The sequence below is a fragment of the Kribbella sp. NPDC050281 genome (assembly GCF_040655855.1).
Lineage (GTDB): Bacteria > Actinomycetota > Actinomycetes > Propionibacteriales > Kribbellaceae > Kribbella.
In genome coordinates this window covers 112653-170059 of record NZ_JBFAKS010000007.1, presented here as the reverse complement: position 1 = coordinate 170059, position 57407 = coordinate 112653, and the positions used below count along the sequence as shown (strand labels likewise).

The following is a 57407-nucleotide window of genomic DNA, read 5'->3' as shown; positions in this document are numbered from 1 at the left end:
AAGTACGTGCGTGCGGAGCGCGCGGCGGGGGCGACGAAGTACACCGTGTCGAAGATGGTTCGGTTGGCGTTCGACGGTGTGACGGCGTTCTCGGCGGCGCCGCTGCGGTTGGCGACCTGGTTGGGGTTGCTGGGTGGGGCGATGTCGATGTTGTTCGTGGTTGGTGCGTTGGTCGTCAGGTTGACCGGGCGGAGTGTTCCGGGGTGGACGTCGACGGTGTTGGCGGTGAGCGTGATCGGTGCCATCCAGTTGTTGTGTCTGGGGCTGTTGGGGGAGTACGTCGCCCGCCTGTTCCAGTCGAGTCAGCGCCGGCCGCAGTTCCTGGTCGGCTACGACAGCCTCGAAGACCCCGGCCACCACACCGTCACCGAGCCGGTCGAGGCACCCGCCAAGGACATGCCCTAAGCTCCATCCCTGATGAGTTGGTACGACGCGCTCGAGGCCGGTGAGTTGGCTGTGCGGCCGTCCGTGGAGGCGGCGAAGCGGTTCGGCGTCTCGATCGACCGCATGTCGGTGTCCGCCTCGGCCGGTACGACGCTCGGCGAGGTGCTCGCGGCGGTGGAGAGGTCGACGGCCGATGTCATCGTGTTGCGCTATCCGGCACGGGAGACGACCTGGTTCGCCGCGCTGGCGAGCGGTCCGCGCCGGGCGCTGCTGGCCGACACCGTCGTGTACTGGTCGCTCGCGGTCGGCAAGGGGCGGCGGCCCGCACCCCTGGCCGGATTCACCATCCGGATCGAGGAGTCAGCCGACGACGAGCAGGTGGACGACCTGGTCGCGGACATCTTCGGCGATTCCGGGAACCACTACTGCGCCAATCCGGTGTTCGACCGCTCCCGCGCGCTGGCCGGACGGCAGGACTGGGCCCGGCGGCGGATCGCGGACACCGGGGTGGTGGTGCTGCGTGGTCCCGACCGGCGGGTGCTGGCGCTGGCCGCGATCGACCAGCAGAGCTCCTGGACCGAGATCGAGTTGGCCGGCGTCGTACCGGCCGAGCAGGGCCGGGGCCGGTACGGTCATCTGCTCGCCGCGATCGAGGACGCCTGCACGACCAGGCGGCTAGTCGTCTCCGCCCAGGCACACCAGACGGGCATCCAGCGAATTTGGACTCGCTATGGCTTCGAGCCGGTGCACAACATGCTCACGATCCACCTCGTTGCCGCTCCGTAGGGCCGTTGGAGAGCATCAGGCGTCGCTCTCGAGGATCTTGCGGATCAGGGGATGTCCACTACCGGGTCCTGCCGCCGGGCGCGGACCAGCACCGACACGCCGGGCAGCTTGCCGACAGGCAGGTACCGTTCAGCGGCGATGACCGCGGTGAGACCGAGGTTGACGAGCGGGGACAGGTCCTCCAGGTCACTGCCCGTGCTCCTCTTCCGCCGCCAGGCCGCCACCGGCCGGAGCAGAACGTTCCACGACCTGACCTCCTCGATCCGCAGGCCGGCCGAGGAGAGCAAGTTCAGCAGACCGTCCCGGTCGTACCGGCGGAAATGTCCGACGGCGGTGTCGTGTTCGCTCCACAGCTCCATGTCGCACGGTACGGCGACCAAGGCGGTGCCACCGGGCCGAAGGACCCGGGCGATCTCGCGGACCGCGGACTTGTCGTCCTCGATGTGCTCGAGCACGTCGTACGCGACGACGAGGTCCATCGCGTCGTCGGCCATGGGCAGCGCGATCGCGTCGCCGCGGATCACCGGCAGGCCGCGCCCGTGCGCGACCCCCGCTCCCTCCTCGCCGTACTCCAGCGCCGTGGCGTCCCATCCCCGGTCACGCAGGACCCTGGTGTTCCCGCCGCCGGCTGCGCCGATGTCGAGCGCCCGGCCCGGCTTCTCGCCGGTCCTCACGAGCACGTCGAGCGAGCGGGCGAGCACTCTGCGTCGCTCGCGATACCACCAGTGCTTGTGCTCGAGCGCGGCGAGCTTGCGGATCTCGGCTGCCTCCATAGCCAAATCTTGGGGTGTGAAGAGGGCCAAACGCCAATCACGTCAACGTGTCGGCCCCGCCGCATGGCCGTCAGCGGAGTACCGAGCTCGTAGATCTACGGATTCGAGCCCGTGCATAACCTTCTGACCGTTCACCTCGTTGCCGCTACGTAGACAGTGCTTTTGGGGGGCACACCCAGCTGCAGCGAGGGGAGTTTTGCCGGAGTGACGCCGCGGTTGAGCGTGGTGGTGCCGTTCTACAACGTCGGTGAGTACATCGGCGCTTGCCTGGACTCCATTGCCCGGCAGACCTGGGCCGATCTCGAGGCGATCCTGGTCGACGACGGGTCGCCGGACGACAGCGCGGTGATCGCGAAGGAATTCTGCTCCCGTGACCCCCGGTTCCGCCTCGTCCAGCAGGACAACGCCGGCCCCGGGCCGGCCCGGGACACCGGCATCGGGTTGGCGTCCGGCGAGTATCTGGCGTTCGTCGACGGCGATGACCTGGTCTCCCGGCACGGCTTCGAGGCGCTGATCCGGACGCTGGACCGGACCGGGTCGGACCTTGCCGGCGGCAACGCCCGGCGGTTCAACAACAGCTTCGGCGTCCGGCCGTCGTGGCTCCACCGGCAGCCCTACGCCCGCGCGCGGTACGCCACCCACGTGTCCGAGGTGCCCGAGCTGGTGCTGGACCGGATGCTCTGGAACAAGATCTACCGGCGATCCTTCTGGACCGAGAACGGGTACCGCTTCCCGCCGATCCGGTACGAGGACTACCCCGTCGCCCTGAAGGCGCACCTGGACGCGGTCACGGTGGACACGATCACCGCTCCGGTCTACTACTGGCGCGAGCGCGAGTCCGGCGAGTCGATCACCCAGCAGAAGTTCCAGCTCGGCAACATCCGCGACCGGGTGTTCTCAGCGGGTCTGGTGATGGACCTGGTCGAGGACAGCCTGCCGGTGATCCGCCGCCGGGTGCACGCGCACCTCGCCCAGATCGACCTGCTCACCCTGATGTCCGCGTTCGGCACTGTGCCTGCCGACGAGGAGCAACACCTGGTCGAGCTCTCGCGGGAGTTGCTCGACCGGCTCGACAACGAGGTTCTGGCGACCACCCACCGGTACGACCGGATCCAGCACGCCGCGCTCAGGTCGGGTGATGTCGAACTGCTTCGGCGGCTCGCGCTGTTCCGCAACGACGGCGGGCTTCGCGGCGGTGCGCGGACAGTGCCGCGCCCGCGGCGGCCATGGCTGCTCGACTACAGATACCCGGGCCTGCGCGAGGCCGCCGTACCGCAGGAGCTCTACTGGGTCCCGGACACTGATCTGACCCTGGCGACGAGTGTGCGTGAGGTGGCCTGGGCCGACGGGAAGCTGTCGGTCAGAGGCACCGCGGAGGTCCGGCATCTGGAGACCGCACCCTCCTCGAGCCTGCAGATCTCGCTGGTCATCGACGATGTCCCGCACCGGCTCGAGGTACGCCGGTGCGACGCGCTGGACCTGCACGGCGACACGACGAGGGTCGGGTTCGAGGTACTGCTGGACCGCGAACTACTCGCCGAGTGCACGGGCGGCCCGGCGCATTTCGACGTACGGATGAAGTCCGGGCGGCGGGTCTGGCGGGACGTGCTCCGTGGGCAGGGACCAGGAAGTCCTGGCTGGCCGCCCGGTGCGTGGATCGACGAGACGAGCTGGATCCAGCCCGGGCCGGGCAAGAACGGATGCTTCTCCCTCCGGCGGCTGACGGATCCCTGCCGGTTGACGGCGGTCGAGCGGGAGCCGGGTGCGCTGGTGTTGCGCGGCCGGTCGTCGTTCGACGAGCCGTCGCTGTTCGTCACCCGGCCGGTGGTGGGTGGCGACGAAGAGGTTCCGATCGAGGTCGACGGGCGCGATTTCACTGCCCGGCTGGCGATCGAGGATCTTCTGGCGCAGACGAATCCGGACGACCCGTTCGGCCAGCGGACGACGCGTGTACTCCGGCTCCGTGATCCCGAGCGAGAGCAGAGGGTCTTGCTGTGGACCGCCGGGGAGTCCGCGGTCTCGTACGCCGAGGGCGGCCGGGTGGTGACAGTGACGCGGTCCACCGGTGGATACGTGAACCTGCACGAGGCCCCGATCCGGACGGAGGCTACGCATGCCGTTGCGATCGGCAACATGTTGGTCGTGCGCGGGTGCGATGGTGGTGACGTCGGGTTCAGCTGGCGGCGCTATATGGCCGACTCCGACGATCACCTGGACGTCGCCTGCCGCCGTACCTTGTCCGATGACGGCTGGGAGGCGGCCGCCGACCTGGACGCGTTGGTCCCGGCGGTCGCGGTGAAGGTGTCGGTGGACCCGTTGGCATCGCTGGCCGACTGGATCCTGTTCGCGACGACGCCTGACGGCTCGACGCACGCCGTGCGGTGCGAGCCCTTCCTGTGCAGCCGGTTGCCGTTGACGATCTCCCGCGGTGCCCACGCTCTCGCCGTACGCCCGCATGCCGGCACTCTGCACGTGGAGGTGCGCTGATGCATCATCACAATCACTACTACGGTCAGACGCACATCCTGGCTCGCTACGCGGGCCTGGACTTCGACCACCCGCCGAGGCTGCGTGGATATCTGCAGCACGGCTGGAACATCGGCTGTGGCTGGAACCCGGTGCACGAGTTCTACGACGGCGCCTGGCGGTTCACCTGGAGCGACGCACCGCGGCGGCGTGGGCACGCGCTCGGCCGGCGGAACTACCACAGCATCGGGGCGCCGTTCCTGTATCTGCAGGAGTTGGAGCAGGCCGAGCCGGTCGAGCGCGAGGGCACGCTGTGGTTCCTCTTCCACGGTTGGGAGGGCGGCAAGATCCTCGGCGACCATCAGCGGCTGATCGACGAGATCCGCGAGACCGAGCCTGGCCCGGTCACCTTCAGCCTCTATTACACCGAGTACGACCGTCCCGAAGTCCGCGCGTACTACGAGGACGCGGGCTTCCGGGTGGTGTCCTTCGGGCGGCGCGGGTTCTCCTACGAGGGCACCGAGCGGCGCTTCCTGTTCAAGCAACTGGACGAGCTGCGGCGGCACAAGCGGGTCGCCGCCAACCGGTTGTCGACGGCAATCTTCTACGGCGTCGCGGCCGGCTGCGAACCGGCGGTGTACGGCGACCCGATGGAGATGGAAGGCGAGAACCCCTTGTTCGGTGGGCAGAGCCGGATCGAGCGGCTGTGGCCCGAGATGCTCGGCAAGTCGATCGACCTGGAAGCCGCTCGGGCGACGACCGACCTGGAGCTGGGCAAGCCCTGGATGATGCCGCCCGCCGAGTTGCGGATGCTGTTCGATTGGAGAGAGCGTGTCTGACCTGCAGGTGGTCCTTGGTGAGATGCAGCCGTGGACCGACAGCACCGGCCACCGCCCGGCCCTGGCAGCTCTGCTGGCCGACGCGCTTCCGAGCGACCGCCGTACGCTGATCGTCGGCCCGCACTCGCGCCCGCTGATCTCGGCGATCCTCGACCGTGCGGCCGACACGACGGTTCTGGTCCGGTCCGTGTCGGACGCCGAGGGGTTGGCCGCGGAGTTCGGCGATCGTCTGCAGGTCGTGGCCGGCGCTCTCGACGGTCTGCAGGCTGAGCCGTTCCAGGTGGTCGTTGCCACTGACGGTCTCGACCGGGTGCTGGGCTACGACAGCGCCGACCTCAGCTGGACCGAGCGGCTCCAGGCTCTGGCGACACTCGCTGCTCCCGACGCGGTGGTCGTGCTCGCTCTCGAGAACGAGTTCTCCCTGCTGAACCTGCTCGACAGCCGTCCGGCCGACCAGCGCCACGGTGACGACGAGTGGCGTCCGCTGCACGACGACCCGACCCGCCCGGTGTCGGTCGATCAGCTCGCGTCCGCCCTGCCCTGGACCGCACAGCTGTACGCCGATTTCGGCTCGCGGACGTTCGTGGCCGCCGACGTCGCCGCAGCTGCGCGGCCGGGGCAGCTGCCCACGCGGTTGGCCGTGGATGCCCTGGACGCGGCCGCTGTCCCGGTGCTCTCGCCGATCGCCGACGGCGTCGACTCGGCCGCTCGGGCCGGTCTGCTGTCTGCCATTCCCACCGGCTGGATCGCGATCTGCGGCATGCACGCCGAGCACGACCTCTACGCCCAGACCGGCCCGTCCGTCCTCACCGCAGACAAGACCCCGACCGGCTGGCAAACCTCGATCGCCGGTGGAGGCTCACCTGTTGACGGACTCCGCTTCGACCCTGCGCTCGTACCTTCCACGGTGCCGGATGGTACGTCGGTGGAGTCCGTCCTGATCCGTCTGGCTGCGGCTGAAGACGTGCCGGCCTTCCGCAAGCTGGCTGCGTGTCTCGGAGAGTGGGCCGCAGACTCGCCGGTCGTCCTTCGGTGGGACGACGTGGTGGTCGACGGGGAGACCTTTGCTTCTGGGGTTTCGCCGTGGGTGACTGAGGAGTCGACGGACAGCGCGGACCTGCTGGCGGCTGCCTGGTATCGGTTCCACGAGCGGTTGATCGGTCAGCACCGACGTCACCCGTGGCCGCCGTGGATGGTGGGCGACGATCTCGTGTCGACCTGGATGAGCATGTCCGGCGTCGAACTCCCGGAGCCGGTGGAGGCGACCTCACCCGACACCCCACCGGCGTCGGCCGGACACGTTGCTCGCGGCAAGGAGTTGGCTGCCGCGCTGGCCGGCGTACTCGAGGCTCGTGAGCATTCCGCTGCCGACGTACGCACCGCGCTGGCGGATGGTGAGCGGGCGCGGCAGGAGCTGTTCGAGCTGAGGGGGCACGTCTTCGGTCTCGAGCGCACGCTCGGGTTCCGCAACAAGGCGATGAAGACACGGGAGAACCGCATCCGCGAACTCCGTACCCAGCTGCAGAAGGCGACCGCGGACCACGATCGCCTTCGCGGATCCCGCTCGTACGCGCTGTCCCGGGTGGTGTTCCACGCCGCGCAGATCCGGAAGCCGCGGGTGGTGGCGCGCAAGGTCGTTCGACGCGTGCGAAAGCGCTAGCCGTGAAGCCGCGGTTGAGCGTGGTGGTGCCGTTCTACAACGTCGGTGAGTACATCGGCGAGTGTCTGGACTCGATCGCCCGGCAGACCTGGGCCGACTTCGAGGCGATCCTGGTCGACGACGGCTCCTTCGACGACAGCACCGTGGTGGCGAAGGAGTTCTGCAGCCGGGACTCCCGGTTCCGGCTGGTCCAGCAGGACAACGCCGGACTCGGGCCCGCACGCAACACCGGGGCCGACCACGCCACCGGCGAGTACGTCGCCTTCGTTGACAGTGATGACCTGGTCACGCGGCACGGGTTCGGACTGCTGGTCCGGACGTTGGACCGCACTGGCTCGGACTTCGCCGGCGGCAACGCTCGGCGGTTCAACAACAGCTACGGCGTCCGGCCGTCGTACCTCCAACGGCAGTGCTTCACCCGCGACCGCCTCGCCACCCACGTGTCGGAGACGCCCGAGCTCGTGCTGGACCGGATGGTCTGGAACAAGGTCTACCGGCGATCGTTCTGGAACGAGTACGGCTACCGCTTCCCGGCGATCCGCTACGAGGACTATCCGGTGACGCTGAAGGCGCACCTCGACGCGGTCACCGTCGACACTCTCGCCGCCCCGGTGTACTTCTGGCGTGAGCGCGAGTCGGGTGACTCGATCACCCAGCAGAAGTTCCAGCTCGGCAACATCCGTGACCGGGTCGTCTCGGCGGAGATGGTGATGGACCTGGCCGATCGCGCGCTGCCGTCGATCCGCCGGCGGGTGCACGCGCACTTCACCCAGATCGACCTGCTCGCGGTGCTGTCGGCCTTCGGTACTGTGCCCGCGGACGAGGAGCAGCAGCTTCTCGGGCTCACCCATGAGCTGCTCGATCGGCTCGACCAGTCGGCGCTCGACGAAGCACCACGCTTCGACCGGTTGCAATACGCGGCGCTCCGGGCCGGCGATGTCGGGCTGCTCCGGCGGCTTGCGCAGTACCGCAGCGACGGCGGACCGGTCGGTGACGTGCGTGCGGTACGTCGCTCGCGGAGCTGGCAGCTCGACTACCCGGGTGTGCGTGAGGCCGCCGTACCGCTAGAGCTGTATCAGGCGTCGGACGAGGATCTGACGTTGGCGACGACCGTGCGCGAGGTGGCTTGGGTCGGCGGCAAGTTGTCGGTCAAGGGGACGGCCGAGATCCGGCATCTGGCGACCAAACGATCCTCGAGCCTCCGGATCGCGCTCGTCATCGCCGGGAAGTCGTATCCCCTGCGGGTACGGCGGTATCTCACGACGGACCTGCATGGCGACACGGCGTTGGTCGGGTTCGAGGTACTGCTGGGTCGCGAACTGCTCGTCAAGTGCACGGCTGGTCCGGCGCACTTCGACGTACGGATGAGGTCGGGTCGTGTTCGGCGGCGGGACACCTTACGCGGGCAAGGGCCGGGCAGCCCGGGGTGGCCGCCGGGGGCGTGGATCGACGAGACGAACTGGATTCAGCCAGGTCCCGGCAGGGACGATGCGTTCGCTGTCCGGCGGCTGTCGGATCCGTGCCGGTTGACATCGGTCGAGCAGACACCGGATGCGTTGGTGCTACACGGGCGGTCGTCGTTCGACCAGCCGTCGTTGTTCGTCACCCGGCCGGTGGCGGGCGGCGAGGAAGAGGTCCCGCTGGAGGTCGAGGGGCGCGACTTCACCGCGCGGTTGCCGATCCGGCCGATCATCGAGGAGACGAATCCGGACGAACCCTTCACTCAGCGGACGACGCGGGCGTTCCGGCTGCGGGGTCGCGAGGGTGAGGAACAGGTGCTGTTGTGGACGGCCGGAGACCGCCTGGTCTCGCGAGCCGAGAGCGGCCGGGCGGTGATGCTGACGCGCTCCACCGGCGGGTACGTGAACCTGCACGAGTCGCCGATCCGGACGACGGCGACCGCCGCTGTTGCTGCGGGCAACATGTTGATGGTGCGCGGCCCCGACTGGGGTGACGTCGAGTTCGCCTGGCGGCGCTACCTGCCCGACTCCGACGATCATGTCGACGTGGCCTGCCGCCAGACCATCTCGGACGACGGCTGGGCGGCGGTCGTGGACCTCGACGCGCTGATTCCGACCCAGTCGGCGCAGGACTGGATCCTGTTCGCGACAACGCCGGACGGTTCGTCGCACGCGGTGCAGTGCGAGCCCTTCCTGTCCAGCCGGCTACCGCTGACGATCTCCCGCGGCGCGAACGTTCTCGCCGTACGTCCACATGCGGGCACGCTGCACGTCGAGGTGCGGTAGCCGGTCAGAGCAGGTCTCAGGTCAGAGCAGGTCCCAGGTCAGGGGAGTGCCGGCCTTGGCGTCGGTACGGAAGGGGCGGCCCTCGACCTGGGTGAAGGCGTCCGGGGCGAGGCCGCCGGCGGGGCGGACGGAACGGACGTTCTCCGGGCCGACCACATCGCCGGCCTTGACGTCCTGGGTGACGTGCAGGGAGCGGCGGAAGCGGAGGACGTTCTGCTCGGCCTGCTTCGGGCCGATGACCGGCTCGCCGAGCGCAAGCTGGGCGACGCGCGTGCCCTCGACGAGCGACTCGAGCTCGGCCGGCTCCAGGGAGAAGGCGGAGTCGACGCCGCCGTCGATGCGCTTGAGGGTGACGTGCTTCTCGATCACGGTGGCACCGAGGGCGACCGCAGCGATGGCTGCGCCGATCCCCATGGTGTGGTCCGAGAGGCCGACCTGTACGCCGAGGGCGTCGCGGAGCACCGGGATCGCGCGGAGGTTGGACTGCTCGGGCGGTGCCGGGTAGCTCGCCGTACACGACAGGACGATGATCTGCTCGTTGCCGGTGGAGCGGGCCGCGCGGACCGCGGCGTCGATGTCGGTCAGCGTCGCGGAGCCGGTGGAGATGATGAGCGGCTTGCCGGTCTCCGCCATGCCGCGGACCAGCGGGAGGTCGCCGATCTCGTTCGAGGCGACCTTGTACGCCGGGACCTTCAGCCCCTCCAGGAAGTCGATCGCGGTCGGGTCGAACGCCGAGGAGAACGCGACCAGCCCGAGCGACGCGGCCAGCTCGAACAGCGGCTCGTGCCACTCCCACGGCGTGTGCGCCTCGTGGTACAGGTCGTACAGCCGCGCGTCGCTCCACAACTCGTGCTCGGCCGGCAACCGGAAGGCCGGCAGGTCGACATCGAGCGTCATCGTGTCCGCGGTGTAGGTCTGCAGCTTCAGCGCCTGCGCACCCGACTCCGCGATCGCCCGGACGATGTCCTTCGCCCGCTCGAGATCGCCGTTGTGGTTCCCGGACATCTCTGCGATGACGAACGGCTGGTGGTCCGGACCGACCGGCACGCCGCCGATCTCGATCGTGGTCACTGTTTGTTCCCCTGACTGCGGTCGTTTCTTCGGTCCTGCCTGCGCAGGCTGATCGGAATTACGGTGATCTCGCGGCCGTCGGCGTACCGCTGCTCCGGCGTCCCCTCGGTGAAGCGGAACCGCCGGTTCATCTGCCGCACCACCGTATTGTGCTCCAGCACCTCACCGGTGAGCACATCGAGGCCGAGGTCGTCGAACGCGTACGACGACGCATCGCGCATCACCTCGATCCAGGCCGGCAGGGTCTCACCCCGCTCGGCCAGGCCGTCGGCGTCGAGGAAGAACCCCCAGGCGGCAGTGGATCCTTCGATGTCGAAGAAGTTCACCACACCGGCCGTCGTACCGGCGCGCTCGTAGATCAGCACCCGGCGCGTCGGGTCCCCCGACGCCTTCGCCCACCACGCAGCGTGCTCGTCCGCATTGATCTCGTGGGACGTGATGCTGGCGTCGCGATTGGCCTGCTGATTCCGAAACCGCCGGATCGTGTCGACATCGTGTTCCGTGGCTCTGCGCAGCATGTACCCAACCTAGCGTCTTCTCTCCAGCGGCTCGATGTGTAAACATCTTTCGAGTTCATCGCTACAGATGGTCGGAGAGTGACATGAGAGTCTGGCGAGTCATGGGCGTCCTCGGAGTGACGGCAGGTCTGTTGCTGAGCGGCTTGTCCGGTACGGCGTCCGCCGCGCCGGCACAAGCGGACGACGCGCGCTGCGCGCCGAACGCGAAGACACCGCTCCGGCAGTTCCGTGCATCCTGGGTGGCCTCGGTGGTGAACATCGACTGGCCGTCCAGGACCGGGCTGTCCGCGGCGCAGCAGCAGGCCGAGCTGATCGGCTGGCTGGACGATGCGGTCCGTCAGCGCCACAACGCCGTCATCCTCCAGGTGCGTCCGACCGCGGACGCGTTCTGGCCGTCCAAGGTCGAGCCATGGTCGCAATACCTGACCGGCCGGCAGGGCGGCAACCCCGGCTACGACCCGCTCGCGTTCGCCGTCGCCGAGGCGCACAAGCGCAACCTCGAGCTGCATGCCTGGTTCAACCCGTACCGGCTCTCGATGGGCACGGACATCAACACCCTCGTCCCCGAGCACCCCGCGCGGCAGCACCCGGACTGGGTCGTCACCTACGGCGGGAAGCTGTACTACAACCCCGGCATCCCGGCGGCCCGCAAGCTGGTCGAGGACGCGATCATGGACGCGGTGTCGAACTACGACATCGACGGCGTGCACTTCGACGACTACTTCTACCCGTACCCGGTGGCCGGGCAGGTCTTCGACGACGCGGCAACCTACGCCGAGTACGGGGCCGGCTTCTCGACGCTGGCCGACTGGCGGCGGAACAACATCGACCTGCTCATCCAGGAGCTCGGCGACCGGATCAAGGCCGCCAAGCCGTGGGTGAAGTTCGGCATCTCGCCCTTCGCGGTCTGGCGCAACAAGGCAACGGACCCGGAAGGTTCCGACACCACCGCCGGCGTGCAGACGTACGACGACCTGGCCGCGGACACCCGGAAGTGGGTCCGCGAGGAGTGGATCGACTACATCGTCCCGCAGGTCTACTGGGCCGGTGGGTTCGCCGCGGCCGACTACAACAAGATCGTCCCGTGGTGGGCCGACCAGGTCCGTGGCACCGACGTCCACCTCTACATCGGTGAGGCGACGTACAAGGTCGGTACGTCGACCCAGTCGCCGGACTGGATGGACCCGGTCGAGCTGAGCGACCACCTGGCGTTCGACAGCACGATCCCCGAGGTTAAGGGCAACATCTACTTCTCCGCCAAGGACGTCCGCGCTGATCGCCTCGGTGCGACCACACTGGTCAACAACACCTGGTACACCCGGCCGGCGCTCATCCCGGCCATGCCTTCACTGGACTCGCGTGCACCCCTGCCAGTCCACGCTGTCCGGGCCACTCGTACGGACGACGGTGTGGAGCTCGCGTGGCGCCGTACGTCGTCCGACACCACGTCGTACGCCGTCTACCGTCGTGAGCTCACCGCTGGCGACCACTGTCCCGACAACGACGCGCGCAACCTGATCGCCACGATCCGATCGACGGAGTCCTACCTGGACACCACAGCCGTACCGGGCAAGGCGTACATCTACACGGTGACCGCACTGGACCGGCTCTCCAACCAGAGCGTGGCGATCCCAGCTGTGATCCTGCGCTGACGCTCAGGGGCTCGGGAATCCCGGCGTGGTGGTGATCTGCGTCGGGACCGGGCCGGTGGGGAACGACGGCGTGAAGCTCTCGTTCGGGAGGCTGCCGGTCGGGAGGCTGCCGGTCGGCAAGCCAGGGGACGTCGGGAAGCCAGGGGACGTCGGGAAGCCAGGTGTGCCGGTCGGGAAGCCCGGCGTCTGCGACGGGGTACCCGTGGGTGATGGGCTCTGGGACGGGAACGGGTTCGCCGGCGGCGGTGGGTAGAGCTGGTAGACGCGGACCGAGCCGTACTGGAAGCGGAGCTCTGTCAGGCGGTCCAGGTCCTTCGGCGGTGCGCTGACGCGTTCGTCCAGCAGCAGCCACTGCACGCCGTACTTGGTCCGCAGTGTCTCCAGCTTGTCGCGCGTGGGGTCGGTGAACACCTCGTCGTTGAGCCGGAGCGTCTCCTCGTCCCAGTACTTGCTCTGTACGCCGTCCGGGTACGTGTCGTCCACTCTGGTCTGGTAGGCCCAGCCCTGTACGAGCACCCGGCGTTCGGCGTACCCGGAGATCCAGTAGGAGCCGGTGAGGCAGTGCGAGGCGCGGGCGCGGTGGCAGTGCAGGTTGGTGGCGATCAGGTCGTCGGACCCCGAGTTCCGCCGGATGAACCGGGCCGCGTCGATCCCGCCCGGTGCGATCGACTCGTACTCCGTCAGCGGTGGGGTGGCGAATGTCCGCAACGACACCACTGTCGGCGACACCGTCGTCCCCAGCAGTACTGCGACGGCGATGAGAGCCCAGGTACGCCGTGAGCCGCGCAGGACGAGCCCGAAGACGCCGATGCCGATCGCTGCAATCACCAGTGCGACCACAGGGCCCTGCCCGAAGCAGTTGGCCGACGCACACGTGTCCTCCGACCGGTAGCGACCCCAGTAGATCGCGGCGACCCCGATCAGGAGTGCGACGGCCGCGATGGCGAACTGGCGGCGCTCCAGCGATGCGAGACCCCAGGTGGCCAGCAGAACGCCGTAGATGAAGCCGGTGCGCACGAAGAAGAGCTGAGTCAGGCCGTCGTCGGACAGCACCGCGGCAGCCACGATCGCGGCAAGGAAGCCGGCGACGAGGAACACCGGCATCGGATCGCGATGCACGCGTCGCCTGATCAACAGCGCGCCAACAGCCGGCATGACCCAGCCGAGCACGACCACGGCGCCGATCACCGCGACTGCTGACCCGCCGTCCATGCGGTCGGCCAACTGGTCGAACGTCGTACCCGGCTTGAAGAGCACACTGGACGGTGCGCCGCCCAGTACGACGAAGAAGGTCAGCACGTACGCCGCCGCAACGCTCACGCCGAGCACCAGCGCGCGGAGGTTGAGACGCCCGGCGCGGACAGTCAGATAGATCCACGCTGCAGCCAGTCCGGCGGCGTAGACCGGCAGTGTGGTCGCCTTCGTGAGTGCAAGGGCCGCGATGAGCACGCCGGCCGTGACGAACAGCCGGAACAACTGCCCTCGCGTCTGGCCGGGCTTGCGGCGCAGAAGCAGGGTGGTGACCGCGATGAGCGGCAGCAACAGCACTGTGGAGAACGCCTGCGGCGGATTGGTCAGTTGACCGAGCGAGAACGGACTCTCGGTGAGGACACGGTCAGACACGGCCCACGGCCAAGCAGTGAGGTCCCCGGCGACCACGGTCAGCCCAGCTGCGATCGGCGCTGCGACAGCGCGGCCGGTGAACAGCATGCCGACGGCTGCCGCACCCAGCACGGTCAGCAGGATCCAGGCGAACGGCGCGATCCGGTGCGTCAGAACGTCGAGAGGGATGTTCGTGAGCCAATGCGACGAGGCGATCTGGTCGTACACGGCCCAGTGGTTGGTCACCCACCGGCCATCGGCGTACGGGACCTTCGGTGGGAAGTGGTGCGTCAGTTCAGCGGCCAGTGCGAGGTTGTGCGGCGCGTCCGAGTTCGGCCGCAGGGCACTCGGGCCGTTCAACGGGATGAGCTGCGATCCGACGCGGACGAACCACGCGGCCACCACGCCGACAACCACCATCACGCCGGCCGTCGCCCACCACGGCGTCGGCCGCTCGGGCAGCTCGCGGCGCGGCAGCGCCCGATACATCCCGAAGGCGAGCGCCGGCATCACCAGCGCCGCGAACGGCATCCGGAACACCATCCCGATCGGGTAGAGCAGCGCCTCGACGGCCAGTCCGAAGGCCGTCCCCAGGACGACGTCGGTCGTGAACCAGCCGGTCCCGCCGGTGAGCCGCCGCCAGAACATCGTGCCCGGTACGACGATGACGACCAGGAGATACCCGAGATACGCGCCCGGCATCCAGGGCGGATGCTCCTGCAACGCCACGAACCACGCCAGCGGCAGCACCGGCAGACTCGCCATCGCCGCGACCCGCGCACCACGTACCCGAGCCGCACGTCGACCCCGGCCGGCGGACATGCGCTTCGCCCGCCGGCCTGGTGTGATCACCGGTGAAGTCTATGAGTCGCCGGAGTCGCACTCGCAGGAGGCGAGCCGTTTACCGGATCGAAGATCCCCGTTACACTCGGTGACCGCTCAGGTCGAACGGGAGGTCCGATGATCGCCCTCCACATCGCCGGTCTGCCGGTCGAGGAGATCCTGCTCGCCGCCGTCGCGGCCGCGTCGCCGCTGATCGCCTTGATCGGCTGGGAAATCTCGAGCCGGGTCAAACGACTGAAATCCCTGGTCCGGCGTCGCGCCGTCACCCCGCCGAGGGAGCCGCCGCGAGCCGGCGAGCGCACAAGCTAGGCTTTGGCCTCATGAGTTCGATAGCGCGTGGCAGGGTCAGGGAGTTGATGGGTGAGGTGATGACGGCGCAGGGAAAGAACTTGCCGGCCGACGACACCGCCGATCTGCGAGAGATCGGGTTCCGGTCGCTGGACTTCTCCGAGCTGGCCCTCCGGGTCGAGGACGAGGTGGGGGACGAGCTGAACTTCGATGCCCCCGGGCTGCGCCGGATCGCCACTGTCGGCGATGTGCTGGACTTCATCGAGCAACTTCAGTCGGCGTGACCGCGCCGCGCCGGACCACCGCTCTCATCGGTGACGACAACACAGTGGTCGTCGCCGGGAAGAGCGTGACTTGGCGGACCCTGCACAAGCTTCCGCAGTTGCCCTCGCCGGCGGCCGTCCTGGTCGACAACGGTGCGGACGCGCTGGCGGCCGTGCGCCACCACGCCGTCCACGGCACGGAGCTCCTGGTCGCGACCAGATCCCGCGTCGACGAGCGGATGCGGGCGGAACTGGGCGAGTCCGGTTTCGCCGTCGTCCTCCCCGACGGTGACGTGAAGCCGGCAAAACTCAAGCGGGTCGAGGAATCCGGCCGCGCGTGGCTGCTCACCTCGGGTTCGACCGGTCGCCCCAAACGCATCGGCCACACCCTCGAGACCCTCACCACGGTCACCGGCGAGCAGCCGCCTCGCACCTGGTTGCTCCCGTACGCCCCAGGCACGTACGCCTGGTGGCAGGTGGTCACGCTCTCACTGACACACGCCGATCAGGGCCTGGTCGTGATCGAGCCCGACGAGCTGGAGGAGTGGCCGGTCATCGCCGCCGAGCACGGTGTCACCGCCGCCTCCGGTACGCCGACCTTCTGGCGCCAGGCCATCTACCGCGATGCCGACGCGTTGGCCGCCGTGCCACTGGAGCAGATCACGCTCGGTGGTGAACCGGTGGACCAGGCGATCCTCGACCAGTTGCGTGAGGTCTTCCCGAAGGCCCGGATCTCCTGGATCTACGCGTCGTCCGAGGTCGGAGCGTCGATCGTGGTCCACGACGGGCTTGCCGGGTTCCCGCGCGAGTGGCTGGACCGCACGCCCGATCTGGATCGGCCGCTGCTGTCGGTGGACGGAGACGAGTTGGTGATCCGCTCGCCGCATCACGGTGCCGGACTGGTCGGCGCGGTGCACACCGGCGACCGGGTCGAGTTCGTCGGCGACCGGGTGCTGATCACCGGCCGGCTCGACACCGACGAGATCAACGTCGGCGGTTCGAAGGTGTCGGCCGGCATCGTCCGCAACGTGCTGATGGGCCATCCGGGCGTCTCCTGGGCGCGGGTGTTCGCGCGGAAGGCGCCGCTGGTCGGACGGATGGTCGCCGCCGAAGTGGTGCGGAACCCGACGCTGGGTCCGCTCACCCACAACGACCTCGTGCAATGGTGTTCGAGTCGCCTGCCGGACTACGGCGTACCGCGGCGGATCACCTTCCTCGACGAGATCCCGCAGAAGGAGACACTCAAGAGTGAAGTCTGAATCCAGCGGGGTCCCGCCCGCGTCCGTCGTCCTGGTCTCGGGCGGATCCCGCGGCCTCGGGCTGGCGATCGTCAGCGATCTGCTCGCCGCCGGGCTGAAGGTCGCCGCCTTCGCCCGGACCGTGACCCCAGAGCTGACGGCGCTCGGCGAGAAATACCCGGACCACCTGTACTACGGCTCCGTCGACATCAACGACCCCGCGGCCGGACAGGCGTTCGTGCGGGCGGTGGAGACGGCGCTCGGACCGATCGACGGCCTGGTCAACAACGCCGCCATCGGCCAGGACTCGCTGCACGTCCACACCTCGGCCGACCAGCTCGCCGAGATCATCAGGACGAACCTGACCTCGCCGCTGATCCTCACCCGCTTCGTGCTGCGCCGCATGCTCGCGAAGGGCTTGAAGGGGCGGATCGTCAACGTCACCTCGATCTGCGCGCAGCGCGGCTACCCGGGCCTGGTCGCGTACTCCGCCACCAAGGGCGGCATGGACGCCGCCACCCGCTCGCTCGCCCGCGAACTCGGCGGACGCGTGCTGGCGAACGCGGTTGCGCCCGGCTTCTTCGCCTCGGAGATGTCCGCGGTCCTGGGCCAGACCCAGCTCGACCAGATCGTCCGCCGCACCCCCACCGGTCACCTGACCGAGCCCGACGAGGTCGTCCCGGTGGTCCGCATGCTCCTGCTCGACCAGACCAACATCAACGGCCAGGTCCTGGTCGTCGACGGCGCCGCGTCCATCTAGGACGAAGTCCCGGGTACGCCGAGCGTCGTCGGCGTACCCGGACTGTCGGTCAGGCCGGCTTGATGTTCTGGTTGCGGTGGAACACGTTGTCCGGGTCGTACTTCGCCTTGATCTGCGCGAGCCGGTCGTACTTGTCGCCGTACGACGCCCGCAGCCGGTCCTCGTCCGGGTCGGTCATCCCGTTCACGTAGCCGCCGATGGTGCTCGCATGGGGCTGCAGTGCGTCCCACAGCCCGCGGACCCAGGCCCGCTCCGCGTCGAACATCGACGGCTCCGGGCAGATCGCGATCGAGAAGACCGCGTACCGCTCGGTCCGTCCGCCGCCGAAGGCGGTGGCGTCGTCATCGGCCTCGAGGTAGGCACCATCGAGGTGGTAGAAGAGCACGACCGACATCGGCGAGGTCTTCCGGGGCACCTGTTCGGTGATCGCGTCGATCGCGCCGTCGGTCAGTGCGTCGAGGTAGATGCCCTTCTCGTAGTTGTAACGGCCGAAGTCGTTCGCCTCGTCCAGCATCTGCTGCAACGCGACGTACGGCATCGGTGACGCGAACTCGAACAACGGCGGCAGCGCGGTACGGATGCGCTCGAGTGCCTCGGCGTGCTCCTGCGGGGAGCCGAAGCCGACCACGACCAGCGCATAGCCGGGCTTGAAGTGGTGCTCCGGCGGGACGAAAGGCGCGGGCGGCGCGTTCAGGCAGGCGATCACCACGTTGAGGTCGCGCGGCAGGCTCGGGATGACGTCGCGCGCCATCCGCAGCGCCTCGGCGCCCTGGTCCAGGCCGAAGAAGATCATGCCGAGTTGCACCATCGGTCCGGCCTTGTGCAGCCGGAACTCGAACTCGGTGACCACGCCGAAGTTGCCGCCACCGCCGCGGAGCGCCCAGAACAGATCCGGGTTCTCGTCCTCGGCCGCCCGCAGGATGCTGCCGTCCGCGGTGACGATCCGCACGGACTCCAGGTTGTCGATGCTGAGGCCGTGCTTGCGGGTCAGCCAGCCCATGCCGCCACCGAGCGTCAGCCCACCGACACCGGTGTGGCTGATCATGCCTGCCGGCACAGCCAGACCGTGGGCCTGCGTGGCCTCGTCGAGGTCGCGCAGCAGCGCCCCGCCTCCGACGCGGACGCGGCGTACCTCCGGATCGACGATGACCTGGTTCATCCGGCTCAGGTCGATCATCAGTCCGTCGTCGACCGACGACGCTCCGGACATGCTGTGTGAACCGCCCCGGACGGCGATCTCCAGGTCGTTGGCGACGGCGAACCGGACCGCGGCCTGGACGTCCTCGGCGGTCCGTACCTGGGCGATCACGGCGGGACGCCGGTCGTGCTGCGCGTTCCAGAGCCGCCGCGCGTCGTCGTACCCGTCCTCGTCCGGGGCCAGCACGGCCCCCTCCAGTGCAGCGCGTAGTTCGTCGAATCCAGCTTCCGCAAGCTGAGTCATGCGTTTCCTCCCCGATGTGGTGCTGCCAGGCCAGGTGCCTGATCCCCCTGCGACAGCGTCCTTTTGGGCAGATCCCTCGTACGCTGTCTTCAGCCAGGCTTCAGAAACGCCGGGTTTTCCACAAGGGATCGCGGTCCCGTTTGGGCGGGAACTTCGCCGGGTGTCAGACTCGACCGCGTGAGTGACGACGAGATCCTGCGATTGTTGCCGATCGCCGCCAACGTCGTTGCCCTGCGCGACGATCGCGCCGATGCCGAGCTGGCCCGCCTCGGTGCGTACGACGAACGCGACCAGGCGCAGGTCGATCGTTGCCTGCAGGGGTTTCTGACCGGCCTGCTCCGGACGACGTGGGAGCGCGGCTGGTCACCGGCCGATGTCGTCCAGCACGGCCGACGGCGGCTGGATGCGGGCGTCGAGCCGCTGCTCCTGGCCGCGATCTCCGCCGAACACCAGGCCTACAAGCCCGCCACGATCGATCCGGGCTGGCTCGACCAGCTCACGGACCTCGGTGTCTCGCCACCGTTCACCGGCCTCGACCTGACCGCCTGGGCCGCCGAGGCCCGCGTCGGCCGCTACCTCACGCTCCACCACGCCCTGTCCCTCGCAGGCTTCCTCCAGACCCTCCCGATCCTCGCCCGCCTCTACCCCCTGCCCGGTACGCCGGTACGCCGCGGCGAACATCACGTCGTACCGGTGAACGGGAAGGTGCTGGCGCGGATCCGGGGTCTGCTCGCGAAGGCGGAGGCGACGGAGTTCCCGGACGAGGCGGAGGCGTTGTCCGGCAAGGCGCAGGAGCTGATGGCGAAGTTCTCGCTCGACAGTGCCCTGGTGGAGGCGGATCCGGCGGTGGAGATCCCGGACGACTCGGCCGGCCGGCGACTGTGGGTCGACACGCCGTACGTGTCGGCCAAGGCGCAGCTGGTCGGTGCCGTCGCGTCCGCGAACCGCTGCCGCACGGTGGTGATCGACGAGCTGGCCGTGGTCACCATCGTCGGTGCCGACCTGGATCTGCAGTTGACCGAGATCCTCAGCACTTCCCTGCTGGTACAGGCGAATCGGGCTATGCTTGCCGCAGGCAAACACTTCGGCCGGCGCGGTGAATCGCGGACCCGGTCGTTCCGGCAATCGTTCCTGATGGCCTACGCACAGCGGATCGGGGAACGGTTGCAGGCGGCCGCGGCGGCGACCCAGGCCGCCGTACCGGAAGCCGACGCTGGGCGGCTGTTGCCTGTGCTGACGAAGCGAGAGGAACAGGTGGACGCGCTGTTCAGCAAGCTGTTCCCGAACACGACCACTCGGCGGACCCGGATCACCAACGGCGCCGGCTGGGAGGCGGGTCTGACCGCGGCCGACCAGGCCCAGCTCGAGGCCCGCCGGCAGGTACGGCGGTGAGGGCAGACGAAATCACGATCCCCGGTCCCGCACACGGTCTACAACTTCCTGGTGAACGAGTGCTGGTCGCCGCGACGCGGGCATTCCGACGCTGGCCGAGGTCAGGACGCTGGCTGAGGCCGGGAGTCAGCCGGCCTGAGGCCGCACAGCACGATGTCGAGCAGCCGCTGAGCCTGCTCGGGCTCCATGTCGCGGCTCATGTTGATCCCGCCGACCAGACGCATGATGTCCGTCAGGTCGAGTTCAGGCCGCACCTCGCCGGATGCCTTCGCCTTGTCCAGCAGCAGCTGACCGGCCTCCCTGACGTTGACCTTGCAGGTCTGGAAGAACTCCGAGTCCTTGCCCAGGGCAACCGTGAGCTCGCCGGCCAGAGACTTCTTGGAGATGGCGTAGCCGACGAAGCTGCGTAGCCAGGCGGCCAGCGCCTCGAACGGCTCGAGTTCCTCGGCGAAGCCGTACGCCCGGTCGCAGACCGACTGGATCTCGTCCACGTAGACCGCCTCGAGCAGCGCGGTCCGGTTCGGGAACCGGCGGTAGAGCGTGCCGATGCCGACGCCGGCCCGGCGGGCGATCTCCTCCAGCGAGGTGTCGGCGCCGTTCTCGGTGAACGCCTCGCGGGCGGCCGTGACGAGCAGGTCGTAGTTCCGGGCTGCGTCCGCGCGGGTCGGCCGCATGGACGGCAGCTGTGGCGTGCCCATCGGACCTCCTCACGGTCGGCAGCGATCGAAGTTCCCGAAGAATATCGCTTGCAAAGCGGAGGGTGCCTCCGTATCGTATCCGGAGGAGCGCTCCGCTTTCTGTCTCAACTGTAGCCCCTCCGGGGTAAGGAGCAATATGTCGGCAACAGCCGCGGCGCCGTCCGGCGCCACCACAGGCACGCCCGCGCGGCGGCCGGGGGTCGTTCTCGCGGTCATCCTGATCACCCAGTTGATGGTGATCCTCGACGGCACCGTGGTGAACATCGCGATGCCCAAGATCCAGCACGCGCTCGACTTCAGTCCGTCCAGCCTGTCCTGGGTGCAGAACGCCTACGCGCTCGCGTTCGGCGGTCTGCTCCTGCTCGGTGCCCGGGCCGGCGACCTGCTCGGTCGCCGCCGGGTGTTCGTCACCGGCATCAGTGTCTTCACGCTCGCCTCGCTGCTCGGCGGTCTCGCGCCGAATGCGGAACTACTGCTCGCCGCCCGCGTCCTGCAGGGCATCGGCGGTGCCATTGCCGCACCAGCCGCGCTGACTCTGCTCATGCTCACCTATCGCGAAGGTCCCGAGCGGCTGAAGGCGCTCGGGTACTACAGCCTGGTGTCCTCCGGCGGCGGCAGCGTCGGTCTGGTCCTCGGCGGGATGCTGACCGACTGGGCGTCCTGGCGCTGGGGTCTGTTCATCAATGTGCCGATCGGCATCGGCCTGGTCATCGCGGCGCGGCGGGTGCTGACCGAGACCGCGCCGGAGACCGGCCGGTTCGATGTGGCCGGCGCGCTCACCTCGACGCTCGGCATCACCTCGCTCGTGTTCGGCTTCATCCGGGTCGCCGACGTCGGCTGGACGTCGGCCGAGGTCCTGGGTGCGTTCGCGGTCGGCGTGGTGCTCCTGGTCACGTTCGTCCTGGTCGAGCGCCGGGTCAGCCACCCGATCGTTCCGCTGCGTCTGTTCCGGTCGGCCAACCGGTCGGCGTCGTACGTGACCATGCTGCTGGTGGTCGGGACGATGTTCGGGATGTTCTTCTTCCTGACGCAGTACCTGCAGGGTGTGCTCGCGCTCAGCCCGCTGGCAGCCGGTCTCGCCTTCCTGCCGCTGACCGGTCTGCTGTTCACGGCGTCCCGAGTGGTGCCGCGATTGGTCGCCAGGATCGACGGCGGCAAGCTGATGCTGACGGGGTCCACGCTGGTCGCGCTGGGCACGGTGTGGCTGACGCAACTGGACGCGAACAGCACCTACCTCGCCGACGTGGTCGGTCCGATGCTGCTGTTCGGCATGGGCGCCGGGATGATCTTCATCCCGCTGGTCAGCCGGGCCATCTCGGGCGTCGCGCCGGAGGACTCGGGCGCCGCGTCCGGCATGCTGAACGTGGTTCAGCAGGTCGGCGGCGCGCTCGGCCTGGGCATCCTGGTCACGATCTTCGGTACGGCGAGCCGCAACTCCACCTCGACCATCCCGCGCGAGGTGCTGACCGACGGTGTGCACGCGGCCTTCATCGGATCCCTGGTGTACGCCGTCCTGAGCCTGACCATGATCGTGGTCAGTGTCCGTCCCTGGAAATGGTTCCGGCGCCGGCCGGAGCCGATCGAGGCGACTCCGGAGCCGGTCGTCGTGGACTCACACGTGTGATCAGAGCGGCAGGCGGTAAGTGATCCACTTGCTGTGAATCGCGAAACCGAGGCCTTCGTACAGGCCGAGCGCTCCGGTGGGGTTGTCGGCGTCGACGCCGAGACCCGCCCGCTGGAAGCCGGCCTGTACGGCCTCGGTCAGCACCTTCGCCAGCGCGGCCCGGGCCAGCCCGCGGCCACGGTAGGCCCGCAGGGTCCCGACCTGGCCGATGTACAGCTCCCTGATCCCGGTGGCCTCGGTGTCGGCGACCCACTCGTAGCCGAGCACGTACGTCGCGATCGTGTCACCGTCCAGGACGACGTACGACTGTCCTCGGCGGAAGGCGCGGGAGCCGGTGACCCAGTTCTTCCAGCTCTCCGGGTCCCGCGGGGTCGAACCCCAGTGGTCCCGGAAGGCCTCGTTGTGGGTCACCCGCAAGTCCTCGTCCATCGCCGGGTCGAACTGCGCGAGCCGCAATCCATCGGCGAGCGTGGCCTCGGGCACCGCGGCATCCAGCGGGCGCTTCATGTCGAAGAAGTAGCGGCACTCCTCGAAGCCGAAGGTCCGCAGCAGCCGGTCGGCGCCGACGTTCGTGCTGATCGTCGCGGTGTTGATCTCACCTGTCGTATCCGGGTGCTTCTCGGCGTGGACCTCGCCCGCGCGCTGGATCAGCCACCGCTGCAGTGCCGTACCGAGTCCTTGCCGGCGCCACTGCGGATGGACGGTGCCCTCTGTCCGGATCCGGGCGACGTCCACCACCGAGCTCGGGGCGTACACCTTGCCGTACCCGATCATCCGCCCGCCGGCCCACAGGCCGACGGTGTCGCGCGAGGTGTCCAGCTGCGCGTCCTCCAGCTCCTCGATCAGGTCGTCGGCGTCGTAGTTCTCGCCCTCCTGATCGACCTTCTCCCGCGCGGCGAGCAGCTCGGCCCACGCTTCCGCGTCGCCCTTGTCGATCGGGCGCGCGTCGATCCCCTCCGGCCAGGTCATAGTCCCCATGGCCCGAAGGTACGGGGTGGCTCCGGCCGGAGCACGCGAATTACTGCAGTTGCTCGCAGAGCCACCGCACCGCGAGCGGGTAGCGGTACTCGATGCCGCCGTGGGTCCCTTCGAACAGCTCGAAGTGAACACGCTCCTCGGGTACGCCGGCCTGCTGCACCTCCCGGTGGAATGCGGTGGCACCGAAATCGAGGTAGAACTCGTCCTGCTTACCCGCATCGATCCAGACCGCTCGCAGTGAGCGCAGCGCGTCGGCGTACTGCGGTTGGCGAGCCATCTCGACCGGGTCGTGGGACAGCCAGCGCTCCCAGACCTCCGGGATGATCCTGCCCAGGTCGTCGTACGGCAGCAGCACAGTGCCGTCGGGCTCAGCCGAGTACGCCGAGGAGTAGCCGTACATCTCGAGCATGTGCAGGTCCTCGTTCGAGGTCCGGCCGGCGCGGCTCGCGAACGACTCGAAGAACTTCTCGTAGCTGCCGTCGTACTTGTCGCGCAGCGTCCGGGCCCGGGCGGGAAACTCCGGCGTGTAGCAGACGCCGAAGGCCGCGTCCCCGGCGTGCGTCGCCAGGGCCCCGAACACGTCCGGCCGCAGCATCGGCGTCACCATCGCGGTGTAGCCGCCGCTCGACTTGCCGGTGATCGCGCGGTGGTCGCGGTCGGCGATGGTCCGGTACTTCGCGTCGACCCAGGGCACGATCTCCTCGCACAGGTACGAGTGGTACTGCCCGGTGCCGGGGGAGTCGAGGCACTGGCTGCCGCCGTACCGCGTCCAGCTGTCCACGAACACGACGATCGCCGGCGGTACGTCGCCCGGCGCGAACAGCGCGTCGAGCAACTCCGGGAACGGCTGCCGGAACGGCGTCCGGTTGAACCACATGCCGATGTGCCCGGTGTACCCCATCGTCACGTAGATCGCCGGGTAGCGCCGGTCCGAGTCGTCGTACCCCGGCGGCAGGTAGACGAGCACCGGCCGCTCGTGCGGATCACCCAGTGGGTTCCCCCGCAGCAAGGCGCTGTCGTACGTCGTCTGCTCGAACCGGCCGGCGAGATCCGCGGACCACGGCAACATGGGCAACCTCCGGGAGAGTCACATCGCATCTGGGGCCGTGATACCGAGCAGGCCGAGTCCATCCTGCAACACTTTCCGGGTCGCTGCGCAGAGTGCGATCCTGCTGGCTCTGGTCGCGCCCTCACTGGTCAGCACCGGGCACAGCTCGTAGAACGCGGACAGTGCGGCGGCGACCTCGTAGAGATAGGTGCAGAGGCGATGTGGTTGGAGGGTCTCCGCGACCTGGGCGACCGTGCCGGCGAAACCGGTCAGCAGCAGTGCGAGTCTCACCTCGGCCGGGTCCTTGAGGTCGGTCACCTCGCCGTCGGATCCGCCGGCCTTGGCGAGCAGCCGGGTCAGCCGGGCATGTGCGTACTGGAGGTACGGCCCCGTGTTGCCGGTCATCGCGACCATCCGGTCGAGGTCGAACACGTAGTCGTTGCCCCGGTCGCTGGACAGGTCGGCGTACTTGACCGCACCGATGCCGACCGCGCGTGCGGTCGTCTGCCGGTCGACTCCGTCGCGACCCTCCAGCAGCGAATCGGCCCGCGCGACCGCCTCGTTGAGCAAGACGGTCAGCTTCACCGTGCCGCCTGCCCTTGTTTTGAAGGGCTTTCCGTTCGGTCCGAGGACGGTTCCGAAGCTGACGTGCTCGGCTGTTGTTGTCGGCGGCAACCAGCCGGCCGTCCTGGCGAGGGTGAAGATCTGGTCGAAGTGCAAGGACTGCCGGTGGTCGACGACGTACACGATCCGGCTGGCGTGCAGCGTGCTCACCCGGTGCCGGACTGCGGCGAGATCGGTCGCGCTGTAGCCGAAGCCGCCGTCGGACTTCCGCACGATCACCGGCAGCGGCTGACCGTCCCTGCCGAGGAACCCGGGCAGGAACGCGCACAACGCACCCTCGGACTCGGTCAGCAGACCGGCCGCGGACAGCTCGTCCACGATCGGCTGCAGATCGTCGTTGTAGGCGCTCTCGCCGACCACGTCGTCCTGGGTCAGGGCAGATCCGAGCAGCGCGTACACCTGCTGGAAGTCGTCCAGCGACACGTCGACCATCCGCCGCCAGATCGCCCTGGTCCCCGGATCGCCGGATTGCAGTGCCACGACCCGCAGCCGGGACCGGTCCGCGAAGATGCCGTCGGCATCGAAGTGCTTCCGGCTCCGCTCGTACAGCAGCTGCAATCCCTGGAGATCAAGGGTTTCCGGGTCCAGCTCCTCGTCCTCGAGCTGCTCGATCATCATCCCGTACTGCGTGCCCCAGTCGCCGACGTGATTCTGCCGGATCACCTCGTAGCCGACGTACCGCAGGACGTTGCAGAGCGCGTCACCGATCACCGTCGACCGCAGGTGGCCGACGTGCATCTGCTTCGCGACGTTGGGCTGCGAGTAGTCGACGACGACCCGCTCGCCGCGCGGCCCGAACGTCAGCGGCTCGTTGACCGCCGCGGCCAACGTCTCGGCCCGCAAGGTCAGGTTGACGAAGCCGGGTCCGGCGATCTGCGGCGGCTCGCACAGGTCGGCGACCTGTAGCTCGGCGACCAGGCGTGTGGCGATCTCCCGCGGCGGCCGGCCGAGGGCGTTCGCCAGCCGAAGCGCGAGGTTGGTCTGGTAGTGGCCGAACTCGGGCCTGGTCGCCGACCGCAGTTCGGGATCGAGTTCGCCGTACGACGGACCGAAGGCGGCCGCGGCGGCAGCGGACAGTCTGGTGGCCAGGACAGGCAGAACAGCGGACATGAAGGGTCCTTCAAAGGGAGACGCACTGGAACAGGGGTTGAGGTGTTCAGACAGCGCGTCGTCGTCGCAGGCTGAAGCGGGGGCGCAGAGCGCTCACGGACTTCAGGCTGATCGACATGTCAGCCATTATGCATGACGTGCGGCGAGGCCGCCGGCGAGCGGTCGTGCAGCGGCACGATCGCCGGTACATCGGTCTCGCCGAGGAACACCCGGCGTACGACTCGCTCCGCCGCCCGGCCGTCGTCGTACTCGCAGAACTTCTCCCGGAACAGCTGCCGGTGCTTGGACGCCTCGGCCGCCGCGAACGCACCGGTCTGCAGGATCGTCAGCAGTTCCTCCGGTGACCGTGCGACCAGGCCAGGTGGGAACTCGGTGATGTCGAAGTAGGTGCCGCGCCGGCGGTTGTAGAAACGCTGATCCTCGGCCAGCAGGACGACCGGGCGGTCCAGGTTCGCGTAGTCGAAGGTGATGGAGGAGTAGTCCGAGACGAGGACGTCGGCGGCCAGCATCAGGTCCTCGACCCGCGGGTGCCGGGACGCGTCGACCACCGTGCCGGAGTGGACCTCCGGCGTCGTCGACAACGAGTAGTGCGTCCGCACCAGCACCCGGCCGTGCTCGCCGACCGCTCCGGCCAACCGGTCCAGGTCGAGGTGGACGCCGGTGCCGCCCAGGTCGACCAGCCCGGTCGGAGTCCGGATCGAGTCGACGCCGTCGCGGAACGTCGGCGCGTAGAGCACCACCAGGTGCGAGTCGTCGAAGCCGAACGACGCCCGGATCGCGCGGACCTCGTCGACGCTCGTGGTGAGCAGACGGTCGTTCCGCGGGTAGCCGTGCTCGAGCTCCTCGAAGTACGCCGGGTAGGTCCGCTCCCAGATCTCCGACGAGTACCGGTTCGAGGACAGGTTGAAGTCCCAGCGGTCGACCTGGCGCATCAGCTCGTCGAGGTCGAGGTCCTTCGCCGCCTGCGGGAAGTGCCGCAGGTCGGTGCCCATCGTCTTCAGCGGCGTACCGTGCTGGGTCTGCAGGTGGATCTGCCCGTCCCGCTTCTCCAGCTCCTTCGGCCAGTTCATGTTGCTGATGAAGTACGTTGCCCGGTCCAGCAGCTTGTTGTACGCCGGTGAGCCCGCGACGACGTACTCGACACCCTCCGGGACGGCGCCCACGTGGTCGGAGTCGACGACCCAGACACCGCGCAGCTGCGGCGCCAACTCGGCCGCCTTCTCGTAGATCGCCCGCGGGTTGCAGGCGTACTGCTTGAACCAGTAGGCGGTGTAGGCGGCCAGGTTCGGGTCCAGCTTGGCCCGGTGCAGCAGCTTGCCGACGGTCTTGCGCGGGCTCGGGACCTGCAGCACCTTCGCGCTCAGCTTGAGCGTGGAGTACGTCGCGTAGTCGTCATGGATCAGCAGCCAGCGTTTGAAGCCTCGCCCAGTGCGGTCGGAGGTGTACCCCTCGGGCTTCCACCGCTTCGCGAAGGCATGCGCGGCGTGGAAGAAGTCGGCCCGGTCGTCCGGATCGATCCGCTCCGGCTTGGCCAGTACGGCGAGGACGTGGTCCAGCGACCGGTCGAAGGCGAACCGCCGCCAGCCGGCCAGCTCCGGGTCGGACTGGATGAACGCGTGCACCCGGTCGTACTGGCGGAAGATGTCCCACTGCCTGCGTCCGCCGGTGGCGTGGATGTTGCCGCCGGTCCGGTGCTGCCGGTAGTGCACGACGACCCGGTCCAGGGTGGCGATCCGCTCGGCGGTCAGCATCGTCGAGTAGGTCCACGGCGCGTCCTCGTAGAAGCCGTCGGTGAACGCGAACCCGTGCCGGCTGAGGAAGTCGCGCCGGCAGGCCTTGTTCCAGACCACCTCGAGGAAGGTGAGGAAGATCGGCCGCTCGGCCGCGGTGAACACCCCGGCGCCCTCCCGGGCGAACGCGTCGTGCCGCCGGTTGCCGACCACCCGGCCGTCCCAGAAGATCCGCTCGTAGTCGAACAGCACGATGTCCGGCCGGTTGGTGTCATCGATCCGGCCGGCGATCGCCTCGAGCGAGCCGGGCAGGTACAGGTCGTCAGCGTCCAGGAACAGAACGTACTCGCCGCGGCACTCCTTCAGCCCGGCGTTCCGGGCCAGACCCAAACCGACGTTCTCGTCCAGGTGCAGCGCCCGCACCCGCGGGTCGGCGGCGGCGTACTCCGCCAGGATCCGGCCGGAGCCGTCCCGATCGGCGTCGTCCACCCCGATGATCTCGAAGTCGGTGAACGACTGGCCCAGCACCGAGTCCAGGCACGGTCGCAGCCACGCCCGGGAGGCATGGCAGGGGACCACGATGCTGAACTTGGGGACGGTGCCGAGCGCCATGCCACGTCATCCTAGGGTGCAGGTATGAGTGTTGATGTGTTCGAGCCGCTGGCTGGTCTGGAAGGCGTCGGGTCGGCGGCCCGGGCGGCCCGGGACGCGGTCGACGTGCTGCTGCGGGACCGCGGTCTGCGCAAGGTCGGCTCGGACATGACCGCCGAGGCCCTGCTGCGTGGCGCCCACGCGTCCGCCGCGCTGGCCGGCAGCCCGGCGACACTCGACGAGGTACGGCGTGGCGCCGCCGACGGACTGGCCACCGGGGCGGTGCGGATGACCGGTGAGCTGATGGCGCTCGCGCCGCGGGTGGACGCCGCGCCGGTGCAGGTCTGGACCAGACTGCACCAGTTGGCGGCCGCGGACCTCGGACCGGCCGAGCAGCTGGGCCATCTGCGAACCACCCGCGAGCCACTGCCCGACGACATCCCGGGCCTGCCGCCGGCGCCGCCCGCGGACGAGATGTGGGAGCGGCTGAGCGCTCTCGCCCAGAACCTGACCCGCCCGACCAAGGCGCCCGGCCTGGTCGTCGCGGGCATCGTGCATGCGGAACTGGCCGTCCTGCGCCCGTTCCCCACCGCGAACGGACTCGTCGCCCGGGCCGCCGAACGGTGCCTGTTGGTTGCCCGGGGCATCGACCCGGTCGGGGTCACGGTGCCGGAGCTTGGTCACTACGAGTTGGCCGGATCGTATGGATCGGGCCTCGGTGACTACGCAGCGCGAGGATTGACCGGGGTTCGTGACTGGTTATTGCGGACCTGCGAAGTCCTGACACTCGGTGCCGAACGGTCCCCGCTGGTCCGGTCCCGGTAACGTGCGAACGGCGCTCTCAGATGAGAACGCCGTCGCTGGCACGCCATCCTGGTTACCATGCGTGCACCTGTTTGCCGCCACAGGACTAGGCCTGGGTCGCGCTGCCCGGTTGGGATGGGCTGGTCGCCGCGTGGGTGCCTGGCTGCCGTGCAATCTCTACCGGACCCGAAGGTCCTTTGTGCTTCCTTTGTACTCCTGAAAACCCTTCCTGTGAAGGGGAAGCCCGGTCTTCATGCAGTTGAGAACACTGAAGGAACCTTCAGCTTTCCGGACCGCCGCCCGGGCCGTCCGAGGCCGGCCGGGACCGCCGGCGGGAGGCCAGCAGGAACGCCCCGGCCGCCAGTCCGGCGACCAGGCCGGCCGCCATCGCGGGACGTCGTACCTCACGCAAACGTGACCGTTCGGCCAGACCGACGGGCACCTTGAAGTCGAGGACCGGCCAGTCACGCTCGGCAGCGAGCCGCCGCAGCGCCTTGTCCGGGTTGACCGCGTGCGGGTGACCGACCGTGGCCAGCATCGGTTCGTCGGTGATGGAATCCGAATAGGCGAAGGATTTCTCGAGGTCGTAGCCCTCGGTCACGGCCAGCGCCTGGATCGCGGTCGCCTTGTTCGGGCCGTAGGCGTACTCCGCGATCTCGCCGGTGTACTTGCCATCGGCAACTACCATCCGGGTGGCGATCACCTTGTCCGCGCCGAGCATCGCGCCGATCGGCTCGACCACCTCGATACCCGACGACGACACGATCACCACGTCCCGGCCGGCCGCGTGATGGGCCTCGATCAGCTCCACCGCCTCGTCGTGGATCATCGGCGTGACGATGTGGTGGAGGGTGTCGGCGACGATCGCCTGCACCGTCCGGACGTCCCACCCGATGCACATCGCGGAGATGTATTCCCGCATCCGCTCCATCTGGTCGTGGTCCGCGCCGCCGAGCAGATAGACGAACTGAGCGTAGGCGCTGCGCAGGACAGTCCGCCGGTTGATCAGCCCGCCGGCATAGAAGGGCCGCGAGAACGCGAGCGTGCTCGAACGGGCGATTATGGTCTTGTCCAGATCGAAGAAGGCGGCGGACCGGGTGGTCCCGAGGGGCTCCATGAGGTCGAGCATAGGCATCGGAGAGAAACGCCGAGGGGCCCGGGCTTTTGCGTCGGCCGGTCTCCCGTTAGACTATTGATCAGTGTGACAGTGACACTGGCTTGGGAGGCCTGATCGGCACTCCTGGGCGCTCGGTCCACACGTGCTCGGTCGCAACCGAATCGAGATGTGTGAGATCCGATCTTGGGGGGTACATACCCCCTGACAGTGGCAGACTGTCGCCTCCTGATCGGCCCCCGGCTCCTCCCCCCGAGCCCGTGGCCGAAGACGGCCCCCGGTCACCCCCCCGCCGGGGGCCGTCGCCTTTCTACCGGCGGATTTTCGCAACGGTTCTGTCAAGAATCTGTACATTCCTCACTTTCTGGCAGCGTGAGAGCGTGTTCACTTTATGCAGGGTCTTGACAATGTAGTTACGCAGTCACAGTTTGTAAGTCATGAACCCGCCTGCACACCGCCCCCAGGCCGCGATCATTCCCGTCCTGCTCACGCTGCTTCTCGCCCTCGCGGGCCTGGTCCTGGTCCCCTCGACCGGGACGGCCGCCACCAACCTCGTCACCAACGGATCCTTCGAAACCGGCACCACCTCCGGGTGGTCCTGCCCGGCCGGCACGGTCTCCGGCTCGGCCCGCACCGGTAGCTACGCGCTCGAGGCCACCCCGAGCGGATCCGACATCGCCCGTTGCTCCCAGTCGATACCGGTACAGCCCAATACGGCGTACACCTTGTCCGCCTGGGTGAAGGGATCGAACGTCTATCTGGGCGTCGACGGTGGACCCAGCACCTGGACCACGAGCAGTACGTGGAGCCAGCTGACCGTTCCCTTCACCACCGGCGCCTCAGCTACGTCCGTGACGATCTATCTGCATGGCTGGTACGGCCTCCCGGCGTACCAGGCGGATGACGTCGTACTGGACGGTCCCGGTGGGACCGCGGACACCACGCCACCGTCGACTCCCGGTGGACTCACGGTCGGCAGCCCGACCTCGAGTTCGTTGCAGCTCAACTGGTCCGCCGCGTCGGACGCGAACGGCATCGACCACTACGACGTGGTGCGCGGAACGTCGGCCGCACAGAACGTCGGCGGCGTGACCAACTGGACCGCGACCGGTCTGAGCCCGAGTACGACGTACAGCTTCAAGGTGCAGGCGTGTGACCCGAGCGGCAACTGCTCGCCGTACGGCGCCACCGTCTCCGGTACGACGTCCAGCGGTCCGACGAACCCACCGGCCGGCAGTCTGCCGAAGCACATCCTCACCGGGTACTGGCAGAACTTCAACAACGGTGCGACGGTGCAGCGCATCTCCGACGTGCCGGCGGCGTACGACCTGATCGCGGTGGCGTTCGCCGACGCGGACGCCTCCCGGCCGGGTGCCATCACCTTCAACCTGGACTCTGCCGGGCTCGGTGGCTACACCGTCGCTCAGTTCAAGGCGGACATCGCCGCGAAGAAGGCTGCCGGGAAGAAGGTCATCCTGTCCGTCGGTGGCCAGAACGGCACCATCTCGGTCGGCGACTCCACTGCCGCGAACAACTTCGCCGCCAGTGCGCTCGCCGTACTGCAGGAGTACGGGTTCGACGGGATCGACATCGACCTGGAGAACGGCGTCAACGCGCAGTACCTGGGCCAAGCGCTACGGAGCCTGCAAGGTCAGTTCGGCAGCGGTCTGGTCATCGCGATGGCACCGCAGACGATCGACATGCAGAGTACGTCGTTCGAGTACTTCAAGCTCGCGCTGGCGATCAAGGACATCCTGACCGTGGTCAACGTGCAGTACTACAACTCCGGCTCGATGAACGGCTGCGACGGTCAGGTGTACTCGCAGGGCACGGTCGACTTCATCACCGCGCAGGCCTGCATCATGCTGCAGGGCGGGCTGCGGCCCGACCAGGTCGGCCTCGGCCTACCGGCGTCGTCCCGTGCGGCCGGCAGTGGGTATGTCTCGCCGACGATCGTCAACAACGCGCTGGACTGCCTGACCAAGGGCACCAACTGCGGCAACTTCAAGCCCAGCACCACGTGGCCGGCGCTGCGTGGCGCGATGACCTGGTCGACCAACTGGGACGCGCTGAACGGCAACGCGTTCGCCAACCAGGTCGGATCCCACGTCCATTCACTGCCCTGACGCGCGGACATGCACAGCTACCGACCCGCTCCGGTGCTGGAGGCGCTCGGTGTCTGCTCGGAGGACGAGCAGCTCTACCGGGCGCTTCTGGCCCGGCCGGAGTGCACAACCATCGATCTGTCCCACGACACCGGCTGGGCTGCCACGCGCGTCGGCCGGCATCTGCGGTCCCTGCTGTCACTCGGCCTGGCCTCCCGCACGCCGGGGCGTCCTGCGCGCTACGTCCCGGCCGTGCCGGAGGCCGCGGTCGAGTTGCTGGCGCTCCGGAAGCAGGCCGCGATCGTCGAGGCCCGCGTGGGTGCCTCGGTGCTGACCGCGGAGTTCCGGGCGCGGCATGACGCGTTCACGGTGGTCCGCGGGGCGGAGGCGATCGCTCAGCGGTTCTACCAGGCGCAGCAGTGCGCGCAGGACGAAGTACTGGTGCTGGATCGGCCGCCGTACGCGGTGGTTCCGATCGAGCCACGGCGGGCGCATGGTGTGTCGTACCGGACGATCTACGACATGGCGTCGCTGTCGGAGCCGACTGATCTCGTGGCTGCCCGCTCTGCGGGTTGCCGGATCTTGCGCGACGTACCGCTGAAGCTGGTCGTGGTGGACCGCCGTACTGGGCTGCTGCCGACGAGTCCCGATGTGGTGGTCGAGCTCGGGCCTTCGAGTCTGCTGGACGGGCTGCTGCGGTTGTTCGAGCTGCTGTGGAAGCAGGCGAGTCCCTTGGCTCCCTCTCCCGCGGAGGGTCCGCTCAGCTTCGAGGATCAGCAGTTGCTGTCGCTGGCAGCGGCCGGACTGACAGACCAGGCCATCGCCCGGCGGCTCGGTGTGGCGCAGCGGACGGTGGAACGCCGCATGCAGCGGATCCTCAAGTCGCTGGACGCCACTACCCGTTTCCAGGCCGGCCTCCGGGCGGGCCAGCGTGGACTACTTGTCTAGGGCATGTCTGTCACATCGGCGACGGTGGCGTTGAGGACCTTGGCCAGGTCCTCGGCGTTCACCGTCATCCCCACGCCGTGGTCGCCGCCGCCGATGGAGATGGTGCCGGTGATCCGCTCGTCGGCGATCACCGGCCAGGCGTGAGTGCTGCCGAGCGGGGTGATGGTGCCGCGGACGTAGCCGGTCACGTCGAACGCGGTGTCCTTGTCCGGCATCGAGATGCGGTTGACGCCGAGCAGCGCCCGGAGCTTTGGCCAGGCGATCTCCCGGTCGCCGGGGACCAGCACGAACCGGTAGTCGTCGTCGGCCAGCCGCACCACGATCGTCTTGATCAGCCGGGCCGGCTCGATGCCACGTGCGGCCGCGGCCTCCTCCAGCGAGTTGACTCGTCCGTGCCGGGTCACCTCGTAGCTGAGGCCTAGCTGATCGGCTGCATCGGTCGCTTTGGTCACCTGGCTAGTTTGGCACCTTGCTCGGAACGCCCTTGAGGACGATCGACAGCACCAGTGCCACCAGGAACAGTGCCCCGGCCTCCAGCGCGACTCCACTCCAGCCCGCGCTGCTCCACGCCGTACCGGCCAGACCGCCGAAGACGGACGAGCCCAGGTAGAAGGAGAAGAGGTACAGGCTGGCTGCCTGTCCGGTGCCGCCGCCACCGGCGTGTGCCCGGACTGCGACCCATCCACCGGCGACACCGTGGATCGCGAAGAAGCCCGCGGTCATCACTGCGAGCCCCAGGATGATGAGCGGGAGCGGCGCGGCCAGAGTGATCGCGACTCCGGCCAGCGTGATCAAGCAACCGACCGGTACGACGACACGACGCCCGTACCGGTCTGCCAGCGATCCTGCCGTCGCCGACCCGACCGAACCGAGCAGATAGACGCAGAAGACCAGTCCGGCCATCCCCGAGCTCAGCAGGTACGGCGCTTCGGACAGCCGGAAGACGGCACCGTTGTAGACGGCGACGAACGCGCCCACCGCGGTAGCCGCGATCCCGTAGAGGGCCAGCAGCGCCGGATCACGCAGTACTCGACCGGTCTGCTGCAGGAGCTGTCGTGGACTGGCCGGGCTTGGGTGGAAGTTCTGTGATGACGGCAGCAGGAGCCAGACCAGCGCAGCACACAGGACGCCGACCAGGGCGATGCCGGCGGTCGCGACCCGCCAGCCGCCGAGGTCGTCGAGGCCTCCCGCGATCAGGCGGCCGGTCATCCCGCCGACCGCCGTACCCGCGATGTAGAGGCCGCTGGCGCGCGCGTGACTGGAGGAGTGCACTTCTTCTCTGAGGTAGGCCATCGCGACGGCGGGCAGCCCGGCCATTGCGACGCCCTGCAGGCCGCGGAGGGCGAGCAGGGTGTGCCAGGTCGGTGCGACTGCGGTGAGTACGGCGAAGCCGGACGTGGCTGCGACCGACCAGCGCATCAGAGTGGTACGCCCGACCACCTCGGAGGCCGGGCCTGCGATGAGCAGAGCGATCCCGAGTCCGAGAGTGGCGAGGGACACGGTGAAGGCGCTCTGGCTGGGGGAGACGTGGAACGCGTCGACCAGTTCGGGCAGCAGCGGCTGGGTGCTGTAGAGCAGTGCGAACGTCGCCAGGCCGGCTGCGAAGAGTGCGATCGAGAGTTTGCGGTACTCGCGGTCTCCGGGGCGGTAGCCGGGTTCGGTCAGGTGCGGGGCGACGTGCATGTCTTCGACGGTCGCACAGCTTGTGCCATACGTAAAATGTCGATCTCGACAGCTACCGATACGCTTTTGGTATGAACATCGAAGACCTGCGGTGGTTCGCCGTACTCGCGGAGACCGAGCATCTGACCGAGGCGGCCGCGGCACTGGACACCAGCCAGCCGAATCTGTCCCGGTCGTTGCGGCGCGTCGAGAGTGCGTTCGGGGTCCAGCTCTTCGAGCGCGAGCATCGCGGCGTACGGCTGAACCCGTACGGACGGCTCGTCCTCGAGGCAGCCCAGGCCGGCACGGCGGCGGTCGACTCGGCCCGGCGGCGGATCGACGCACTGATCGATCCCGAGTCGGGGATGGTCCGCCTCGGGTTCCTGCACTCGGTCGCGACCAGCCTGGTGCCGGACCTGCTGAAGGCGTTCCGCGAGGTGGCGCCGAGCGTCCGGTTCGCGCTGCGGCAGGAGCCGTCCCACGACATCGTCCAGGACCTCGTCAGCGGTGAGGCCGAGATCGGCATCATCGCGCCACGGCCAGATCCGGAGGTGTTCGGCTGGCACCTGATGGAGCAGCAGCGGCTGTGCCTGCAGGTCCCGCCCGGGCACCCGTTCGCGTCGCGGCGCCGGGTGGAGCTGGCGGCGGCGGCCGACGAGCCGTTCATCGGACTGCGACCGGGGTTCGGCTTCCGCAGGATCAGCGAGGAGCTGTGCCGGGCGGCCGGGTTCACGCCGCAGCTGGCCTTCGAGGCGACCGACCTGGCCACCATCGACGGTCTGGTCGGTGCCGGCCTCGGAGTGGCCGTCCTGCCGGCCGGTGCGGTCCGTGGCAGCGACAGTGGGGCCGTGTCGGTGCCACTGGCCGGTGTTCAGGCCCGGCGGGAGATCGGTATGGCGTGGCGGCTGCGGACACAGCTCACACCCGCCGCCGAGCGGTTCCGTACGTTCGTCCGTTCCCGGCCCGCGACGTCCACCTGACTTTCGTAGCGTCCGTCCCATTTCTGCGGTGTCGACTTGCAGAGAGAGGGCTTTCCACCGCACAGTTTCTCCGTGAGGAAGCGTCTCAGTTCGTTCAGGCCGAGCCGGCGGCTGCTGTTCGCGGCAGGTACGGCGGCCGCGGCGTCGACTGTCGCATCGGCCGCGACGGCGACTGCCACGAGCGCCGAGGCCAGCGCGGCCGGCGTCTACGGCTCAGGAGTGCTGGGCACCTGGGAGCGGCAGGCGTACGCGATCTCCACCGAAGCGCAGATCCGTCGGGCGCAGGAAACCGACGGCGTCTTCATGTTCGGCGACAGCATCGCCCTCCAGGACGCTCGGTCGCTCGCGAAGCAACTGACACTGGTTGGCATCAACATCGCCGCCAACAACTGGGCCGGCCGTCCGGTCACTCCGGCCGTCGATGCGCTGAACACCTGGGCCCAGGACTACGGCCTTCCGCACCGCATCCTGATGTCGGTCGGCTCCAACGACATCTTCACGCCGCCCGCGGTGGCCGCGCAGATCGAGCGGACGATGCAGATCGTCGGCGAGGACCGCACGGTCTTCTGGGTGAACATCCAGGCGGCCCGCACGCTGTACGGTCCGGCCATCCAGGTCGCCGACCAGCGCAACAGCGCGTGGATCAACCTGCAGCTGGCCGAGGCACAGCGCAGGCACGACAACCTCCGCATCATTCAGTGGGCCGAGCATCTGGCCGCGAAGCCCGAGCGCCTGCAGCTGTACCTGCGTGACGGCCTGCACCCCTCGGTCCCGCGCGGCCAGATCGCCCGCAACGCCCTCATCGTCAAGGCGCTCAAGTCCGGCTGAGCGGCGTACGGGTGACTGCCCCGTACGCCGCCGTACCGCTGCCGGTCAGAAGCCCGCGGTGATCCGGGTGAACTCCCAGTCGGGCTGTGCGATGCCGCTGCAGTTCGAGACCACGCCGCCGCCGGCGCAGCCGCGGTCACGGTTCACCGACCAGAACGCCAGCCGGCCGAGCCCGTTGCTCTTCGCCCAGTTGGTGATGTTCTGCCAGGTCGCCGTGGTGGTCATCTCCTGCTGGTCGGACAGGCCGTTCATGCCGGAGATGCCCTGGTGCGCGTAGGCGTCGGCGGTGCTCCAGCCGAAGGTCGCCTTCAGCTTGTTGTTCAGGCCCTGTGACGCGGCCACCGTGTCGTTGTAGATGTTCGCGCTGCCGAAGTCGAACGGCATCAGCGTGAAGATGTCGATGTTCGCGCCGAGCGCCGCGGACCGCTCGATCAGCCGGTTGCCATAGTAGTTCGGTCCGGTGGTCGAGGTGCCGAAGGTCAGGATCGTCTGGATCCCGGGGTTGTTCTGCTTGACGATCTTCAGCGCGGTCAGGATCCGGTCCTGGACGGCCTCGTTCTCGAACTCGTCGGAGTTCTCGATGTCGATGTCGATCGCCTTCAGGTTGTAGGCGCTGATGACCTGCTGGTACGCGCCGGCCAGTGCCTCCGGGGTGCTGCAGTTCGGGCCGAGCTTGTTGCCGCTCCAGCCGCCGATCGACGGCACGATGTCGCCACCGGCGGCCCGGATCTGCGCGATCGCGTTAGCGTCGGCGCCGCCTTGCAGCGGCCGGTTGCCGTCCCAGGCCGGGTTGCAGCCGCCGGACGAGAGGATGAAGGCCATCGTGAACCACTTGATGCCGGTGGCATTCATCACGGTCGCCGGGTTGGGCGGGTCGCCCCAACCCATGTAGAGGTACGGCGCGGCCCGGCGGGTGCCGGTGTTGCCGCCACCGGTGGAGGTCGTCACGGAGATCGCCGTGCTCTTCGGACCCTCGCCCGCAGTGTTGGAAGCGCTGACCTGATAGCTGTACGTCGTGTTGGCCGCCAGACCGGAGTCCGTGTACGACGTACCGGTCGGGCTGCCGACCTTCGTGCCGTTGCGGTAGACGCTGTAGCTGGTTGCACCGCTGGGCGCCGACCACGTCAGGCTCACCGACGAGGAGGTCGCCGTACCGGAGAGGCCGGTCGGTGCGCCGGGGGCGGTGCCGCCACCGCCGCCACTGCAGGAGCCACCGTTCAGCCTGCAGGCGGCCAGACCGGGGAAGTTGCCCGGGCTGCCGTTGAAGCCGAAGGTGACCGATGCGCCCGGGGCGAGCGGTCCGGCCCAGCTGGGCGGGGTGAAGGTGTGCGTCTGGCCGCTGCTGCTCCTGGTCGCGTCCCACGAGCTCGAGATCGTGTAGCCGGACGGGAAGTCGAGTGCGACCGACCAGGTGCTCAGTGAACTGGTGGTGCCGTTGGTGACGGTCACCTTGCCTTCGAACCCGCTGGCCCAGTCGGACACCTTGGTGAAGGCTGCGGTGACTCCTGCGGCGTTCGCCGCCTGTGCTGTCAGCAGTGCGATGACCACTGCGGTGATGGCTGCTATCGCCAGAGTGATGCGTTTCATGATGCTCCGATCAGTGGGCGGTACGTGATCAGACCCGGCCCCAGAGTGCGGGGACGTTCGGCGGCTCCCAGCCGGTCAGGGAGGTGTGGCCCTGGATGCACTTGTAGGTGACGCCGTTGTAAGTCACCAGCGCACCGGTCGCGTACGTCGTGTTCGGCGCCCACGGGGTTGCCGTGGGAGGCGTCGTCGGCGGCGTGGTGGGAGGCGTGGTCGGCGGTGTGGTGGGAGGTGTCGTCGGTGGGGTTGTGGGCGGCGTTGTGGGCGGTGTGGTGGGCGGGCCGCTGCAGCCGGGGGTGTCGGCGTTGACCGCGTTGATCACGTTGTTGAAGAGCGTGACGTTCGGGTCGAGTGCCTCGAGGGAGTACATCATCGCGCCGGCCAGGCCGTTGCAGTGCTGATAGTCCGCCTTGGCCTGGATCGACTGGGCGTTGTCGCCGGTCCAGAAGGTCCCGTTGCGGTAGAACCACGACGACTTGGTGGCGTCGTCGAAGTACGTGGCCGAGGGGTCGTCGACGAAGCCGGTGAGCTCCTTGTAGAACGAGACGCCCGGCACGTTGCCGCTCAGCGCGTGTCCGTCGGCCGGTGCGGTAGCGCTCTGGTACTTGCCGTTGGCTGTGCTCGGAACACCCTTCCATCCCCTGTAGTAGAAGGGATATCCGATCGTCAGCTTGTTCGCCGGGAACCCGCCGGGGATGCCGTACGCCGGGTCGCCGGTGGTCCACGCCTTCACGGCACCGTCCACGGAGTACTTGCTCGAGCCCGGTGGGATCGGGTTGCTCGGGTCGTCCGGCGCCTGGTAGAGCGGGTCCTGGAAGTTCGTCGGCCCGGTGGCCTCCCAGCCGCCGTGCATGTCGTACGACATCACGTTGTTGTAGTCGAGGTACTGCCCGATCTTTTTCGTCTCGATCGTGGCGATCTTGTCCTGCCCGGCCGGGGTGGCGGCGGTCAGGTAGTAGCGCTTGCCGGTCTGGTTGCCGTAGGCAGTGAGCTGCGCGCGCAGCTCGGCCAGCAGCAGGGTGAAGTTCTGCTTGTCCGCGGCACTGAAGTGGTTACCGACGTGGCCGTTCGGTGAGCCCGGGTACTCCCAGTCGATGTCGATGCCGTCGAAGATGCCGGCCGCCGTACCGGGACCGCCGAACCCGTCTACCACCGGCAGGTCGCCCTTGAGGAACATGTTCACGCAGGAGCTGACGAACGCCTTGCGCTTGGCGTCGGTGGAAGCCGCATCGGAGAAGTACTTCGAGTACGTCCAGCCGCCGATGGAGATCAGGATCTTCAGGTTGGGGAACTGCGTCTTGAGCTTCTTCAGTTGGTTGAAGTTGCCCTGGATCGGCTGGTTCCAGACGTCGCCGACGCCGTCGACGCTGATGTCCGCGCCGTACGACTTGCCGTAGTCGGCGAACGCGTCCCCGGCACCATCGCCGGCGTTCGGGTTGTTCTCGTCCTGCGAGGCCGCCTTGTTGGCCATGAAGCAGGTGTGGTCGGTCGGGTGGACGTTGGCGAACGCGTAGTTCAGGAAGTCCAGCTTGCCGGCGACGCCGGTGGTCACCAGGTTCTTCGGGTAGAACGCGTTGGCATAGATACCCCACTGGGTGAAGTACGCCGTCTTCACGCCGCCGCTGGTAGCTGCGGAGGCGAGCGGCGCGGCTGCGGCGCGGGGTGCTTCAGCGCTCGCCAGGGAGACGCCGGCGACAGCGATCAGGGCAATGGCGGCGACAGTGGCCGTGGCGGCGAGCAAGCGCAATCGACTCATGGGCTGGTCCTCCGGAGCTGGGGCGGAAGCGGTCCGGTGAAATTTAGTTAAAGACGCTTCGAAAGGAACGGTAACCGGTCGCGACGCGTTGGTCGCTGCCTCGCCGTGGCGGATTCCCGCTGCTGGCGGGAAGCCGACAAGCCTTTGTCCACAGGGATCCGGTTGGTTGTCCGGAGCGGGTCCGGGAACGGCATGTTCTAGGCATGGACACAACTGCGATTCCCACATCGGTGCTCATGGCAACTACCAACGAGGTGCTGCTCGACGACCTGCTCCGGCTAGCGGCGGCCGCGTCGATCACGCCGCTGGTCGAGCACGAGCTGCACGGGCTGCGGCGCAGCTGGCACTCCTGCCCGCTGGTCGTCGTCGGTCGGGACCTGGCCGAGTTGCTGGCTACCAGGCAGCCGGATCATCGACCAGGTGTTGTTGTCGTGGGTTCGGTGCTGGACGGCGACGAGCTGTACCGGTGCGCCTTCGACATCGGTGCGGATGCCGTGTTCCGCCTGCCTGCCGAGGAGCCTGCGCTGGCTGGCAAGCTCGCGGACACCCTGGACGGTGGCGTGCGGACGGCGCTCACACTCGCGTTCGTCGGCGGGTGTGGTGGGGCGGGTGCGACAACGCTCGCGTCGGCGGTCGCGGTCTTCGGGAATCGGCGCGGGTTCCGCACCATGTTGATCGACGGCGATCCGCTCGGTGGCGGGATCGAGCTTGCCCTGGGCATCGAGCGTGATGACGGCGACCGCTGGCCGAAGCTACTCAACGCGTCGGGCCGGATCAGTGCGGCTGCCCTGCGTTCTGCGTTGCCAACGGTCGACGGTCTGGCGGTGCTGTCCTGGGACCAATCCGATGTCACGGTGCTGCCGCCGGAGACGATGAGTTCGGTGTTGGGTGCCGCGCAGCGCAGCAGCGATCTGGTCGTTGTCGATCTGCCGCGACGTGCGGATCCGGCAGTTGAGGAGGGCTTCATCCGTGCCGCCGCCACGTTGCTGGTCGTGCCCCGCGATGTCCGGTCCGTGGCGGCGGCCAAGCGCCTGGTGGGTCCGCTTCGGGCCGTGGCCGGTGACCTTCGCGTCGTCACCCGCGAATCACGAGTGAACGGTCTCGCTGCCACTGACGTCGCCTCGCACTTGTCTTTGCCATTGGCAACGAATCTCGGGAGGGAGCGCGATCTCGCGGCTGCCATGGACCAGGGCCGCTTCGATCCTCGGCCCCGGGGTCCGCTGGCCCGCGCGGCCACCGCGCTCCTCGACCTCTTCGGCCTCCTCGAAGCGGCCGCCGCATGAACGTGTCCCGAGAGGTTCTCGACCGGGTCCGTGGCAGCCTGGCGATCTCGGGTGCCGAGCCGACTCCCTCCCAAGTGGCGGCCGCGCTTCGCGCGGATGGCAGGGTCTGCGGCGATTCGATGGTCCTCGCCGTCGTCGAGGCACTCCGCCGCGACGCGTTGGGAGCCGGTCCGCTCGACACTCTGCTGTCGGAGCCGGGCATCACCGACATCCTGGTGAACGGCCCTGACGAGGTGTACATCGATCGCGGTTCCGGCCTCGAGCGCGTTCTGGTGCAAACCGGCGACGAGCCCGCAGTCCGCCGCCTCGCGACCCGCCTGGCGGCTGCCGCAGGACGCCGACTCGACGACGCCACGCCGTACGTCGACGTACGCCTCGCCGACGGCACTCGCTTCCACGCTGTGCTCTCGCCGGTTGCAGCTCCAGGCACGTGCCTCTCGCTCCGCGTCCCGGCCCGCCACGTCTTCACCCTCGATGACCTGGTCACCGCGCGCGCCCTACCCTCAGCCGGTACGGCGATCCTGCGCGATCTGCTCGAAGCTCGGGTGGCGTTCCTCATCAGCGGCGGCACCGGGACAGGGAAGACGACGCTGCTCAATTCCCTGTTGTCGTTGGTGAATCCGTCGGAGCGATTGGTGCTGGTCGAGGACGCGAGCGAACTGCGCCCGGATCATCCACATGTCGTGCGCTTGGAGGTTCGTCCACCGAACGTCGAGGGCAGTGGCGAGATCTCACTGCGCGACCTGGTGCGGCAAGCTCTGCGGATGCGACCCGACCGCTTGGTCGTCGGAGAGGTCCGAGGCTCCGAAGTGGTGGATCTGCTCACTGCCTTGAACACTGGCCACGAAGGCGGATGCGGCACGATCCACGCCAACTCCGCGTCCGACGTTCCCGCGCGTCTGGAAGCGCTCGGTGCCTTGGCCGGTCTGACCCGGGACGCCGTACACAGCCAGGTCGCGTCGGCCCTGCACGCCGTCATCCACCTGACCCGAGGAACGGACGGGGTACGCCGCATCGCCGAGATCCGAACCTTCGATCGCCTTCCCAACGGCCACGTCGTCACCCGCCCAGCCGTCGAGTTCCTCCCCACCGGCACCATCAACGTCCTCCCACCAGCCCACCACTTCACCAACCTGCTCGCCGGCGCAGCATGAACCCGACGACGCGTTGCCCCACCACGGTCCCCGTGGGTGCAGCATGAACCCCGCCTTCATCGCAGGTGCCCTGGCGTTCGTCGGGGTGGTGCTGGTTCTGCCGATCCGGGGCCGCGGCCTGCATCGCCTGACCGCACGAATCCCCAGCCGTTCCGATTCCCTCACCCGCCGCTGGTTGGCCGGTCCCATCGCCGTCACGATCGCCCTCGTCCTCGGAGCGCAGATCCTCGTATCGGTGATCGCCATCGGCGTAGTCGCCGCACTCGTCGTCGTACAACGCGCACAGCACAAACATCGGGTCGCCACGGCTACCCGGCGTGCGCAGATCATCGAGGCACTCGACGTACTGGCCGCCGAACTGACCGCGGGCCGCCCACCCATCGACGCGCTCGAGGGTGCAACAACCATCAGCCCCGACTTCCAGGTCGCCCACGCCGCAGCCCGACTAGGCGGCGATGTCCCCGGCGCACTCGAGCTAGCCGCCGAAGCTCCAGGCGCCGGAGGCCTTCGCGCGCTAGCCGCCGCCTGGCGCGTGGCCGAGGAATCCGGCGCGGCATTCGCCTCACTCACCGAGCGACTCTCGGACTCGCTCCGCGCCGACGAGACGATCCACCGGCAAACCGCGGCCAGCCTCGCCGGCGCACATTCGACCGCTCGCATCCTGGCTGCACTTCCTGTGTTCGGAATCGCCTTGGGCTACTCACTCGGCGCGAGACCCCTGATCTTCCTCACCGCCACACCCGCCGGCTGGGTCTGCCTAGCCGGAGGCCTAGCCCTCACCACCCTCGGCCTCAACTGGACCAGCCGCCTAGCAAAGGTCCCAACATGACGACCGCTCTGTCCTCGGGGCCAGCGGTAGCTGCGGTTGCCAGCGCCCTCGCGGCCTACCTCCTCGTCCCACCCCGCTCGAATCTTCGCCGGCTGACCCCGCGCTCCCGACGTACCCGCGGCCCAACCCCACGCACTCACCGGCTTGCTGCCATCGTCGCCGCGATCGGCGCCATCGTCTTGATCGGCTTCCCCTGGGGCGTGCTACTTGCAGCGCTCGCGTACTACGGCGTACCTCGGGCCTTGTCCCGCCTAGAACCAGCCGAATCCAAACAACGAGCAGCGCAGATCGGCCGTGACCTACCACTAGCCGTGGACCTACTAGCCGCCTGCCTCCGCGCCGGCCGCCCACCTCAACAGGCGCTCGGTGTCGTCGCCACCGCCGTCCGCGGCCCGCTCGCCGAGCTCTTCACCAAGGTGGCCCACCACCTGGCGCTGGGCGCAGACCCAGCCGATGCCTGGGCGCATCTACGCACCGAGCCAGCCTGCGCCCCCGTCGCCCGAGCCATCGACCGCTCGATCCGCTCCGGCGCACCCCTGTCGAAGACTCTCGAGCATCTGGCCGACGACACTCGTCAGTCCCATCAGCACGCCGCGGACCAACGAGCCCGTGCCGCCGAGTCGCGCTCCGCTCTGCCGCTCGGACTCTGTTTCCTGCCGGCCTTCATCCTGCTGTCGATCGTCCCCACGATCGCCGACGCGTTGATCCCCTACCTGCTCCAGCCCTAAGCGTCATCCACAGCCTGAAACTCCTGTGAAAAAAGGGCATTCGACGACTGCATGTTGTCAGTGAGCGATCCGGACGAGCCGAATCGCAGACCCGGGAGGTATCACATGTCCAAGGCACTGGTGGCCGTTCGCCACCGTCTCCGCACCCGCTCCGAACGCGGCGCCGCAACCGCCGAGTACGCGGTCAGTGTCGTCGCGGCCTGCGGGTTCGGCGGCATCCTCGTCGCGCTGCTGAAGTCCGACGTGATGATGAACGCCCTCAAGGCCCTGATCAACTACGCGCTCAAGCTCGCTGGCGTCGAGGGCGTCCAGCTCTGACCTGAAGGCCCGACCATCCGGTGGCCGGTCGCGGTCACCCCTTCACCGCGACCGGCCATCGCCACCCATCGAAGGAGTACTGGATGCCATCTCGCAGAACACAACGCGGCGCGATCACCGCCGAACTGGCGATCGCTCTACCGGTCCTCCTCACCCTGCTCCTCCTGGGCATCTGGGCCATCGGTCTCGTCATCCTCAACATCCAATGCATCGACGCAGCCCGCGACACTGCCCGCGCCGCCGCCCGAGGCGACCCCTTCGACCAGGCGCAGGCGATCGGCCGCCGTACTGCCCCCGGCGCCACGATCACGATCACCCGCACCGGCAAAGACATCCGCGTCACCGTCACCGCCGCCCCACGCCACAAACCCCCACTCCTCACCCACCTCGTCCGCACCGAACTATCAGCCGAAGCCACCCTCCAATCCGAGGCAGCCATCCCATGACGAACTGCGCCTTCCGGCACCCCATGTCACCCAACGAGCGAGGCTCCGCCACCGTCCTTTCCCTTCTAGCTGCGCTGCTCCTCCTCACAGCCCTGACCGTCGCCACCCTCTGGTCGTCGATCTCCACGGCCCGCCACAAACTCTCAGCCGCAGCCGACCTCACAGCTCTGAGCGCCGCCCAGGCCCTCACCGCCACCACCCAATCTGCAGCCACCCCGCCGACTGGCGACAACGACACAGCGCCGGATCCGGCCGGTGCTGCCCCCTGCCAGATCGCCGACCGAATAGCCACCCTCCACAAAGTCCACGTCACCTCCTGCCACGCCACCCCCACCGCCGTAACCATCACCGTCACCCTCCAACTCCACCTCCCACCCTTCGCCCACCCCACCCTCACCACCACAGCCCGAGCCGGTCCCCTGTGAGCATCTCGTGGACCCCATTCAGGCAAGGAACTCTCACTCGAGTCGACTGACCCGGCAGCCTGCGGGGGGTCGCGCGCGTCCGGGGTTCTGAAGCGGTCGCGATCTGGTCGCAATCTGGTAGAGATGCCGCGTTGATGTGGACGAGGCGTGGGAGCGGACTCCATGATCTGGACCGAAGACCTGCCCATCCTCCCGGACGCACTTCCCCGGCGCCCGGACGGTTACCCCGGAGGCCCGTTTGCCCGACCGCATCCGGCTGTTGCTGGTCGACGACCAGATCCTCAGCCGAGGCGTCCTCAGAACCGGTCTGGAGCGCGAGCGCGATCTGGAGATCGTTGCCGAGCTCAACAGATCGGACGACGTCGTGGGCGCCGCGAAACGTCACCGCGCGAACGTCGCTCTGCTCGACGCGGCCGGCCCGGGCCACGACAGCATTACCGTCACCACCAGACTGCGGACGTCGATCCCGGAGTGCCGGGTCGTCATGCTCACGACGTACGGCCGCCCGATCCATCTCCGGCGTGGTCTCGACGCAGGAGCCAAGGGGTTCGCGCTGAAGGGGAGCCCGGCGCCGCAGTTGGCCGACGCGGTACGACGCGTGCACCTCGGCCTCCGCGTGGTCGACGCCAACCTGGCAGCCGAGACACTCATGTACTCCGAGACCCCGCTGAGCGACGACGAGACCGACACCTTGCGCGCTGCCCGCGACGGCGGCTCGATCGCGCTGATGGCGCGCAAGCTCGACGTCTCCGAACGCGTGGTCCGCACCCGCCTCTGGTCGGCCATCGGGAAGACCGGAGCCCGTACCCGCTCCGACGCGATCCACATCGCCGACCGCAACGGCTGGCTCCTCGACTGACGCCGGCCGCGGGAGCCGGGTGGTGGGGCTAGAGGCAGAAGGGGTGGGCTGCCGGGTCGGCGTAGACGTGATGGTGTGGGCCGGTCTTGAGTTCGATGGCGCCGAGGCTGCCGGCGAGCGCGCGGGCGGATCGCAGGCTGGGTTCGTCGTCGGCGGGAACGCGCAGGTCCAGGTGCACCTGTTGCGGGTAGACAGGGTCGGGCCAGCGGGGTGCGGGGAACTGGGCGTGCTGGAAGGCGAGAGCTGGTAGGCGTCCGTCGGTCCGGGTGATGACGACCCGTTCGGAGGTGTCCAGCTCGCGGTTCGGCATGTCGAGGAGGTCGGCGTAGAAGTCGGCGAGAGCCCGCGGGCTGAAGCAGTCGATGACCACGCGAGCGATCTGACCGGTACGGCCGGTTGGGGATTCGGCGGTGCTGGGGTAGAGGCAGAAGGGGTGGCCGGCGGGGTCGGCGTACGTGCGGAAGGTGTCTTTGTCCTGGAGTTTGGAGGCACCGAGTTGGTCGACGCGTTGCTCGGCGGCGTCGAGGTCGTCGACGGTGATGTCGAGGTGCATTTGTTGCGGGTAGTCCGGGTCGGGCCAGCGGGGCGGCTGGTAGTCGATCGGGCCGTCGCCGAACCCTAGGCGGAGACCGTCCGGGTCGTCCTCGTGGGCGATCACGAACCAGTCCTCGCGGACGATCCGCATACCCAGGAGGTTCGCGTAGAACTCGGCCAGTGGGCGGGCGCCGCGTTCGTAGGACTCTTCGGTGTTGCCGGGACAGGCGAAGACGACGTTCAGGAGCTCGATGGTCACGGGGTTCGTCATGGCGGTCCCTCCCCGGGAGCGGTTGGGTAGGTCAGGGCTGCTCGAGTTGGTCCAGGAGCCAGCGGGGGCCGGTGGTGGTGGCGCCGGTGGGTTCGAGGCGGTCGCGGAGGCCGCGGTCCGCGGTGACCACGGTGACGTGGGCGTCGGTGATGGCGGCGGCGGTGGTGACGATCGTGTCGTCGCCGGAGCCAGGGGCCAGGACGATGCGGAGGTCCGCGGTGTCGGGAGCGTCGGGGCCGGAGGTGGCGGAGCGCGCTGCGCCTTCCAGGATGACGACGATCTCAGTGTCTTCGAGACGTTCCTGGAGGGCGGTGAGCTGACGCAGCAGTCGGCGAGCGGCGCCTGGCCGATCGCGCCACCACCCGTCGGGACGCGAGCCGACCACGTTCGCCGCGTCCACCACGATCACCTGATGCACACCAGTCACCATCAGGTCAGTCTGCCTCGTCCCCGGTTCGCCGCACCTGAAGCCGGGCGTGGGTCAGGTGCAGGTGGAGAGGAATTGGCCGGTGTGGGTGATGAGGGCGTGGGGGCCGGGGGCACCGCGGAGGCGGTGATGGGCGGACTGGACGGGGTGGCGGGTGCCGTCGGGGGTGATGACGAGCGTGTTGGGGGCGTCCAGGGCGATGAGTTCGTCGTCGGAGCGGACCAGGATTGGAGCGGTGTAGGACGTGGAGATGGCGGTGCGGCCGGCGGACAGGGCTTCCAGGGTGGCGTCGCGGAGTTCGGCGGGGCTTTCGGCAGAGGCGTCCACGGCTAGCCAGGTGGTGGGGGTGCCGGGTGGGGTGAGGGACGTCGGGTTGTGCCAGTCGCTGCCGCCGATGGGGATGGTGTCGAGGCCCCACGCCTGCCACCAGGCGATCGGTCCACCCCAGTGGTGGTCGAGCCACGAGGAGTGCCAGACCTCGGCGAGCCGTGGATGTTCCGGGAGCGGGTGACGCCACGAGCAGTCGCCGCCGAGCGGGTGGTTGATCGACAGCAACCCACCACGCCGGGCAACCTCGCTCACCCACGTCGCGGCCGGCTGCCGGAAGTCGATCGCCCCGATCTCACCGAAGGCGTTCGCATGACCGGTGTCGGTCGTCACCTCCTGCCCGGGGATCAGCCCGATACCGAACCGATCGCTCAGCCCAGGCAGCTCGAGGTGATGCGCGACCGTGTTGTGATCGGTCACCGCCAGCACGTCCAGCCCGGCCGCGACACCCAGAGCAGCGAGGTTCGCGATCGGAGTGGATCCGTCGGAGTGCAGTGAATGCGCGTGGAAGTCCCCAGCGATCCACTTCAACCCAGCAGACGCGGGCAACGTCCGGCGCGGCGGCCGAGCTGGTACGGCGACAGCCGCGGTGGCGTCGGCGTACTCCGTCAGACCAGGCACCGACGACACCGGACCAGTCACAGCCTCGACAACAAGTTCGACACCCTCGACCGGCACACGGTGCAGCCCAAGAACGACCCACCAAGTCCCCGGCTCGAGCTCACCGGCCACATATCCGGGCGTCGCCGCGTCCGGTGTGATCGCGAAGGTCTGACGCGCACCGCCGGACCACCCGCGCCACCCGACGGCACCCTCACAACCGATGTCGATGACCGCACCCTCGACGGGCGGGATCGTGAGCGTGACCAGCAGACCAGGGCAGTCCGCCGGAATGTCGACCGGCAGCGAATGCCAGACCGACTCCGCCCGATCGTCGAGGGTCCAGGTACGGCGGTACGTCGTGACCGCCATCAGGCAACCGTGGCCGGTTGACGGGCGAGCAGCTCACCGGACTCCCGGTCGTACAGCAGTACCCGCGATGCCGGTGCGGTGAGGACGACCGTCGTACCGGGCTCCGGCTCGTTCTCCTCTGGCACGGTGACACCGATCAGGGTGCCGTCGCAGTCCACGCTGACCAGCGACTGGGTGCCGAGGTTCTCCGCCACCACGACCTGGCCACGCAGTGTCGGCCCGCTGACGTCGCCGCCGGCGATGGTCAGGTACTCCGGCCGGACGCCGACCGTCACCTCAGCGCCGGCGGGAGCCGAGAAAGTGGCCGCAGACAACGATCCGCCGGCCACCGAGACCACGCCGACCTCGTCGACATAGGTCTCCGAACCCGAGGTCGACGAGACGGTGCCGGGCAGGAGGTTCATCGGCGTCGAGCCGATGAAGTTCGCCACGAACGTGTTCGCCGGCCGCGCGAAGACCTCACGCGGGCTACCCAGCTGGCGCAGCTTGCCGGACTCCATCACCGCGATCCGATCCGCCAGGGCCAAGGCCTCCGCCTGGTCGTGGGTGACGAAGACCGTGGTGATGCCGAGGTCGCGCTGCAGCTTCTTCAGGAACGTCCGAGCCTCCAACCGCAGCCGAGCGTCCAGGTTGGACAACGGCTCGTCGAGCAGCAGGACCTTGCCCCGGGACGCGATCGCGCGCGCCAGCGCGACGCGCTGCTGCTGACCGCCGGACAGCTGCGCCGGCTTGCGTTCCAGCAGCCCGTCCAGCGACAGCTCGCCCGCGGTCCGCTCGGCCGTCTCCGCGCGAGTCGCAGCCGAGACCCGCCGTACCTTCAGCGGATAGGTGATGTTCTCCGACACACTCATGTGCGGGAACAGGGCGTAGTCCTGGAACACCATCGCGACCCCGCGCTTGCCCGGTTCGGTCCGGGTCATGTCGGCCGCGTCGATCCGGACCGTGCCCTCGGTCGCGGGTTCCAGGCCGGCGATCGTGCGCAGCAGCGTGGTCTTGCCGCACCCGGACGGCCCGAGCAGGGCGAAGAACTCGCCGTCGGCCACATGCAGGTCCAACCCGTCGACGGCGCGTACGCCGTTGGGGTAGACGGTTGCGAGGCCTTCGATGTCGATGCCCGCCATCAGCTCTTGATCCCTCCATGGAAGCGGAACCCGTACCGCGAGTTCACCAGCAGGTACAGCACGACGACCGGGATCGAGAACAGCAGCGAGAAGACCGGCAGCACCTGCAGGTTCACGCTGCCGCCTTCGTCGGTGAGGGTCTGCATCAGCACCGCACCAGGTTGCTTCTCGATCGACCGGATGAGCAGGAAGGGCACCAGGAAGTTGCCCCAGGAGTTCACGAACGCCCAGACCATGATGGTGGCCAGGCCGGGCCGCGCCACCGGGAGTACGACGTCGCGCAGGATCTGGCCGGTGGACGCGCCGAAGACCCGGGCCGACTCCTCGTACGACTTCGGCACCGCGTCGACGAAGTCCTTCAGGATGAAGATTGCCGCTGGCAACAGACCGCCGGTCATCACCAGCGCGACCCCGAACCGGGAGTCGATCAGCCCGAGCTGGAACATCATCACGAAGATCGGCACCATCGCAGCCGTCCCGGTGACCACCGACGACAGCAGCAACAACCCGTAGAGCAACGCGTCGCGGCCCGGGATACGGACCCGCGACAAGGCGTACGACGCCAGCGCGGCGAACGCGGTCACGGCGACCGCGGTGGTCACGCAGATCAGCAGCGAGTTGACCATCGAGTGCATCGCGTACGGATGCTCGAGCGTCTTGCGGACGTTGTCGAGCGTCCAGTCCGGCCAGTGCACGCCGAGGCCGGGGTTCTTGTCGAACGGCGCGGACGCGATCCACAGCATCGGCACCGCGAAGAACAGCGTGATCGCGCAGATCAGTACGTAGAAGCCGATCCGGCGAAGGACGAAGGACGGGGTCACGAGCGCCTCCTCAGCAGCCGGAGGTAGATCAGCGAGACCAGCAGGTTCGCGATCAGCAGCAGGAACGAGATGGCCGAGGAGTACCCGAGCTCACCGCCCTGCAGCGCCACGTTGTAGATGTACACCGGCACCGTCTCGGACTCGTGGTTCGGCCCGCCCTTGGTGAGCAGGAACGGCGAGAAGTCGTTCGCCGTCCACAGCGAGATCAGCAAGGTGTTCGTCAGCACGTGCCCGCGGATGTGCGGGAACACGACGTCCCGCAGCGTCTGCCAGCCCGACGCACCGACCATCCGGGCCGACTCCAGTTGCGACGGCGGCACGGCCTGCAGCGCGGAGGAGTAGAGCATCATCGAGAACGCCGTACCGCGCCAGGTGTTGAAGAACACCAGGCAGGCCATCGGGTAGTCGATCAGCCACGCGGTCCCCGGCGTACCGAGGATGTTGTTGAGTGTGCCGCCGTCGCGGTCGAAGAACGCGACCCACAGGTACGCGACCACCGTCGACGGCAGGATCCACGCCAGCAGTACGAACGCCTCGACGGTACGCCGCACCGCCGGGCGGGTCCGCCGCATCACCCAGGCGAGGGTGAAGCCGAGGACGTTCTGGCCGATGATCGCGGAGCCGAGGACGAACAGCAGCGTCAGCCACAACGCGTTGTGGAACAGGGCGTCGTTGAGCGCCTTGGTGTAGTTGGACAGGCCGACCATCGACGGCGAGACCGCCTCGACACCGGTCAGCCGGTAGTTGGTCAGGCCGATGTAGATGGTCCAGATCGCCGGGAAGACCAGGAACGCGCCGATCAGCAGCAGGGCGGGCGCGACGAAGCCGAGGGCCCGGCCTACGCCGAGCCCTGCGACATCGCGTGCCGGTCCCCGCGCACCGGCCCGGCCGTCCCCATCAGCCGGACCACGTCCCTGGACCGGGTCTGCCGGTGCAGGTGCGGAGGCCGTCGTCATCAGTTACCGGCGACCTTGTCCTTGCCGCCTGCCGCTGTCTCGACCGCCTTCTGGTAGGCCTTCGCGGCCGCGTCGGTACTCTTCCCGCCGATGACGTCCGCCGTCGCCTGCTGCAGCGCGGCCGAGATCTTCGGGTACTCCGCCAGGCCCGGACGGAACTGCGTGATCGGCAGCACCTTGGTGGCGACGAAGTTCAGCATCGGGTCGCCGGCCAGCACCTCGGCGTTGACGTCGCTGCGCTGGGTGATCTTGGCGGCGCCGTCCAGCGATGCCTTCACCATCTCGGCGGAGTTCCAGAACTGCATGAGCTCCCAGGCCTGCTGCGGGAACTTGGTGTTCGGGTTGATCACGGTCGCGCCGCCACCCGACATCGAGACGAAGTCCTGGCCCTTGACGCCGCCGCCCGGCCTGGCGGCCGGAATCAGCGCGTAGCCGACGGCGGAGTCGCGGTCGGCCATCTTGGCCACGCCCTCCTTGGGCTCCACCACGCTGCGCCAGAAGTAGTCGCTCTCCAGCAGGATGCCGACCTTGTTCGCGGCGAATTCGGCGAACGACTTGTCCCGGCCCTTGGCCTCGCGCTGCAGCACCGGGTCACCGAGACCCGTGCTGTAGATCTGGTGGTAGAAGTCCAGCACCTGGCGCGTCTGCGGGACGTCACCGAGCCACTTGCCGTCGGTGTTGACGGTCGCGCCGGTGCCGACCAGCAGCGGCAGTACGCCCTGCATCGTGGTCGCCTCGCCCATCGCCGTGCCGCCGTTGATCTGGATCGGCGTGACGCCGGACAGCTTCTTCAGCGCCTGGCCGGCGGTGATGATGTCGTCCCACGACTTCGGCTGCCAGTCGGCCGGCAGCCCGGCCTGCTGGAACAGCTTCTTGTTGAAGAACAGCACCCGGCCGTCGGTCCCGCCGGGGACGCCGTACCGCTTGCCGTTGTAGCTGCCGAGCTGCTGCACGGTTTCGGGGATCTGCTTCCAGCCATCCCAGTCGTCCACCTTGCTCGCCTCGCCGACGGTGTCGGTGAGCGGCTTGATGTAGCCGGCCTGGGCGAACTCGCCGACCCAGATGCCGTCGATCTGGAACAGGTCCGGACCGGACTTGTTCGACAGGTCGAGCGACAGCTTCTGCTTGTAGACCTCGTCGTCGGAGCCGTCACCCTGGAACTTGACGGTGACGTCGACGCCCTTGCCCTTCTGCTCGGCGACGAACTTCGGGATCAGTACGTCCTCGATGAACGTTGCCCCGGCGCTGCTCTTGCCGCCCTTGATCGAGTTCGACCCGATGGTCAGCTCGACCTTCTTGGCATCGGCGTTGCGGTTCGTGTCCTGGTCGCCGCTGTCGGATGCGGACGAGCCGAGGCAGCCGGTCAGCAGCAGGGTTGCGGCGACGCCGAGGAGGGCGGGCGCGGAGAACCGCGGGAGAGATCGCATCAAAGCTCCTAGCGAGATCGGTACTGCGGAGTGCCGGTCAAACATTGGCACTCGTCGGCGACTTTGTGAAGACTTTTTCCCAACCCGGAGGAGAACGTTGACAGGGGCTGTAGGCAACCAGTTGCGAACTGTCAAGTCGGGATCCCGCGGGAAGCGTTGCGAAAGGGTTAAAGGATGCTCAAGGTTGCGTGGCAACCAGTAGTGGACTAGATACAGAACGTGACAGCGGGCGGTACGGTCTTGCCGATCGGTTCAGCGGATCGGAGGTGAAAGACATGGGGCTGCTTTCTTGCCTTCTGGACGACCTGCTCAGTCATTGCCACCACTGGTGCCACTACCACTGTTGGTGGTGACACCGGCCGGCTGGTGACGGCCGCGGAGGAGGTGGGTCGACGGTGACGACGACGCAGGGCTCCCGCTGACGCGCAAGCAGCGGGCAACCCGAGGTCACTCCCCGAGCACCGGATCCCACGACCGACGAGGTTCACCAGACACTGCACTGCCGAACAACCGAATGGCGTCGATCACGAAGGAGTGAGAAAACAACCGGCCCCGACATCGTCGGGGCCGGTTGTCCTCTGTCTGGCTGAGGATCCTCCTTGCGGATCAGCGCTGTGCCAGCTGCATCATCTGCTTCGGCAGCACCGTCAGCTGAGCCGGGATCGGTGTCGTCGGCCGAACCAGCTCGAGCAGGCTGGACGCGGCCTTCGCGATCGGCAGCGGCAGGGCCAGGCCCAGGGACGCCAGCAGCGCGTTCACGAGTGCCAGTACCGCACCCAGGATGTCCAGGCCCGGCAGCGGCAACGCGCTCCAACCCTGGACCGGTGTGCCGGCCGTGGACATGCTGCCGGTCGGTTGTGCCTGCTTGGCCTTTCCCTTGCCGAGCAGGGATGTCAGGGCGAGACCGCTGGCGGTGTTCACGAACGTGCCCGCGCTCTCGTCGTAGGTCCATTTCTGTCCGTCGCCGTCACGGCAGGGCAGCACCAGCAGTGGTGCCGCGGCCGGCACCTTGGCCAGGTCCGCACCGCTGTCCAGGCAGGCGCCGGTCTTGGCAAGGGCGCCACCGACGCTCTTGCTCATCGCGACCTGCAACTGGCCGGACTCGGTGTGGATCCACTCCTGGGTCTTGCCCTCCTTGCCCGGTGCACACGCCATCATGACCGCCATCGGGACCTTGGCGGCCGCGACGAAGGTGAGGCAGTACCGCGTGTCGGCGCGGGTGGCGATCTGTTCGGCCACCCCGACCTCGACGCCCGGGACCGCGGCCGATCCGCCCGTCGACGGGTTCGCCGCCTGGGCCGGGACCGCGGTGGCCAGTGCAACGCTGACCGCGAGCACGGCCACGCCGGTACGGCTCAACAACTTACGGATGATCAAGACAACCTCCAGAGGTCGTGCCATCTCGCGGCGTCAGGTCGTCGGGACCCCGTGGCGCGAGTCGGTCCGGTTCCGGGAACCGCGACGAGCACCCTTGTGCGCGGAGGGCGAGCTGCGGGTCGATCCCCCGTGAGGAGGCGGTGTGGCCCGGAAGGCCGACTGTGACTCAACGCGACGTTGACGCCACAACCAGTAATGCACAGGTGGGTCGGAGGTGGTTATGGCGAAGCCGTGAAACTTGATGCCAATGGCAACTAACTGCCAGGCAAGAGTCGTTGCGCAAGGCACCGAAATCCGGCCGCAGGGCCGTCGTGCCACCGCTGAGCGGAGGCTGTGCGCCGATCGAGACATTACCGTACGCCGGGGAAACTCCGGTGGCGCGACGCGTTAGTTGATGCCGTGGGCAACAGAGTGGTCAGTGGGGCTGCTTGGTGTCAGTGGGATCCTCGGCGACGTGCCGCTCGGCCGCGAGCCGCTCGTCTGCGGCAGGCTCGCGCTCAGGAACGGTGCGATCGGGCTCGGCGCGATCAAGCACGGTGCGCTCAGGAACGGTGCGCTCAGGGTCGGCGCGATCGGGCGCGGTGCTGTCGGGCACGGTGCTGTCGGACTCGGTGCGATCGGGCGCCGCCGTGACCTCGGGTGCGGTGTCAGTCGTAGTGACCGCCGCCGGTTCGGTGGCCGCAGCCTGTGCGCGGAGTTCGCGCATCTCCTTGCGCCGCCGGTAGCCGCGGGCAAGTCCCTTCTTCGTCAGCCACAGCCCGAGGGCAAGCGCGACCCCGGTCAGCGCGCCGAGCAGGAACACGGTCGGCACCGAGACGCCGAAGTCGATGCCGAACACCTCCATCGTGGTGGAGGCGGTCGAGGTCACCGAGACACCCAGACCGAACAACACAACCAGGACGATCAGGACGATTCCGAGGACGGCCATCGCATGCTGCCTCTCCGCCAGCACCAGGCTGGCTCTTCAGGCCTCACTGCTGAGTAGTGCGGTGAGCAGCGCCACCGCGCCGCTCTTGTCGAGTGGGTTGTTCTGGTTCCCACATTTGGGCGACTGTACGCACGACGGACAGCCATCCATGCACTCACAGTGTGCAATCGCCTCTCGTGTCGCCGTCAACCATTCGCGCGCCGCGGCGTAGCCGTGTTCCGCGAATCCGGCGCCGCCCGGGTGGCCGTCGTACACGAAGACTGTGAGGCGGCCGGTGTCGGCGTGCCGGGCGGTGGAGACGCCGCCGATGTCCCAGCGGTCGCAGGTGGCGAACAGTGGGAGCAGTCCGATCGACGCGTGCTCAGCCGCATGGGCCGCACCAGGTACGTCGTACAGCCCGAGCGCCTCGACCGCGGAGTCCGGCATGGTCCACCAGACGGCCTTGGTCCGCAGCGTGCGCTCCGGCAGGTCGAGGGGCTGCTCGTCGAGTACGTCGCCGGTCGCGATCAGCTTGCGCTGGTACGAGACCACTTGGCTGGTCACTTGGACCCAACCGCGCGACAACTCCGCCGTACCCCAGGTGCAGGTGTCCTCGGTCGCCAGGATGCTGATCTCGGTCTTGTCCCGGGCGAAGGTGGTGTAGTCCGGCGAGGCCGGCTCGACCACGGCGGCGTGACCCTCGAGGTCCAGCGTCTGAACCAGGTACGACTCGCCCGCATGCACGTACACCGCGCCCTCGTGGACCGAGGCGTGCGCCGAGCCGCCGTCGACTGTGCCGAGCAGCCGACCGGTCTGGTCCTCGACGATCTGCACTGTCTTGCCGCCGGCCGACCGGATGTCGATGGCGTCCACAGCGCGCTCCCGCCGCGTCCAGAACCATCCATGCGGTCGCTCACGCAGCAGCCCTTGGCGGACCAATTGCTGGATCACGGAGGGCGTCGTACTGCCGAAGATGTCGTAGTCCGCGTCGGTCAGCGGCAGCTCCTGCGCGGCCGCGCACAGCTGTGGGCCGAGGACATACGGGTTCTCCGGGTTGAAGACAGTCGCTTCCACGGGTCGGCCGAAGATCGCGTTCGGGTGCCGGACCAGATAGGTGTCCAGCGGGTCGTCACGCGCCACCAGCAGCGCCAAGGCATCCCCGCCGGCTCGACCCGCCCGTCCGGCCTGCTGCCACAGCGATGCGCGCGTGCCGGGCCAACCGGACAGCAGTACGGCGTCCAGTCCGGCGATGTCGATGCCTAGCTCCAGAGCGTTGGTCGCCGCGACACCGGTGAGCTCACCGCTCTGCAACATGCCTTCGAGTCGGCGCCGCTCCTCCGGCAGATAGCCCGCCCGGTACGCAGACACCTGGTCCATCAGCGAGGGGTGAACCTCGGCGAGGTTCTCGCGGGCTGTCATCGCGACCGTCTCGGCCCCACGCCTCGACCTCACGAACGCCACAGTCCGCACCCCGCTCACGACCAGATCGGTCAGGATGTCGGCCACCTCGGCCGTCGCGGAGCGTCGTACCGGCGCGCCGTTCTCACCGCGCACCGAGGTCAGCGGCGGCTCCCACAGACCGAAGGAGATGCCGCCGCGGGGTGAGCCGTCTTCCACCACCTCCACCATCGGCAGACCGGTCAGCCGCTCACCGGACACCGCGGGCTCGGCCACCGTCGCCGATGCGCAGATGAAGATCGGATGAGCGCCGTACTGCGCGCACACCCGTCGCAGCCGACGCAGTACGCCGGCCACATGCGCTCCGAAGACACCGCGATAGTGATGACACTCGTCCACCACGACGTACTGCAGGCAGCCC

At 68.4% G+C, this 57407-nt stretch carries 51 protein-coding genes (2 of these 51 cut by a window edge); 26 read left to right on the top strand and 25 right to left on the bottom strand.

Features of this window, described 5'->3' with window-relative positions; all coding sequences use genetic code 11:
* Both AB0I34_RS10355 and AB0I34_RS10350 read left to right on the top strand, forming a co-directional pair.
* Positions 1–405 carry the final stretch of a glycosyltransferase family 2 protein gene (locus tag AB0I34_RS10355; RefSeq protein ID WP_360442644.1) on the top strand. 591 nt of this gene lie to the left of the window's left edge, so only the last 405 of its 996 coding nucleotides appear in the window; its start codon lies beyond the left edge, outside the window; it ends in the stop codon at positions 403–405.
* Between the two features lie 12 nt (positions 406–417).
* Complete coding sequence (locus AB0I34_RS10350) at positions 418–1170, top strand: N-acetyltransferase (protein ID WP_360442641.1); 753 nt, start codon at positions 418–420, stop codon at positions 1168–1170.
* A 44-nt stretch (positions 1171–1214) separates the two neighbouring features.
* Here the strand turns inward: AB0I34_RS10350 and AB0I34_RS10345 are convergent, their stop codons facing one another.
* Complete coding sequence (locus AB0I34_RS10345; RefSeq protein WP_360442638.1) at positions 1215–1943, bottom strand: methyltransferase domain-containing protein; 729 nt, start codon at positions 1941–1943, stop codon at positions 1215–1217.
* A gap of 204 nt (positions 1944–2147) precedes the next feature.
* Here AB0I34_RS10345 and AB0I34_RS10340 point away from each other — a divergent pair, with 204 nt between their 5' ends.
* The 4 genes from AB0I34_RS10340 to AB0I34_RS10325 are packed head-to-tail and all read left to right on the top strand — an operon-like array spanning position 2148 to position 9154.
* Entirely contained in the window at positions 2148–4430 is a 2283-nt protein-coding gene (locus tag AB0I34_RS10340; RefSeq protein ID WP_360442635.1) for a glycosyltransferase, read from the top strand.
* Complete coding sequence (locus AB0I34_RS10335; protein ID WP_360442632.1) at positions 4430–5248, top strand: hypothetical protein; 819 nt, start codon at positions 4430–4432, stop codon at positions 5246–5248. Before AB0I34_RS10340 ends, AB0I34_RS10335 begins: the two co-directional genes overlap by 1 nt.
* Positions 5241–6908 (top strand): hypothetical protein, encoded by a 1668-nt coding sequence (locus AB0I34_RS10330; RefSeq protein ID WP_360442629.1) that lies wholly within the window; start codon positions 5241–5243, stop codon positions 6906–6908. The genes AB0I34_RS10335 and AB0I34_RS10330 overlap by 8 nt, the downstream gene beginning before the upstream one ends.
* Positions 6909–6910: 2 nt before the next feature.
* Positions 6911–9154 (top strand): glycosyltransferase, encoded by a 2244-nt coding sequence (locus AB0I34_RS10325; protein ID WP_360442626.1) that lies wholly within the window; start codon positions 6911–6913, stop codon positions 9152–9154.
* A 21-nt stretch (positions 9155–9175) separates the two neighbouring features.
* Here the strand turns inward: AB0I34_RS10325 and pseI are convergent, their stop codons facing one another.
* Positions 9176–10225 (bottom strand): pseudaminic acid synthase, encoded by a 1050-nt coding sequence (gene pseI, locus AB0I34_RS10320; RefSeq protein ID WP_360442623.1) that lies wholly within the window; start codon positions 10223–10225, stop codon positions 9176–9178.
* Entirely contained in the window at positions 10222–10743 is a 522-nt protein-coding gene (locus AB0I34_RS10315) for a GNAT family N-acetyltransferase (RefSeq protein WP_360442620.1), read from the bottom strand. The genes pseI and AB0I34_RS10315 overlap by 4 nt, the downstream gene beginning before the upstream one ends.
* A gap of 83 nt (positions 10744–10826) precedes the next feature.
* On the opposite strand from AB0I34_RS10315, the gene AB0I34_RS10310 reads away from it, so the two are divergent.
* Positions 10827–12395: a family 10 glycosylhydrolase gene (locus tag AB0I34_RS10310; RefSeq protein ID WP_360442617.1), complete on the top strand. Its 1569-nt coding sequence runs from the start codon at positions 10827–10829 to the stop codon at positions 12393–12395.
* A 3-nt stretch (positions 12396–12398) separates the two neighbouring features.
* Here the strand turns inward: AB0I34_RS10310 and AB0I34_RS10305 are convergent, their stop codons facing one another.
* The gene (locus tag AB0I34_RS10305; RefSeq protein WP_360442614.1) at positions 12399–14849 is read right to left on the bottom strand and encodes a hypothetical protein; all 2451 of its coding nucleotides are present in this window, start codon (positions 14847–14849) and stop codon (positions 12399–12401) included.
* A gap of 108 nt (positions 14850–14957) precedes the next feature.
* Here AB0I34_RS10305 and AB0I34_RS10300 point away from each other — a divergent pair, with 108 nt between their 5' ends.
* The 4 genes from AB0I34_RS10300 to AB0I34_RS10285 are packed head-to-tail and all read left to right on the top strand — an operon-like array spanning position 14958 to position 17389.
* Positions 14958–15149, top strand: coding sequence for a hypothetical protein (locus AB0I34_RS10300; RefSeq protein WP_360442611.1), 192 nt, complete (start codon positions 14958–14960; stop codon positions 15147–15149).
* Between the two features lie 11 nt (positions 15150–15160).
* Positions 15161–15412 (top strand): acyl carrier protein, encoded by a 252-nt coding sequence (locus AB0I34_RS10295; protein WP_360442608.1) that lies wholly within the window; start codon positions 15161–15163, stop codon positions 15410–15412.
* On the top strand, positions 15409–16650 hold the full coding sequence (locus AB0I34_RS10290) for a class I adenylate-forming enzyme family protein (RefSeq protein WP_360442605.1): 1242 nt from the start codon (positions 15409–15411) through the stop codon (positions 16648–16650). The genes AB0I34_RS10295 and AB0I34_RS10290 overlap by 4 nt, the downstream gene beginning before the upstream one ends.
* Positions 16640–17389 (top strand): SDR family NAD(P)-dependent oxidoreductase, encoded by a 750-nt coding sequence (locus AB0I34_RS10285; RefSeq protein WP_360442602.1) that lies wholly within the window; start codon positions 16640–16642, stop codon positions 17387–17389. The genes AB0I34_RS10290 and AB0I34_RS10285 overlap by 11 nt, the downstream gene beginning before the upstream one ends.
* Before the next feature lie 49 nt (positions 17390–17438).
* On the opposite strand, the gene AB0I34_RS10280 is transcribed toward AB0I34_RS10285, so the two are convergent.
* The gene (locus AB0I34_RS10280; RefSeq protein ID WP_360442599.1) at positions 17439–18830 is read right to left on the bottom strand and encodes an FAD-binding oxidoreductase; all 1392 of its coding nucleotides are present in this window, start codon (positions 18828–18830) and stop codon (positions 17439–17441) included.
* 177 nt (positions 18831–19007) lie between these two features.
* Here AB0I34_RS10280 and AB0I34_RS10275 point away from each other — a divergent pair, with 177 nt between their 5' ends.
* Positions 19008–20222, top strand: coding sequence for a DUF2786 domain-containing protein (locus tag AB0I34_RS10275; RefSeq protein ID WP_360442596.1), 1215 nt, complete (start codon positions 19008–19010; stop codon positions 20220–20222).
* Positions 20223–20323: 101 nt separating this feature from the next.
* On the opposite strand, the gene AB0I34_RS10270 is transcribed toward AB0I34_RS10275, so the two are convergent.
* On the bottom strand, positions 20324–20920 hold the full coding sequence (locus AB0I34_RS10270) for a helix-turn-helix domain-containing protein (RefSeq protein WP_360442593.1): 597 nt from the start codon (positions 20918–20920) through the stop codon (positions 20324–20326).
* Between the two features lie 136 nt (positions 20921–21056).
* Between AB0I34_RS10270 and AB0I34_RS10265 the strand changes: the two genes are divergently transcribed.
* Positions 21057–22544, top strand: a complete 1488-nt coding sequence (locus AB0I34_RS10265) for an MFS transporter (RefSeq protein ID WP_360442590.1) — start codon at positions 21057–21059, stop codon at positions 22542–22544.
* Here AB0I34_RS10265 and AB0I34_RS10260 read toward each other — a convergent pair whose 3' ends face one another.
* The 4 genes from AB0I34_RS10260 to AB0I34_RS10245 all read right to left on the bottom strand — a co-directional run bounded on the left by AB0I34_RS10260 (position 22545) and on the right by AB0I34_RS10245 (position 28646).
* Positions 22545–23522 carry a GNAT family N-acetyltransferase gene (locus AB0I34_RS10260; protein ID WP_360442587.1) on the bottom strand — a complete coding sequence of 326 codons (978 nt, stop codon included), beginning with the start codon at positions 23520–23522 and terminating at the stop codon, positions 22545–22547. It abuts the gene before it with no gap.
* 40 nt (positions 23523–23562) lie between these two features.
* Positions 23563–24591, bottom strand: a complete 1029-nt coding sequence (locus AB0I34_RS10255) for an alpha/beta hydrolase-fold protein (RefSeq protein ID WP_360442584.1) — start codon at positions 24589–24591, stop codon at positions 23563–23565.
* An 18-nt stretch (positions 24592–24609) separates the two neighbouring features.
* Positions 24610–26304, bottom strand: a complete 1695-nt coding sequence (gene argS / locus AB0I34_RS10250; RefSeq protein ID WP_360442581.1) for an arginine--tRNA ligase — start codon at positions 26302–26304, stop codon at positions 24610–24612.
* Between the two features lie 119 nt (positions 26305–26423).
* Positions 26424–28646: a CDP-glycerol glycerophosphotransferase family protein gene (locus AB0I34_RS10245; RefSeq protein ID WP_360442579.1), complete on the bottom strand. Its 2223-nt coding sequence runs from the start codon at positions 28644–28646 to the stop codon at positions 26424–26426.
* A gap of 24 nt (positions 28647–28670) precedes the next feature.
* On the opposite strand from AB0I34_RS10245, the gene AB0I34_RS10240 reads away from it, so the two are divergent.
* Positions 28671–29450 carry a cell filamentation protein Fic gene (locus AB0I34_RS10240; RefSeq protein WP_360442576.1) on the top strand — a complete coding sequence of 260 codons (780 nt, stop codon included), beginning with the start codon at positions 28671–28673 and terminating at the stop codon, positions 29448–29450.
* A gap of 259 nt (positions 29451–29709) precedes the next feature.
* Here AB0I34_RS10240 and AB0I34_RS10235 read toward each other — a convergent pair whose 3' ends face one another.
* Positions 29710–30558 carry an HAD family hydrolase gene (locus AB0I34_RS10235; RefSeq protein WP_360442810.1) on the bottom strand — a complete coding sequence of 283 codons (849 nt, stop codon included), beginning with the start codon at positions 30556–30558 and terminating at the stop codon, positions 29710–29712.
* Positions 30559–30980: 422 nt separating this feature from the next.
* On the opposite strand from AB0I34_RS10235, the gene AB0I34_RS10230 reads away from it, so the two are divergent.
* The gene (locus AB0I34_RS10230; protein ID WP_360442573.1) at positions 30981–32669 is read left to right on the top strand and encodes a glycoside hydrolase family 18 protein; all 1689 of its coding nucleotides are present in this window, start codon (positions 30981–30983) and stop codon (positions 32667–32669) included.
* Between the two features lie 9 nt (positions 32670–32678).
* The gene (locus AB0I34_RS10225) at positions 32679–33596 is read left to right on the top strand and encodes a helix-turn-helix domain-containing protein (protein ID WP_360442570.1); all 918 of its coding nucleotides are present in this window, start codon (positions 32679–32681) and stop codon (positions 33594–33596) included.
* Here the strand turns inward: AB0I34_RS10225 and AB0I34_RS10220 are convergent.
* Both AB0I34_RS10220 and AB0I34_RS10215 read right to left on the bottom strand, forming a co-directional pair.
* The gene (locus AB0I34_RS10220) at positions 33593–34048 is read right to left on the bottom strand and encodes a YbaK/EbsC family protein (RefSeq protein ID WP_360442567.1); all 456 of its coding nucleotides are present in this window, start codon (positions 34046–34048) and stop codon (positions 33593–33595) included. The two genes, AB0I34_RS10225 and AB0I34_RS10220, sit on opposite strands and share 4 nt — an antisense overlap.
* Positions 34049–34052: 4 nt before the next feature.
* Positions 34053–35279: an MFS transporter gene (locus AB0I34_RS10215; protein ID WP_360442564.1), complete on the bottom strand. Its 1227-nt coding sequence runs from the start codon at positions 35277–35279 to the stop codon at positions 34053–34055.
* A 71-nt stretch (positions 35280–35350) separates the two neighbouring features.
* Between AB0I34_RS10215 and AB0I34_RS10210 the strand changes: the two genes are divergently transcribed.
* Positions 35351–36238: a LysR family transcriptional regulator gene (locus AB0I34_RS10210; protein ID WP_360442561.1), complete on the top strand. Its 888-nt coding sequence runs from the start codon at positions 35351–35353 to the stop codon at positions 36236–36238.
* Between the two features lie 72 nt (positions 36239–36310).
* On the top strand, positions 36311–37066 hold the full coding sequence (locus AB0I34_RS10205; protein WP_360442558.1) for a hypothetical protein: 756 nt from the start codon (positions 36311–36313) through the stop codon (positions 37064–37066).
* Between the two features lie 45 nt (positions 37067–37111).
* Here the strand turns inward: AB0I34_RS10205 and AB0I34_RS10200 are convergent, their stop codons facing one another.
* Positions 37112–38653 carry a cellulose binding domain-containing protein gene (locus AB0I34_RS10200; protein ID WP_360442555.1) on the bottom strand — a complete coding sequence of 514 codons (1542 nt, stop codon included), beginning with the start codon at positions 38651–38653 and terminating at the stop codon, positions 37112–37114.
* Between the two features lie 28 nt (positions 38654–38681).
* Positions 38682–40406: a glycosyl hydrolase family 18 protein gene (locus AB0I34_RS10195; RefSeq protein ID WP_360442552.1), complete on the bottom strand. Its 1725-nt coding sequence runs from the start codon at positions 40404–40406 to the stop codon at positions 38682–38684.
* A gap of 203 nt (positions 40407–40609) precedes the next feature.
* On the opposite strand from AB0I34_RS10195, the gene ssd reads away from it, so the two are divergent.
* From ssd to AB0I34_RS10155, 8 genes are all read left to right on the top strand, one after another.
* Entirely contained in the window at positions 40610–41689 is a 1080-nt protein-coding gene (gene ssd / locus AB0I34_RS10190) for a septum site-determining protein Ssd (RefSeq protein ID WP_360442549.1), read from the top strand.
* Positions 41686–42843 carry a TadA family conjugal transfer-associated ATPase gene (locus AB0I34_RS10185; protein WP_360442546.1) on the top strand — a complete coding sequence of 386 codons (1158 nt, stop codon included), beginning with the start codon at positions 41686–41688 and terminating at the stop codon, positions 42841–42843. Before ssd ends, AB0I34_RS10185 begins: the two co-directional genes overlap by 4 nt.
* A gap of 43 nt (positions 42844–42886) precedes the next feature.
* Positions 42887–43672 carry a type II secretion system F family protein gene (locus tag AB0I34_RS10180; protein WP_360442543.1) on the top strand — a complete coding sequence of 262 codons (786 nt, stop codon included), beginning with the start codon at positions 42887–42889 and terminating at the stop codon, positions 43670–43672.
* Positions 43669–44400: a type II secretion system F family protein gene (locus tag AB0I34_RS10175; RefSeq protein WP_360442540.1), complete on the top strand. Its 732-nt coding sequence runs from the start codon at positions 43669–43671 to the stop codon at positions 44398–44400. The genes AB0I34_RS10180 and AB0I34_RS10175 overlap by 4 nt, the downstream gene beginning before the upstream one ends.
* Positions 44401–44505: 105 nt before the next feature.
* Complete coding sequence (locus AB0I34_RS10170) at positions 44506–44718, top strand: DUF4244 domain-containing protein (RefSeq protein ID WP_131361499.1); 213 nt, start codon at positions 44506–44508, stop codon at positions 44716–44718.
* Positions 44719–44801: 83 nt separating this feature from the next.
* The gene (locus AB0I34_RS10165) at positions 44802–45164 is read left to right on the top strand and encodes a TadE family type IV pilus minor pilin (protein WP_360442537.1); all 363 of its coding nucleotides are present in this window, start codon (positions 44802–44804) and stop codon (positions 45162–45164) included.
* A complete protein-coding gene (locus AB0I34_RS10160; RefSeq protein ID WP_360442534.1) occupies positions 45161–45589 on the top strand; it encodes a flp pilus-assembly TadE/G-like family protein in 429 nt (142 codons plus the stop codon). Before AB0I34_RS10165 ends, AB0I34_RS10160 begins: the two co-directional genes overlap by 4 nt.
* A 238-nt stretch (positions 45590–45827) precedes the next feature.
* Positions 45828–46448 (top strand): response regulator transcription factor, encoded by a 621-nt coding sequence (locus AB0I34_RS10155; RefSeq protein ID WP_360442531.1) that lies wholly within the window; start codon positions 45828–45830, stop codon positions 46446–46448.
* 28 nt (positions 46449–46476) lie between these two features.
* On the opposite strand, the gene AB0I34_RS10150 is transcribed toward AB0I34_RS10155, so the two are convergent.
* From AB0I34_RS10150 to AB0I34_RS10105, 10 genes are all read right to left on the bottom strand, one after another.
* Entirely contained in the window at positions 46477–47253 is a 777-nt protein-coding gene (locus tag AB0I34_RS10150) for a VOC family protein (protein WP_360442528.1), read from the bottom strand.
* A 31-nt stretch (positions 47254–47284) separates the two neighbouring features.
* On the bottom strand, positions 47285–47683 hold the full coding sequence (locus AB0I34_RS10145; protein WP_360442525.1) for a hypothetical protein: 399 nt from the start codon (positions 47681–47683) through the stop codon (positions 47285–47287).
* Between the two features lie 51 nt (positions 47684–47734).
* Positions 47735–48979, bottom strand: a complete 1245-nt coding sequence (locus tag AB0I34_RS10140; protein WP_360442522.1) for a CehA/McbA family metallohydrolase — start codon at positions 48977–48979, stop codon at positions 47735–47737.
* Positions 48979–50100: an ABC transporter ATP-binding protein gene (locus AB0I34_RS10135; protein WP_360442519.1), complete on the bottom strand. Its 1122-nt coding sequence runs from the start codon at positions 50098–50100 to the stop codon at positions 48979–48981. Before AB0I34_RS10135 ends, AB0I34_RS10140 begins: the two co-directional genes overlap by 1 nt.
* Complete coding sequence (locus AB0I34_RS10130; RefSeq protein WP_360442516.1) at positions 50100–50921, bottom strand: carbohydrate ABC transporter permease; 822 nt, start codon at positions 50919–50921, stop codon at positions 50100–50102. Before AB0I34_RS10130 ends, AB0I34_RS10135 begins: the two co-directional genes overlap by 1 nt.
* The gene (locus AB0I34_RS10125; protein ID WP_360442513.1) at positions 50918–51877 is read right to left on the bottom strand and encodes a sugar ABC transporter permease; all 960 of its coding nucleotides are present in this window, start codon (positions 51875–51877) and stop codon (positions 50918–50920) included. Before AB0I34_RS10125 ends, AB0I34_RS10130 begins: the two co-directional genes overlap by 4 nt.
* Entirely contained in the window at positions 51877–53304 is a 1428-nt protein-coding gene (locus AB0I34_RS10120; protein ID WP_360442510.1) for an extracellular solute-binding protein, read from the bottom strand. The genes AB0I34_RS10125 and AB0I34_RS10120 overlap by 1 nt, the downstream gene beginning before the upstream one ends.
* A gap of 606 nt (positions 53305–53910) precedes the next feature.
* Positions 53911–54681 (bottom strand): ricin-type beta-trefoil lectin domain protein, encoded by a 771-nt coding sequence (locus AB0I34_RS10115; RefSeq protein WP_360442507.1) that lies wholly within the window; start codon positions 54679–54681, stop codon positions 53911–53913.
* 415 nt (positions 54682–55096) lie between these two features.
* Positions 55097–55609: a hypothetical protein gene (locus AB0I34_RS10110; RefSeq protein ID WP_360442504.1), complete on the bottom strand. Its 513-nt coding sequence runs from the start codon at positions 55607–55609 to the stop codon at positions 55097–55099.
* 36 nt (positions 55610–55645) lie between these two features.
* A protein-coding gene (locus AB0I34_RS10105) for a DEAD/DEAH box helicase (RefSeq protein WP_360442501.1) crosses the window boundary here: on the bottom strand, positions 55646–57407 show its 3' portion. It continues 548 nt past the right edge of the window; the window shows 1762 of its 2310 coding nt (coding positions 549–2310); the start codon falls outside the window, past its right edge; it ends in the stop codon at positions 55646–55648.

Excerpts from the sequence above, each read along its gene's own strand:
- AB0I34_RS10175 (WP_360442540.1), top strand. The coding sequence starts at position 43,669 with ATGACGACCGCTCTGTCCTCGGGGCCAGCGGTAGCTGCGGTTGCCAGC.
- AB0I34_RS10140 (WP_360442522.1), bottom strand. The coding sequence starts at position 48,979 with ATGGCGGTCACGACGTACCGCCGTACCTGGACCCTCGACGATCGGGCG.
- AB0I34_RS10260 (WP_360442587.1), bottom strand. The coding sequence starts at position 23,522 with ATGGGGACTATGACCTGGCCGGAGGGGATCGACGCGCGCCCGATCGAC.
- AB0I34_RS10135 (WP_360442519.1), bottom strand. The coding sequence starts at position 50,100 with ATGGCGGGCATCGACATCGAAGGCCTCGCAACCGTCTACCCCAACGGC.
- AB0I34_RS10255 (WP_360442584.1), bottom strand. The coding sequence starts at position 24,591 with ATGTTGCCGTGGTCCGCGGATCTCGCCGGCCGGTTCGAGCAGACGACG.
- AB0I34_RS10185 (WP_360442546.1), top strand. The coding sequence starts at position 41,686 with ATGAACGTGTCCCGAGAGGTTCTCGACCGGGTCCGTGGCAGCCTGGCG.
- AB0I34_RS10240 (WP_360442576.1), top strand. The coding sequence starts at position 28,671 with ATGAGTGTTGATGTGTTCGAGCCGCTGGCTGGTCTGGAAGGCGTCGGG.
- AB0I34_RS10335 (WP_360442632.1), top strand. The coding sequence starts at position 4,430 with ATGCATCATCACAATCACTACTACGGTCAGACGCACATCCTGGCTCGC.
- AB0I34_RS10125 (WP_360442513.1), bottom strand. The coding sequence starts at position 51,877 with ATGACGACGGCCTCCGCACCTGCACCGGCAGACCCGGTCCAGGGACGT.
- AB0I34_RS10245 (WP_360442579.1), bottom strand. The coding sequence starts at position 28,646 with ATGGCGCTCGGCACCGTCCCCAAGTTCAGCATCGTGGTCCCCTGCCAT.
- AB0I34_RS10195 (WP_360442552.1), bottom strand. The coding sequence starts at position 40,406 with ATGAGTCGATTGCGCTTGCTCGCCGCCACGGCCACTGTCGCCGCCATT.
- AB0I34_RS10265 (WP_360442590.1), top strand. The coding sequence starts at position 21,057 with ATGTCGGCAACAGCCGCGGCGCCGTCCGGCGCCACCACAGGCACGCCC.
- AB0I34_RS10350 (WP_360442641.1), top strand. The coding sequence starts at position 418 with ATGAGTTGGTACGACGCGCTCGAGGCCGGTGAGTTGGCTGTGCGGCCG.
- AB0I34_RS10225 (WP_360442570.1), top strand. The coding sequence starts at position 32,679 with ATGCACAGCTACCGACCCGCTCCGGTGCTGGAGGCGCTCGGTGTCTGC.
- AB0I34_RS10295 (WP_360442608.1), top strand. The coding sequence starts at position 15,161 with ATGAGTTCGATAGCGCGTGGCAGGGTCAGGGAGTTGATGGGTGAGGTG.
- AB0I34_RS10270 (WP_360442593.1), bottom strand. The coding sequence starts at position 20,920 with ATGGGCACGCCACAGCTGCCGTCCATGCGGCCGACCCGCGCGGACGCA.
- AB0I34_RS10145 (WP_360442525.1), bottom strand. The coding sequence starts at position 47,683 with ATGGTGACTGGTGTGCATCAGGTGATCGTGGTGGACGCGGCGAACGTG.
- AB0I34_RS10160 (WP_360442534.1), top strand. The coding sequence starts at position 45,161 with ATGACGAACTGCGCCTTCCGGCACCCCATGTCACCCAACGAGCGAGGC.
- AB0I34_RS10235 (WP_360442810.1), bottom strand. The coding sequence starts at position 30,558 with ATGCTCGACCTCATGGAGCCCCTCGGGACCACCCGGTCCGCCGCCTTC.
- AB0I34_RS10180 (WP_360442543.1), top strand. The coding sequence starts at position 42,887 with ATGAACCCCGCCTTCATCGCAGGTGCCCTGGCGTTCGTCGGGGTGGTG.
- argS (WP_360442581.1), bottom strand. The coding sequence starts at position 26,304 with ATGTCCGCTGTTCTGCCTGTCCTGGCCACCAGACTGTCCGCTGCCGCC.
- AB0I34_RS10210 (WP_360442561.1), top strand. The coding sequence starts at position 35,351 with ATGAACATCGAAGACCTGCGGTGGTTCGCCGTACTCGCGGAGACCGAG.
- AB0I34_RS10280 (WP_360442599.1), bottom strand. The coding sequence starts at position 18,830 with ATGACTCAGCTTGCGGAAGCTGGATTCGACGAACTACGCGCTGCACTG.
- AB0I34_RS10315 (WP_360442620.1), bottom strand. The coding sequence starts at position 10,743 with ATGCTGCGCAGAGCCACGGAACACGATGTCGACACGATCCGGCGGTTT.
- AB0I34_RS10120 (WP_360442510.1), bottom strand. The coding sequence starts at position 53,304 with ATGCGATCTCTCCCGCGGTTCTCCGCGCCCGCCCTCCTCGGCGTCGCC.
- AB0I34_RS10200 (WP_360442555.1), bottom strand. The coding sequence starts at position 38,653 with ATGAAACGCATCACTCTGGCGATAGCAGCCATCACCGCAGTGGTCATC.
- AB0I34_RS10300 (WP_360442611.1), top strand. The coding sequence starts at position 14,958 with ATGATCGCCCTCCACATCGCCGGTCTGCCGGTCGAGGAGATCCTGCTC.
- AB0I34_RS10150 (WP_360442528.1), bottom strand. The coding sequence starts at position 47,253 with ATGACGAACCCCGTGACCATCGAGCTCCTGAACGTCGTCTTCGCCTGT.
- AB0I34_RS10110 (WP_360442504.1), bottom strand. The coding sequence starts at position 55,609 with ATGGCCGTCCTCGGAATCGTCCTGATCGTCCTGGTTGTGTTGTTCGGT.
- ssd (WP_360442549.1), top strand. The coding sequence starts at position 40,610 with ATGGACACAACTGCGATTCCCACATCGGTGCTCATGGCAACTACCAAC.
- AB0I34_RS10310 (WP_360442617.1), top strand. The coding sequence starts at position 10,827 with ATGAGAGTCTGGCGAGTCATGGGCGTCCTCGGAGTGACGGCAGGTCTG.
- AB0I34_RS10165 (WP_360442537.1), top strand. The coding sequence starts at position 44,802 with ATGCCATCTCGCAGAACACAACGCGGCGCGATCACCGCCGAACTGGCG.
- AB0I34_RS10170 (WP_131361499.1), top strand. The coding sequence starts at position 44,506 with ATGTCCAAGGCACTGGTGGCCGTTCGCCACCGTCTCCGCACCCGCTCC.
- AB0I34_RS10345 (WP_360442638.1), bottom strand. The coding sequence starts at position 1,943 with ATGGAGGCAGCCGAGATCCGCAAGCTCGCCGCGCTCGAGCACAAGCAC.
- AB0I34_RS10215 (WP_360442564.1), bottom strand. The coding sequence starts at position 35,279 with ATGCACGTCGCCCCGCACCTGACCGAACCCGGCTACCGCCCCGGAGAC.
- AB0I34_RS10230 (WP_360442573.1), top strand. The coding sequence starts at position 30,981 with ATGAACCCGCCTGCACACCGCCCCCAGGCCGCGATCATTCCCGTCCTG.